Origin of the sequence: Enterobacter sp. 342 (genome assembly GCF_036663495.1) — a bacterium.
Classification (GTDB): domain Bacteria; phylum Pseudomonadota; class Gammaproteobacteria; order Enterobacterales; family Enterobacteriaceae; genus Enterobacter.
Map to the genome: position 1 here is coordinate 1 of NZ_JAWUEI010000036.1, position 43,006 is coordinate 43,006.

At 50.1% G+C, this 43,006-nt stretch carries 41 protein-coding genes and 2 pseudogenes; 14 read left to right on the forward strand and 29 right to left on the reverse strand.

The features are described from left to right. The first annotated feature begins 166 nt into the window (after positions 1-166). Both V6E55_RS21305 and V6E55_RS21310 read left to right on the forward strand, forming a co-directional pair. On the forward strand, positions 167-466 hold the full coding sequence (locus V6E55_RS21305) for a hypothetical protein (protein ID WP_126328447.1): 300 nt from the start codon (positions 167-169) through the stop codon (positions 464-466). 100 nt (positions 467-566) lie between these two features. Beyond that, complete coding sequence (locus V6E55_RS21310; protein ID WP_236921638.1) at positions 567-968, forward strand: Imm63 family immunity protein; 402 nt, start codon at positions 567-569, stop codon at positions 966-968. A 250-nt stretch (positions 969-1,218) separates the two neighbouring features. On the opposite strand, the gene V6E55_RS21315 is transcribed toward V6E55_RS21310, so the two are convergent. From V6E55_RS21315 to V6E55_RS21385, 15 genes and pseudogenes are all read right to left on the reverse strand, one after another. After that, the gene (locus V6E55_RS21315) at positions 1,219-1,803 is read right to left on the reverse strand and encodes a hypothetical protein (protein WP_316943866.1); all 585 of its coding nucleotides are present in this window, start codon (positions 1,801-1,803) and stop codon (positions 1,219-1,221) included. A gap of 109 nt (positions 1,804-1,912) precedes the next feature. Beyond that, positions 1,913-2,257 carry a DUF7716 domain-containing protein gene (locus V6E55_RS21320; protein ID WP_316943867.1) on the reverse strand — a complete coding sequence of 115 codons (345 nt, stop codon included), beginning with the start codon at positions 2,255-2,257 and terminating at the stop codon, positions 1,913-1,915. Positions 2,258-2,409: 152 nt separating this feature from the next. Beyond that, on the reverse strand, positions 2,410-2,970 hold the full coding sequence (locus tag V6E55_RS21325; RefSeq protein ID WP_316943868.1) for an imm11 family protein: 561 nt from the start codon (positions 2,968-2,970) through the stop codon (positions 2,410-2,412). A 254-nt stretch (positions 2,971-3,224) separates the two neighbouring features. Next, a complete protein-coding gene (locus tag V6E55_RS21330; protein ID WP_316943869.1) occupies positions 3,225-3,791 on the reverse strand; it encodes a hypothetical protein in 567 nt (188 codons plus the stop codon). 4 nt (positions 3,792-3,795) lie between these two features. Next, a complete protein-coding gene (locus V6E55_RS21335) occupies positions 3,796-4,032 on the reverse strand; it encodes a hypothetical protein (protein WP_316943870.1) in 237 nt (78 codons plus the stop codon). Positions 4,033-4,439: 407 nt separating this feature from the next. Further along, on the reverse strand, positions 4,440-4,973 hold the full coding sequence (locus tag V6E55_RS21340) for an SMI1/KNR4 family protein (RefSeq protein WP_316943871.1): 534 nt from the start codon (positions 4,971-4,973) through the stop codon (positions 4,440-4,442). 472 nt (positions 4,974-5,445) lie between these two features. Continuing rightward, positions 5,446-5,823, reverse strand: coding sequence for a hypothetical protein (locus V6E55_RS21345; RefSeq protein WP_316943872.1), 378 nt, complete (start codon positions 5,821-5,823; stop codon positions 5,446-5,448). Positions 5,824-6,036: 213 nt separating this feature from the next. Then, positions 6,037-6,519: an immunity 26/phosphotriesterase HocA family protein gene (locus tag V6E55_RS21350; protein ID WP_316943873.1), complete on the reverse strand. Its 483-nt coding sequence runs from the start codon at positions 6,517-6,519 to the stop codon at positions 6,037-6,039. Continuing rightward, positions 6,516-8,228 (reverse strand): annotated as a pseudogene (locus V6E55_RS21355) (RHS repeat-associated core domain-containing protein); the annotation flags it as partial. The pseudogene V6E55_RS21355 and the gene V6E55_RS21350, both read right to left, overlap by 4 nt. Before the next feature lie 407 nt (positions 8,229-8,635). After that, complete coding sequence (locus V6E55_RS21360; protein WP_316943874.1) at positions 8,636-9,013, reverse strand: hypothetical protein; 378 nt, start codon at positions 9,011-9,013, stop codon at positions 8,636-8,638. A 257-nt stretch (positions 9,014-9,270) separates the two neighbouring features. Further along, entirely contained in the window at positions 9,271-9,816 is a 546-nt protein-coding gene (locus V6E55_RS21365) for an SMI1/KNR4 family protein (protein WP_208595058.1), read from the reverse strand. 297 nt (positions 9,817-10,113) lie between these two features. Continuing rightward, positions 10,114-10,635, reverse strand: a complete 522-nt coding sequence (locus V6E55_RS21370) for an SMI1/KNR4 family protein (protein ID WP_316943875.1) — start codon at positions 10,633-10,635, stop codon at positions 10,114-10,116. A gap of 109 nt (positions 10,636-10,744) precedes the next feature. Further along, complete coding sequence (locus V6E55_RS21375) at positions 10,745-11,182, reverse strand: hypothetical protein (RefSeq protein ID WP_155030806.1); 438 nt, start codon at positions 11,180-11,182, stop codon at positions 10,745-10,747. Between the two features lie 6 nt (positions 11,183-11,188). Then, the gene (locus V6E55_RS21380; RefSeq protein WP_316943876.1) at positions 11,189-15,412 is read right to left on the reverse strand and encodes an RHS repeat-associated core domain-containing protein; all 4,224 of its coding nucleotides are present in this window, start codon (positions 15,410-15,412) and stop codon (positions 11,189-11,191) included. Positions 15,413-15,429: 17 nt separating this feature from the next. Next, the gene (locus tag V6E55_RS21385) at positions 15,430-15,867 is read right to left on the reverse strand and encodes a DUF1795 domain-containing protein (protein WP_316943877.1); all 438 of its coding nucleotides are present in this window, start codon (positions 15,865-15,867) and stop codon (positions 15,430-15,432) included. A 220-nt stretch (positions 15,868-16,087) separates the two neighbouring features. Here V6E55_RS21385 and V6E55_RS21390 point away from each other — a divergent pair, with 220 nt between their 5' ends. After that, positions 16,088-16,747, forward strand: a complete 660-nt coding sequence (locus V6E55_RS21390) for a helix-turn-helix domain-containing protein (protein ID WP_236921170.1) — start codon at positions 16,088-16,090, stop codon at positions 16,745-16,747. 3 nt (positions 16,748-16,750) lie between these two features. Here the strand turns inward: V6E55_RS21390 and V6E55_RS21395 are convergent, their stop codons facing one another. Then, on the reverse strand, positions 16,751-19,858 hold the full coding sequence (locus tag V6E55_RS21395; protein ID WP_114978022.1) for an efflux RND transporter permease subunit: 3,108 nt from the start codon (positions 19,856-19,858) through the stop codon (positions 16,751-16,753). Continuing rightward, positions 19,858-21,033 carry an efflux RND transporter periplasmic adaptor subunit gene (locus V6E55_RS21400; protein ID WP_316943878.1) on the reverse strand — a complete coding sequence of 392 codons (1,176 nt, stop codon included), beginning with the start codon at positions 21,031-21,033 and terminating at the stop codon, positions 19,858-19,860. The genes V6E55_RS21395 and V6E55_RS21400 overlap by 1 nt, the downstream gene beginning before the upstream one ends. A 302-nt stretch (positions 21,034-21,335) precedes the next feature. On the opposite strand from V6E55_RS21400, the gene V6E55_RS21405 reads away from it, so the two are divergent. The 3 genes from V6E55_RS21405 to catA all read left to right on the forward strand — a co-directional run bounded on the left by V6E55_RS21405 (position 21,336) and on the right by catA (position 23,405). After that, positions 21,336-21,731 (forward strand): Spy/CpxP family protein refolding chaperone, encoded by a 396-nt coding sequence (locus V6E55_RS21405; RefSeq protein ID WP_164881355.1) that lies wholly within the window; start codon positions 21,336-21,338, stop codon positions 21,729-21,731. 218 nt (positions 21,732-21,949) lie between these two features. Further along, positions 21,950-22,540: a hypothetical protein gene (locus V6E55_RS21410; protein ID WP_316943879.1), complete on the forward strand. Its 591-nt coding sequence runs from the start codon at positions 21,950-21,952 to the stop codon at positions 22,538-22,540. 205 nt (positions 22,541-22,745) lie between these two features. Further along, on the forward strand, positions 22,746-23,405 hold the full coding sequence (catA, locus tag V6E55_RS21415) for a type A chloramphenicol O-acetyltransferase (RefSeq protein ID WP_129996514.1): 660 nt from the start codon (positions 22,746-22,748) through the stop codon (positions 23,403-23,405). 98 nt (positions 23,406-23,503) lie between these two features. Here catA and V6E55_RS21420 read toward each other — a convergent pair whose 3' ends face one another. Next, on the reverse strand, positions 23,504-24,394 hold the full coding sequence (locus V6E55_RS21420; protein WP_316943880.1) for an oxidoreductase: 891 nt from the start codon (positions 24,392-24,394) through the stop codon (positions 23,504-23,506). Positions 24,395-24,499: 105 nt separating this feature from the next. On the opposite strand from V6E55_RS21420, the gene V6E55_RS21425 reads away from it, so the two are divergent. Both V6E55_RS21425 and V6E55_RS21430 read left to right on the forward strand, forming a co-directional pair. Next, positions 24,500-25,621: a YbdK family carboxylate-amine ligase gene (locus tag V6E55_RS21425; RefSeq protein ID WP_316943881.1), complete on the forward strand. Its 1,122-nt coding sequence runs from the start codon at positions 24,500-24,502 to the stop codon at positions 25,619-25,621. A gap of 89 nt (positions 25,622-25,710) precedes the next feature. Next, the gene (locus V6E55_RS21430) at positions 25,711-25,959 is read left to right on the forward strand and encodes a DUF1158 domain-containing protein (protein ID WP_028018441.1); all 249 of its coding nucleotides are present in this window, start codon (positions 25,711-25,713) and stop codon (positions 25,957-25,959) included. A 55-nt stretch (positions 25,960-26,014) separates the two neighbouring features. On the opposite strand, the gene V6E55_RS21435 is transcribed toward V6E55_RS21430, so the two are convergent. Next, positions 26,015-26,356, reverse strand: coding sequence for a RamA family antibiotic efflux transcriptional regulator (locus V6E55_RS21435; RefSeq protein WP_028018442.1), 342 nt, complete (start codon positions 26,354-26,356; stop codon positions 26,015-26,017). Between the two features lie 32 nt (positions 26,357-26,388). Continuing rightward, the gene (locus tag V6E55_RS21440; RefSeq protein WP_316943882.1) at positions 26,389-27,492 is read right to left on the reverse strand and encodes an MBL fold metallo-hydrolase; all 1,104 of its coding nucleotides are present in this window, start codon (positions 27,490-27,492) and stop codon (positions 26,389-26,391) included. 191 nt (positions 27,493-27,683) lie between these two features. On the opposite strand from V6E55_RS21440, the pseudogene V6E55_RS21445 reads away from it, so the two are divergent. The 3 genes and pseudogenes from V6E55_RS21445 (at position 27,684) to nfsB (ending at position 29,406) form a co-directional block, all read left to right on the forward strand. Further along, positions 27,684-28,274, forward strand: a pseudogene (locus V6E55_RS21445) (TetR/AcrR family transcriptional regulator). Then, positions 28,264-28,632, forward strand: a complete 369-nt coding sequence (locus tag V6E55_RS21450; protein WP_114978013.1) for an MmcQ/YjbR family DNA-binding protein — start codon at positions 28,264-28,266, stop codon at positions 28,630-28,632. Before V6E55_RS21445 ends, V6E55_RS21450 begins: the two are co-directional and overlap by 11 nt. A gap of 120 nt (positions 28,633-28,752) precedes the next feature. Then, positions 28,753-29,406, forward strand: coding sequence for an oxygen-insensitive NAD(P)H nitroreductase (gene nfsB, locus V6E55_RS21455; protein ID WP_316943883.1), 654 nt, complete (start codon positions 28,753-28,755; stop codon positions 29,404-29,406). A gap of 27 nt (positions 29,407-29,433) precedes the next feature. Here nfsB and V6E55_RS21460 read toward each other — a convergent pair whose 3' ends face one another. The 3 genes from V6E55_RS21460 to V6E55_RS21470 form a co-directional block, all read right to left on the reverse strand. Next, positions 29,434-30,036: a hypothetical protein gene (locus V6E55_RS21460; protein ID WP_114978011.1), complete on the reverse strand. Its 603-nt coding sequence runs from the start codon at positions 30,034-30,036 to the stop codon at positions 29,434-29,436. A gap of 150 nt (positions 30,037-30,186) precedes the next feature. Continuing rightward, positions 30,187-31,221, reverse strand: a complete 1,035-nt coding sequence (locus tag V6E55_RS21465) for a DUF2157 domain-containing protein (RefSeq protein WP_316943884.1) — start codon at positions 31,219-31,221, stop codon at positions 30,187-30,189. Continuing rightward, positions 31,218-32,087 (reverse strand): helix-turn-helix transcriptional regulator, encoded by an 870-nt coding sequence (locus tag V6E55_RS21470; RefSeq protein ID WP_114978009.1) that lies wholly within the window; start codon positions 32,085-32,087, stop codon positions 31,218-31,220. The genes V6E55_RS21465 and V6E55_RS21470 overlap by 4 nt, the downstream gene beginning before the upstream one ends. A gap of 107 nt (positions 32,088-32,194) precedes the next feature. Here V6E55_RS21470 and V6E55_RS21475 point away from each other — a divergent pair, with 107 nt between their 5' ends. Further along, positions 32,195-33,631, forward strand: a complete 1,437-nt coding sequence (locus V6E55_RS21475; protein ID WP_129996520.1) for an MFS transporter — start codon at positions 32,195-32,197, stop codon at positions 33,629-33,631. Positions 33,632-33,697: 66 nt separating this feature from the next. Next, a complete protein-coding gene (locus V6E55_RS21480) occupies positions 33,698-34,942 on the forward strand; it encodes a mechanosensitive ion channel family protein (RefSeq protein ID WP_316943885.1) in 1,245 nt (414 codons plus the stop codon). A gap of 43 nt (positions 34,943-34,985) precedes the next feature. Here the strand turns inward: V6E55_RS21480 and pheP are convergent, their stop codons facing one another. The 6 genes from pheP to V6E55_RS21510 all read right to left on the reverse strand — a co-directional run bounded on the left by pheP (position 34,986) and on the right by V6E55_RS21510 (position 41,869). Further along, on the reverse strand, positions 34,986-36,374 hold the full coding sequence (gene pheP, locus V6E55_RS21485; RefSeq protein WP_129996522.1) for a phenylalanine transporter: 1,389 nt from the start codon (positions 36,372-36,374) through the stop codon (positions 34,986-34,988). Positions 36,375-36,490: 116 nt separating this feature from the next. After that, positions 36,491-36,766: a DUF1471 family periplasmic protein YahO gene (yahO, locus tag V6E55_RS21490; RefSeq protein ID WP_114978005.1), complete on the reverse strand. Its 276-nt coding sequence runs from the start codon at positions 36,764-36,766 to the stop codon at positions 36,491-36,493. A gap of 150 nt (positions 36,767-36,916) precedes the next feature. Further along, positions 36,917-37,948 (reverse strand): ABC transporter ATP-binding protein, encoded by a 1,032-nt coding sequence (locus tag V6E55_RS21495; protein ID WP_236921181.1) that lies wholly within the window; start codon positions 37,946-37,948, stop codon positions 36,917-36,919. A 1-nt stretch (position 37,949) separates the two neighbouring features. After that, the gene (locus tag V6E55_RS21500) at positions 37,950-39,524 is read right to left on the reverse strand and encodes an ABC transporter permease (protein WP_165383605.1); all 1,575 of its coding nucleotides are present in this window, start codon (positions 39,522-39,524) and stop codon (positions 37,950-37,952) included. Positions 39,525-39,548: 24 nt separating this feature from the next. After that, positions 39,549-40,565 carry an iron ABC transporter substrate-binding protein gene (locus V6E55_RS21505; protein ID WP_114978002.1) on the reverse strand — a complete coding sequence of 339 codons (1,017 nt, stop codon included), beginning with the start codon at positions 40,563-40,565 and terminating at the stop codon, positions 39,549-39,551. Between the two features lie 305 nt (positions 40,566-40,870). Further along, positions 40,871-41,869, reverse strand: a complete 999-nt coding sequence (locus V6E55_RS21510; RefSeq protein ID WP_316943886.1) for an aldo/keto reductase — start codon at positions 41,867-41,869, stop codon at positions 40,871-40,873. A 100-nt stretch (positions 41,870-41,969) separates the two neighbouring features. Here V6E55_RS21510 and V6E55_RS21515 point away from each other — a divergent pair, with 100 nt between their 5' ends. Further along, positions 41,970-42,905: a LysR family transcriptional regulator gene (locus V6E55_RS21515; protein WP_316943887.1), complete on the forward strand. Its 936-nt coding sequence runs from the start codon at positions 41,970-41,972 to the stop codon at positions 42,903-42,905. Positions 42,906-43,006: the final 101 nt, after the last annotated feature.

A 43,006-nucleotide genomic window follows, 5' to 3' on the forward strand; every position in this document is an offset into this window, starting at 1 on the left:
GCCCAGAAAAACGCTAGACTATGAATCACCCGCAGAGCGATTCAATAAGTGTGTTGCGTCCATCGGTTGAACTCACAGCGAGGAGCGGACATTCTTGAACAAAGCATTGTGTCGGATTACAGTGAGATCATTGATTTATAAGTGAGTCGAATCAGAACAGTAGCCAATGAAACAAAAACTTCGCAAACGTAATCAAGACTGGATATCAAGGCAATTGCAACGTGCGCAAAAAGAGGAAATGCCGTTAAGTTTCTTTATTAACTTTCCCTCAATACGAGCAACTGCTTGTAATGGTGAGCGCCTTAAACGGCGTGGTCGTCTCAAGCCGGACTGGAGTCGCGCATTGTTTCATCAGGGTTGGGGAGAAGTGCCGATTGTTGGGCCAAAAGGTACAGTTTACTGGTTTGAGGGATTTGATAAGGAACAGTTACCTGTTGGATGGATGCCGCTGTGGGAAGATGCCTGAATGTATTGGTCTCACAGTGCAACATACCATCAACTCTTTTAGCCTGCTGTGAGCGAAATGCGGTCTGGAACGAACAGTTAACGCTCAAAAACAATAAATCATGAAAAATATCGAAGAGTTACGCGCAGAACTTCTCAAAATCGGTGAAAGAATTGGAGGAGGAATAAGACCCAATTATTACTTCACCATCCCTGATAGACCTGACGGTATGGCGACTCCATACCTGGAAATTCATGGCAAAGAATATCATTTCATTGTCAATGAAAGAGGTGCCGAAATAGCGCGTAAAGTAACCCTTAGTGATGATGAGATTCTTTATTGGTTTGTTGAGTGTGGTGTGGCAGGTCTGGCTACAGAGTATGCAGCCATGAATAGCTCACCTGAAATGGAATTCAGGTATGTTTATTTTCGTAAACAATATATTTTAATGCTCTCTATCAAACCTGAATGGGCAACAAGGAAGCGCAGAGAATTTACAGAAATCCTTAGTGGACAGGTTTAAAAAGGTCATAGAATTTCTCAGAAACGTCGTGATCATCAGTTTGATTCAAGCATCACTGCTCCCACAACTAAGCATCCAACGACCCCCTTGATTAAGGATAGCGTTGCATCGACCCGTTGAACTCACAGCGAGGAGCGGAAGTTCGCAACTCCAATAACTAGATGACTAACATTGAGGTGTCTTAATCAACGGGGAGCAGGTCAATCCGTATAATTGTCACCTCATATCTTCCCATCATAAAACATGCATCCTAGCCATAAAAATAATCATAGAATGCATTAAAACCTTCATTACCGAGAATAGGAACAACTCTTTTCCGCAACTCATCAATAAAATCATCTTTTACTTCTTCGTTATCATCTGCTATATCAAAGATATCGTAATCACCATATACCAAATCAATAAGCTCAGCTAGAGAAAATATGAATTCAGAAAGACTACTAGCAATCTGAAAAGGTTCAATCACATCATAACTTGCATAAACAGAGGTATTCCCCTCATCGATAACTGCAATTATAGGTTTGCCTCCACCTAAATCATCGCCAATAACAAGATAATTATCTGGTAAATATTCATAACCACTTTGAGCCTTCAATAACTCACTGACAGAGTGAATTTTAATTGGCGTGTAACCTGTTTCAATTTTTAACCTTTCAGGATTATAATTTTTATATAAAAAATCTATCTCTGTCGAACGAGGTAAGTTGGATGGGAATGCATTACCCAAGTCACTGACAATGCTGAAACTCCCTGGCAGCGAGTATTTATTGCATATAGCAAGGAGTTTTTTTAATGCTTTTTCTATCTCATTTACCATTGTCTCATACGCATCCATAAATATAGCCCTCAGTAACAATCCATTAATTTAGCATAACATTTCCAGAATGTATTACCTTCTGACAAGCTAAGTAAATCAATTTTAAATCACTCTCTCGTTCTTTGAATCAAAGTTCTATAAAGTTATCGTTCTCTAGATAAAAATTTAATCCTGATATGAAATCCTTAACAGAAGGTTTTTCTCTTTGGATAGAGATATTATGTAATACATCTATAAATTGGTCTCCATAGAAAAACAGCTCTAGCGAATTTACGACAACAAAATCGGGGTATACTTCCTCATCGTCATCACTAATGACAGGATAGTTCTCTAAATAACAAACAAGATCTTCTTTAGCAGATGATTCATATTCATTTGTATACACACAAAAATTATCTAATGTATACCCACCCATAATTCTATATATTAAATCATCTAAGCCATAAGCTTTTCTATATTCTAAATGACTCATACGCACAATCCTTAATGGTTTATCTTTTATGCTATGAAAAGAAAGTAGTTAATGATAGGATAATAATCCTCTTTGAACTGTACTTTAAACAAACCTTATAATCCTGGAAATTATTTCCCGGACCATTTTCACTAACTTAAACCATAGACATATTAATAATAAAGAGGGTCAACAAACTCTATTCCTTTCACGTCATAATTAGAAAGGAATTTTTTAAACTCATTTGAAACAATTATACAAGATTTATATTCACTACATCTTGCCACACTAAAATTTTCAACAACATTTTCTTGGAAGACTACTTTACTAAACTTCCTTGGACCATTAGGTAAATAACTTAATATAGGTTGGCTTTCCGAAGCTTCCATATCGATGCATGAAACCTCTCTTAGTATATTAATTATTTTATACCCTTGATGTTGGATTTCATTTACAGATACAGTTGCGTCAATAAGTTGAACATCAGTCCGAAAAACGTCGTGACAAGAAATTAGTGATGCTAATCTTGGCGATATGAATATAGGCCCATCACTATAATAAAAATCGTATGCAAGCAGTGCCTTCTCACTCACCTTAGATTTTAATGTAAAAAAATAACCTTCGTTAGTTTCAATTGATTTACATTGAGAAAAAGCACTTCCAGATACGTCAGGGTGCTGGTATTCAAACCAATAATGATCAGGATAATCTGAAGCAATCCTTAGCTTATGCATTTTTAGAACCTATCTTTTATAACAGAGTGTTTTATAAAAATTCTCACAGTGCAAATTGGCATACTAATTATATAATTTTTTAATCTGGTTATACCCCTATCGTACGACTCTTTCTAAAAGGGGCTGAGTTTGACACAACAACATGGTGTTTCTTAAAGATATCTAACTTCACATCCCCCAATCATATCAAAAAAGGTTGTAAGTGCTCTCGCCCTGAAAACCTCTTATATTAATCCAGTTTTAATTAATTACTTTTATGAGCACTGCCAAAAACCAGCTATAATATCCCCACTGGATATATTTTTATACAAATACAAAGCGCCGTAACCAAAGATGTAATTACCATCAAGTAATTCGCCTGGATAATAGTCTTCATCTATCTGCATGAAAAATGTATAACCATCCTTTTGCAAAGCATCAAAATAATAATCTTCTGATTGTATTAACCTTGCTTCTTCGGTTTTAGTGATAAAATCAGACTCTTCACTTTCAACCTTATCATACCCAACAATAACTGCCTTGTTAATGTGTTTTATCGTAAATGCATCATTATTGCTTTCATCAGAAAACGTATGCGTAAAAACTTTTACTGAACAATTAGGGTAGATATTTTTATCAATCATGTCATCATATCCTTCAGGAGTAAGTATCGTAATATACTCATGTCCATCATCAGGATTCTGAACTGTCAAATAAAACTTATAACCCTGAATATCATCTAGTTTTTCTAAAAAGAATTCAGGTATATTTCCACCAATCCGCCCAATGACATTATCATCAGGCAGGGTACTTATTTTAGCGATAAGATTAGGTTTTAACATTTTGTCAACCCATTTTTCTGGCAAACCCAATAGACTCTTCTCTAAGTTTCATTGCCGTTTCAGTGGCAAATTTCTTAGCGTTTTGACGTTCCCAACCTCTGTTATTCACCAAGTCTTCGTAAATACCTCTTCGAGTAATTGCAGTATTCCTGTTGATATTCTGCAATGCGGACTGGTTTTTTAGTACATTAGGATTATGCAATCCATATTTGGCCTGTAATTTGGATATGGTTTTATGCATAGCGTTTTCTTGCAAAGCTATCGCTGGGTTTGTTCAAAAAAATTGACATCTTCATTTTTACTAAAGGGATTAAAAATAACAATAAAGTCCGCAATACGACCTGTTCCATACTCATTTATAAACTCAATATAATCAGAGGGAATGGTAAACCGTCCTCAATCAGTGGCCATTTCATTCCCTTCCCCGATTCCGAAGGGGCGAAAGGTACTGCTAATATTGTAACCAGTTTATTTATCAACATAGCATGCGTTCCAATATTGATATGAATAGCATTTAATCGTGACTAAACGTCTATCAAAATAACTAATTTGGAAATTAATTTTCATCCCACAGTGTTTTTATTATTAGCACGCTGTTCATAAATGAAAATCGGGAAATATCCAGGAGATACTCCCCGTAAAAATACATTATATACTACTCCATAAAGAAATATCATTTGCCCCTGTTGACTTTATAATTTCCGTTAGCGGGCATGCTTTTAAAACATGCGAACCAACCCCTCTGATAAATAGCTCAAAACTATCAGCTATCGATTTCCATCCACCCATAGTTTGCTCACTTGTAATCGCATAAACTTTGCCATCGTGAGCATTAAGCAAGATAGTATAAGGGTCTGATATTGCAATACATATCACACCATCTGGTCTATGCTCACCAATCCACCAATGATTAAACTCATCATTGTTAATCCTGACTATTTTCTCCAAATAATCATCGCCATGACCGAAAGATATATTACCCAAAGAGAAGTTATCAACATCATAATTATTGACAAACCAAATAAAATCCTTGGGGAAATTTACACCAAGACTTTCCTGTGAAAGTTTAACGTTATCCACAGGCGCTATTCTTTTTTTCAAAATAAAATCATCCATCTCTCCATTAAAAGGAGAAAATTTTTCATGTAATTTAACTTCAATTTCATTTATTGTTAATAACATAGTTACCACTCTTATTTTGCATACCAAACACCGTAACTACTAATATGAGTACGACCAAGTACGGGTATAGTATATGTTCCAAAATCGATAGGATGATGTATTATTTTGTATCTTTTATAATTCATACACTTAGGAAATAGGTGTCATCTTTTTTCTCTAACCACCCCATCTATTTTAATCTATATAACTTGCTTTTACTTAAGGAACTCGATGCGTATCAGGCTACTGACTCAAAAATTCTTAGTGTTTTCTTATATCGCAGTTCGAAGTAAGTATTCCAGATACAAATGTTCTGGTATCTATTGAGAATGCATGATCAGGTCTTCCGGGGTAATGAGGATCTACCCGCGTCTGGTATGGATTGTGACCTCTGACTTCACATCCCTTACATAACCCAAGCGGATCCTGCACAATTAACTGCCCAACCTGTAGGTCTTAGTAGCGGAACAGGTAAGTTCTTCTCAGTTTCAATCTACACTTCAAAAGGATACAATGAGATATTTTTTATGGCTGTTGAAAACGAAACAAATTTACTACCACCTGGGTAGGACTCAACATCTAAAAAAATGATCTGACCACCTAATGAAACAATTAAAACCCCGTCACTCTCATAAGAGATGACCTGAGAAACAAATAACATTCCATCACCATCCACCTTGATTTCAGGTGTCTCCTGACAAACATCATTAATATTCAAGCCCCATTTAAAAATGTCATCCACATCAAATTCGACATTATAACAACTATTTAATTCCGGTGATTCACCACACCATACACCCACTCCATTACCTAAAATCGAGGTGAATTCAACTTTATTCCCATCAAATTTTGATACTGTTATTTTTATCATTTTAGTGACGGTATACTCACCACAATGTTATTGACGTTCATTACATTTTTACAGAATCGCGCATTATGCTTCTTCATGGCAATTATGCATTCAATGCTATTAAAGACCAATAGAGCTTTGTATTTCACTCATTGCTCCATTGTTCATTTATTAAACCACCAGATAATTATTAATTATAAATCAACCGGGAGATTTTATCTCCCGGCTTCACACCTAAAATTTACTTAATAAATTCTTTATATCAAAATCACTTTTAGGTGATAGTTTAGGAAGAGCATTCCATTCATTTTCATCGATTGTGAAAATATTCCCGTAAAAATCTTTCTTTTTGCAAGAATCACCAATACCGAATGCAAAATAAACTTCATCAACATTATCGGGAGAATAATTGTCCTGGTGCCCAATTATTCTCCAGTCACTTTCTGGCTCAATTTTCTTATCCAGTAGAGAATAGGTATCTATAATCAGTGGAGGAATAATTCTTTTAGCATTATCAATTTCACCCTCGGTTATTTCAGGCGCATCAGATAAAATATCGAAAATTTCAGCTATATGCCCTACCGACATTAATGACATAATACGGCCAAAACGATATTTTCCTCCATCAACCTTAAAGCAAAATATATCGCCAGGCTTAACATAGCGAAGCATGGTTCTTGGTTTTTTCTCCCATGCCCAAAATTTAAAATTACTCATCCGCACCTCTTTCCTTTTCCGCCTGAACCATTTTTCTTGATGCTGTATTCTGCTTCAAAAGCCTGTCCTCTTCCGTCAGTACGTCTATGGTCAAATGAATTGTATTTATTCCCGCGATTAGAAGCTGAAATATCTTCACCTATTGTTCCGGTACGAGTTTTATATTCCTCTATGTAATATTGTTCGTAACCTCTAGCTTGTGCATAGGTCACATTCTCATCTAAAGGAAGCAACTGAGCACCCGGAGTTAATCGCCCAGAATCCCTATGTTCTCCCGCTCTCCTGAGAAGATCATCTGTTATACCAACGTAATAAGGTTTTGTTGCTCCTGGATCAAATAATCCATAAACATTGTATCCTGTAGTATCTAGGGCAGTTAATCCAAGGGGATCAATCCACCCCAACGGATTCGGCGCATACTGATAAAGGTTCCACCCGCCATTCAACCCAATCGGATCCTGCACAATAAACCGCCCGACCTGCGGGTCGTAGTAGCGGAACAGGTTATAGTGCAGCCCCGTTTCACCGTCAGCGTACTGCCCGGCATAGCGAAGCGGCTGGTGTGCCATCGCCGTGCGATTTACAACTCTCGAGAACCCTTCGCTCTGATGGCGTACCTCGCCAAAGCTGCCGTACTGGCCGCTCCAGCGCACTGCGCCATGCTCGTCGGTCACCTCCAGCGGCGCGCCGTTCAGATCGGTGTTGAACCAGTAAATCTCACCGCTGCTCTGGTCACGAAGGTGATCCACCTGCGCCAGCGGGCTCCAGGCCTCATTCGGGTCGTAAATATACGTGCTGTACAGCCCGGCGTTCTGCTGCTCCTGCAGCAGGCGGTAGCCCTGCCACAGGAAGCGGGTGTCGGTGGTGCCATGCGTCGTAGTGACGATTTTGCGTGTGCGGCGGCCCAGCGCGTCATAGTGATAGCGCGCCTCAAACCGCCCTTCCGGCCCGGTTCCCCGGGCTGACACCAGACGGTTCTCGGCGTCATACGCATAATGCTGTTCATACAGCCCGTTGCGGCGGCTGACCAGGTTACCCCAGTGGTCGTATTTCATAAACAGCGCCTGCCAGTGCTGCAGGCGGTTATCCGTGACCGGTACCGCATCGTCACTGGCGGCGAGGTTATCCGCGGCATCATAGCTGAACTGTGCGCGGCTGTGCCCCTGTCGGGCCTCGTAGTGCTTCAGCAGACGCCCTTCGGCATCGTAGCCGTAATCCACTTCACCGCGCAGCGTGTCGCTGACACCGGAAAGCTCACCGCGCGCGGTATAGCGATACAGGCGTTCGAGTATCGCCTGCTCCGGCAGGGTCACGTTCGTGCTCAGTTTGCTGCGCTGTCGGGTGCGCCTGCCAAGGCTGTCATACTGGCGGAGCTGCTCGCGCGCGCCCTGGGTGCGGCGCACCTCACGGTGCAGGCGGTCACGGGTGAATTCGGTCACCAGTTGCTGCCCGAAGCGGATGGCGCTGACGTGGCCGGAGCCGTAGTGCAGCCAGGCCAGCTTTTGCCCGCCGGGCAGCGTCAGGCCGGTCAGATTGCTCAGGGCATCCCATTCGTAACCGACCGCGCCATTAATGCCGGACTCGCTCAACACGCGTCCGACGGTATCGTGGCGGTAAACGATCTCATCGCTTTCGATACCCAGGGCAACGCTCTCAGCTGTCGGCGTACGGCGGATGCGGGTGATTTGACCGCTCAGGTCGCGGGTATAATGTTTAACATCAGATGATCATGCTACCGCCATACCCTGATAAATGAAGCTATCTGCACGATAACTATTTTACTTTTTAAACAGCAGTTTAAACACAGAAACTTACCAAAACTTTAATTTCATCTTTATTTACATGTTTGCCGCATGAAATAGGCATAAGCTCTCCTTACTATGGTCATGGCTGTTTGATCCTAGATACTCCATCTTTATGGAAAATTTGGTTCTAGTAATAAAAGCCGGAACTTAATAGTTTTCGGCATATATCATTCATTTATCTAATCATATGTGAGCACTGACGAAGCATTTTGACGTGCCAGTGAGTGCATTTGTGGGGAACTGATTAGGTCGTCATTTTCTCAATTAAGAAAAAAGTAATGCAGCCAAGATACCATGTCGCAGATAAAACCTTACGGTAATTGTAGAGGCACGTCACTGCCTTCAAACACTTCTCTCAAACACTTTCCAAGCGATTTAGAGTCTTTTGCTGCAGGAATGACCACATGATATTCCCTGATACCAATCATTTTTACAGCATTTTCATTAAGCACGATCACAAGTTTGTCTTCAGTGAGCTGAACAGAACGAATAGAGTCTGTTAACTCATATTCCGTTGACTCACTCTGGAATCCAATACATTCATTAACGGGTAATTCATCTTCGTCGAATCGTCCGATAATGATAAAATTTTTTGGATCATGATTGTCATCCCCTATTCCGATGATGAAGACATCATTTTCTTCATAGCAGTTGATACACGCTGCAATAAGATTTTTAACATTACTCATCAGTTCTCCTTATCTTGCGCCATTTTGCTCCTGACAGATTTTATCGGAAGTCTGGTGTTCATTAAGATGGCTTGTATCCTAAGAGGATACCTAAGATAGTACCCGCTCCAATTTTTTATAGATTGCTATTTTTAAAAGGTAAAGTATATATCTCCGGCATAGCGAAGCGGCTGTTGATGCTGTAATCTGCTGCACCAGCTACACCCACCTTACAGCAATAGATGGGCTTCGCCAGGATCACCGCAAGTACACATTTATTAAAAATCAAGATCGACTTTAACTACCCCTGATGCATCTATTTTATCATCCTGAGCAGTAAGCATATCAACAAACTCATCGAAGGAGTTTGCTATTTTCGTCAGCCCGGAGGTCACTACTGAATCATTGAATATTGGATCAGATTCGTGATCCCAAAACCAGATCTCTCCCGACATACCTCCCTTGAGGCAAAGACAGATTTGATTATCACCAGACGAGGCTCCTATCGGTAACCATTGATCGCGAAAATCATTCCGGTATGTATCAGCCATTTCAAAGACAGTATATTCTTTACCCGATTCTGCAAGGCCGTACAAAGACTCAAGCGTATCGTTTCCTTGCTCATCAGACCACGGAGATGGTTGTAACGCCTTGAAAACAACATTTACATCAAAAAGAACAGAAACGCCAAAATGAAGTAAATAGGCACGATAACTTTCAGGAATTGGCCCTATTGATGTTTCTAATGTATTTAAACTCTTTTTCAGTTCATCTAATGGTAATGGTGTCGGTTTCGCTCCAAAGCGCTCTAATTTTTTCAACATTTTCCTTTCCTCCTCATATCTGATGCGGAGCCAATATGTGGCACATTGCCATGAAGATCTCTCGGCAGAAGAATTATGGTATTCGCAATCAGATGATGTGGAGTGTTCATCTTTTCCCTTAACAAATTCTGAGCCCCTTTCTGTGTAATGCCTTTTTCTATACAATGGCATTATTACCAATGATAAAATACAAGCATATCTGACATTCTTTTTATTACTATTTATCTATTTACTAACATCCAAATTTAAAAAAAATAAGCCATGATCATATTCTTATTATGGCTTATTTTTGAAATATCATAAATCAACAGTTACATTCATTCCTACATCAAGGGATGTCTCACAAATTTTCTTATAAAATTCAGTAAAGCTATTAGTAATTTTATAGATATTGCCGCACTCATTTTGCTCAGCGATCTCAAACTCTTGGATATCATCCTCTGCATGTAGATGTGTTCTGTCCCAATAATACACACCTTGGCTTTCACTGCCATTTAATATAAGGTAAAAGTCACCTCCAGGATCATCACCAATAATTAACTTATCATCAATAAAATCAAGTTCATTTAAAAAATTTTCATTTTGACGAAAAATATCGTGGTTTGGATTTTTCATATTCATTCCAAAAAGGGCGTAAAAAGCGATAACCCCTTCATCAACACCTGCGTACTCCAGCTCACAAAAATCCGGGGATTTTACAACAAAACCATTTTTCAATCTGAGAAATTCTTTATAATCATCTGGCAAATGGATTTTGAATTTCCCCTCCAAAATTTTAATTTCATCTTTATTTGCAGGCTTACCGCATGAAATAGGCATAAGCTTTCCTTACTAAGGTCATGACTTCTTGATCTTAGATACTCCACACTATGGAAAAATTGTCTGTAGTAATGAAAGCCGGAACTTAATGGTTTCCGGCATATTTCATTCATTTATCTAAATCAAAAAACCATTCAATGAAAGAATTAAAGTCTACCCATTGAGGCTTTAATTCCCCCTGTAGGAACTTAGTTAAAGTATCCCCTACATTGATAAATAAAACCTCTCCAGTTTTTTTGTTATAAAAATACCCACCCTCGCTTTGAAAACCATCCAAGGGAATATACTCGTTTGGTATTTTTAATATTTCATGTGTTCTCTTAAGATCAAGTTGGTATGAGGAATTTATAACAAACCAGCAGATCTGATAAATTTCATGATTCCTGCTATGAAAAGTAGCCCCATCCTCAACGTGCAAATAAAATTGAGCAAAATCAGAAGAAAGGTCAATACCTAAAGAAAGCAAAGCATCACTATACTCTTGAGTGATATCATCATACCACCAACCTCGAGATTGACTCATTAACTTTATTTTTTCAGATAACATAATCTCTCACCCACATTTAGTTTTTGCTCGACTGTTTAATTCTGCTTGTGCTCGCCCCCTCCAATATGCTTCACGATCCAGATTAAATAAATCTCTGTTTACAGGATTAATTGGGTGAGCATTTGGTAAATAAGGATGGAGAGCATTTGTTCCATAATATGTCTGATGCGTATTTGATGAAAGCTCAAATAAAGATCCTAGCCCATTTTGTTTAGAATGGTGAATATTTATTTGTGAATAGGCTCCATTTTTCACAACAAAAGGTGATTTACCTTCCAAAGCTAAATCTAAATTTGTTTTTACTCCTCCCCTCGTGTTGACAGGTAAGTCCCAGTCTATTGATTGCTGGTAAACGGTATGAGTACTACCTGAAGGAGCATTAAAAATTGATGGGGTAAAGAACCCTTTCAATCCTAACGGGTCGATCCATATTAGAGAATTCGGCGCATACTGATAAAGGTTCCACCCGCCATTCAACCCAATCGGATCCTGCACAATAAACCGCCCGACCTGCGGGTCGTAGTAACGGAACAGATTATAGTGCAGCCCCGTTTCACCGTCAGCGTACTGCCCGGCATAGCGCAGCGGCTGTTGAGCCATTGCCGAGCGATTCACAAGCCGTGAGAACCCTTCGCTCTGATGGCGCACCTCGCCAAAGCTGCCGTACTGGCCGCTCCAGTGCACCGCGCCATGCTCGTCGGTCACCTCCAGCGGCGCGCCATTCAGGTCGGTGTTGAACCAGTAAATCTCACCGCTGCTCTGGCCACGAAGGTGCTCCACCCGCGCCAGCGGGCTCCAGGCTTCATTCGGGTCGTAAATATACGTGCTGCACAGCCCGGCGTTCTGCTGCTCCTGCAGCAGGCGGTAGCCCTGCCACAGGAAGCGTGTGTCGGTGGTGCCATGCGCGGTGGTGACGATTTTGCGCGTGCGGCGGCCCAGCGCGTCATAGTGATAGCGCGCCTCAAACCGCCCTTCCGGTCCGGTTCCGCGGGCAGATACCAGACGGTTCTCGGCGTCATAGACATAATGCTGCTCATACAGCCCGTTGCGGCGGCTGACCAGGTTACCCCAGTGGTCGTATTTCATAAACAGCGCCTGCCAGTGCTGCAGGCGGTTATCCGTCACCGGTACCGCATCGTCATTGGCGGCGAGGTTATCCGCGGCGTCATAACTGAACTGCGCGCGGCTGTGCCCCTGTCGGGCCTCGTAGTGCTTCAGCAGACGCCCTTCGGCGTCGTAGCCGTAATCCACTTCACCACGCAGGGTGTCACTGACGCCGGAAAGCTCGCCGCGCGCAGTGTAGCGATACAGGCGTTCCAGAATCGCCTGCTCCGGCAGGGTCACATTCGTGCTCAGTTCGCTGCGCTGCCGGGTGCGCCTGCCGAGGCTGTCATACTGGCGGAGCTGCTCGCGCGCGCCCTGTGTGCGGCGAACTTCGCGGTGCAGGCGGTCGCGGGTGAACTCGGTCACCAGCTGCTGCCCGAAGCGGATAGCGCTGACGTGGCCGGAGCCGTAGTGCAGCCAGGCCAGCTTTTGCTCGCCGGGCAGCGTCAGACTGATCAGATTGCTCAGGGCATCCCATTCGTAACCGACCGCGCCATTAATGCCGGACTCGCTCAGCACGCGTCCTGCGGTATCGTGGCGGTAAACGATCTCATCGCTTTCGATACCCAGGGCAATGCCTTCAGCCGTCGGCGTGCGGCGGATGCGGGTGATTTGACCGCTCAGATTGCGGAAGTAGCTGTACTCCGCATGGCGCTGAGTGCGTCCAATCAGCAGCCCGCTGTCGTCATAGCTGAACTGCTGGACGCGACGGGCGATACCGCCATCGGCGGCAGGCCGTCCGTTTTCTTCGAGCGCGCAGAGGAACCCTCGCGCGTCCCATTCCATATGGCGCACGGTCTCGTCCGGGCGCGTTTCGCTGAGCGGGCGGCCCACGGCGTCGTAGGTGAAGCGGTATTCCGCCCCGTTGCCGTTATCGAGTCGCAGCAGGTTTCCACGTGGGTCGTAGCGCCACTGGCGCGCGCGGCCAATACGGTCGGTAAGGCTGACCGGGAGGCCGAGCGCGTTATAGGCCCAGTTCACCTCGCTTTCCAGCGGGTCGCGCCAGCCCGTGAGCTGGCCGCGTTCGTTCCACACCAGCGACTCGCGGCTGCCGTCTGGATGGATCACGGCGCTCAGCAACCCGGCACGGCTCCACTCCCGCCGCGTGGTATTCCCTTCTGCATCCTCGCTGGCAATCAGTTGTCCGAAGCGGTCGTAGGTAAAGCGGGTCACGCTACCGGAGCAGTCGGTACGCTGCGTCAGCAGCCCCTGGTGGTTCCAGACCAGACGTACCACACCGCCAATGGCGTCGGTGATGCTTTCCGGCAGGCTTTCTTCCTCATCGGGATAGTGATACGCGGTGGCGTTACCGGCGGGATCCGTTTCCGACAGCAGGCGACCGCGAAGATCGTACATGGCCTGCGATGACGTGCCATCCGGGTATACCGTGCGGGTGATGCGGTCAGTCAGACGATGCCAGTGATACTCCGTGTGGCGGCCAGCCGGGTCCGTCTCGCTGGTCATACGGCCATATTTGTCCCACGTGCTGCGACGCATCGCACCGCCGGGCAGAATGACGTCGCAGAGCTCGCCGTCGCGGTAGACAAATGTCGTCTGGCGACCATCGTAATCCGTGAAGCGCGCGACATTGTCGTCGTCATCCACCAGCCAGTGCGCCTGCGCGCCGTCATCGCGGATGGCCCGACGGATGCCGTTATCAAAATCATATTCGAACGTCAGCTGTTCGCCGCCGCTATGGCGGAAGCCAACCACGCGAGGCAGACCGTCAATCTCGCGCCAGCGGTATTCACTCAGCAGGCCGTTGGCGTCCTCGTGGGCGCTCATCAGCCCGTCCTGCCAGCTGAAGCGTCGGCGCACGCTACCGCCCCGGCCGGTCACACAGACCAGCCGGCGTTGTTCATCATAAGCGTAACTGACCAGGCAGATCTCGTCATCCAGCCAGGCGCTGGCGAGTCTGTCACGGTCGTAGCGGCAGACCACGCGCTGACCCGCGCTGTCGGTCAGGGCATGCAGAGTATGATCCGCATTCCACTCGAAGAGGATATCGTTGCCGCAGGGTTCAGAGAGGCGCTGGAGCAGCGACGGGGCATCATCCTGCAGCGGCGCATAGTGCCAGCGCTCGCCGCTGACGTCATACACCGACCAGCTGTCGTCAGAGTGATGTTCAAGCCAGCTTTTTTCGCTTTCGCAGTAGGTCCGCAGCCCTTTCGGCACCCTCGGGAAAGCGACGTAATCGCCGGATGGTGCGCGCCACACCAGGCCGTCCTGATAAGGTTCAAGGCGGCTTTCCCAGAACAGGCTCCAGCCGCGGCCCAGTACACTGTCACCGGGGTTGCCGCTGCGCCAGTAGCGTTGCCAGCGCACTGGCAGACGGGAAGGCAGGACGAAATCCAGCTCATCATCCCCGCTGAGAAACTTCTGTCCGCTGACGATATCCACCGGGCGGGCAATGATCCCCGCCGCCGCCACGCCGGTCATCAGCGTACCAGCCCGGCAGGCAATACGAGCCAGCTTATTGATCCCAGGGATTTTCCCCAGCAGCTTAGACAGCGCCCCGACTTTGCCGGCCGCACCGCCCCAGCCGCCGATAAGCCCGGCGAACAGCAGGGTAAGATCGGAGACTTTGTAGAGCCACTCCGGGACTTCAGACTGAATGGGCAGGGTTTGCTGCGGATCGCCGCCGATGATGACGTTGTCCGAACCGGTCATCACCTTCGCGTCGCAGGTGGTTCTATCCCCGATACGGGCCGCAGGCAGGCTGTTAATAGAGACCCGCGAGGAGCCTTCGGCCATCTGCTGCGAGCCGTCGTCAGAGCACTTCACCGCGCTGTCCGTGGCCATGGCGGCAGGTTTACCGTTGATAAACACATTGGGCGAGCCGGAGGTGATGACGCCTTTCTTCGTCATACTGGATGCCCCGGCATCTGCGATGCTGTCCCGGGCGGCGGTCGCCAGCTCCCCGGTGTAATACCCCACGGCCAGGCTGGCGCCGACGAGCAGAACGCCCACACCAAGACAGGATGCGCCAAGGCCGGCAATAAACATGGCCCCCGCCAGAATCCCCCCGGCGGCGGCAATCAGACCACCGACAATCGTTCCGGCAATCATCCCGGCCAGCGCACCGGAGTGGCCGATATCATCACCAACGCGTGCTGCTTCAAACATAACAACGGTCCCTGAAGTTACTGGTGGAAGCGGAAGCTCCTGAGAAGTTCGCCAAACAGCGCGTTGTCGGCATCATCCAGCGCGCGCGTGCAGGTCATGGTGAACACCAGAATTTTATGGCTGTCGACATTAAACACCGCCTGCTGCTGCCAGACGCGTTTCCCGTCGCGCAGGTAGCTGGCATGGACAATTTCACCCTGCAAAAGGCTGGCGCCAAGCGTCGCGTCGCTGCGCTCACCCTGCTTCCAGCCTTTGATGTGTTTTTCCATCAGGGCGAGCTGGCGATCGATATACGCGGCAAGCGTTTCGCCGGGGTTGAGGGCATCGCGGGAGATATTGAACGCTGGTGCATCCGCAGCGGGCGGCGCGAATACGTTTACGGTACGATCCTGATAGCCATCAGGAAAGTTGATCAGTCCTTCACTGAAAAGGCACTGCGAAGATGGTTCTGACATTGAGCGGGTCCCACCACATTTTTTCAGAAGCGGTAAGTTTCGCATATGTGTTTAAGGCTGACTATCCCCAGATTATTGCCCCACAGACCATGCGGGAGTGCTCCAGTTCTCTGTACCGATATCGCACGGTTTCTGGTGAGGTAGAAATGAGGAATATGGACGATAATTTTGCGTTCTGCGATACTGATTTACTCACCCGCAAGCATAAAAAAACATCGCCATGACCACACCGACCGCCGATACATTCCAGCTCACACTGAAAAAAATACTGGCGCTCAAACCGCAGGAGAGCATTCAGCGCCTGCTGGATGCCCTGCTTCCGCAGGCTGAAAAGATGCTGGTCCGCCGTCCACGGAGTTTTTATAAAAATGGTCCGGAGATCTATCTGCTGACCGAAGGTCATTTCTGGCTTCACCGCAAGCAGGATGACCTGGAACTCAGTATGGCCACCGCACCACATATCTTCGGTCTTGCTGAGATACTGATGCCTCTGGGCGACACGACCTACGTTCGCTTTGCACCTGAGAGCGAGGTTTATGTGCTGTCTGGCCAAAAAGCGCAGCAGGTATTCAGTGAGCAGCCCTTGCTATGGCAGGATGCCGCGACCGTACTGGCGTTTCATCTGCACTTTTCCACCTGGCGAGACCTGCATCTGCTTAACGACAATGCTTACGATACTGTCCGTGGAAAGCTGCTGGAACTGGAGTTAAAAGACGATGACTTTCGTCAGGCACACTCCATCCTCAGTTATATTCAGTCCACCACTAAGCTGTCCCGCAGCACGGTCCTGCGGATCCTCAAAGACCTGACCGAAGGTGGCTACGTGGAAGCGCAGCGAGGGAAACTGATCCGTATTGTTCACCTTCCGCTGCGCTATTAAGTGCTATTTTTTACGGGCCACCAGCCGCATCACCACCACATAAAACACCGGGACGAAGAAGATGGCGAGCAACGTGGCGCTGATCATCCCGCCCATCACACCGGTGCCGACGGCATTCTGGGCACCGCTTCCTGCACCATCGCTGATCACCAGCGGCAGAACACCCAGAATGAAGGCCAGCGAGGTCATCAGGATCGGTCTCAGTCGCATGCGTACCGCCTGCAACGTGGCCTCCAGCAGAGGTATCCCCTCTTTTAGCATCAGATCCCGGGCAAACTCGACGATCAGGATAGCGTTCTTCGCCGACAAACCGATGGTGGTCAACAGCCCGACCTGGAAGTAAACATCATTGTTCAGGCCGCGCAGCATGGCCCCTGCCAGTGCGCCAATGATACCCAGCGGCACCACCAGCATCACGGCGAACGGAACGGACCAGCTCTCATACAGGGCAGCAAGGCAGAGGAACACGACCACCAGTGAGATGGCGTACAGCGCGGGAGCCTGATTGCCCGACTGCTGCTGTTGCCAGGACATGCCGGTCCACTGATAGCCAAACCCGGTTGGCAGTTTGGCGGCCAGTTTTTCCATCAGCATCATTGCCTGCCCTGAACTGCGCCCTGGTGCAGGCTCACCCAGGATCTCCATGGATGACTGGCCGTTGTAGCGCTCCAGGCGTGGTGAACCATATTCCCAGCGGGCGCGGGCAAATGCCGAGAACGGCACCATCTGGTTGTGGTTCCCCTTGACGTACCAGCTGTTGATGTCATCCGGAAGCATGCGATACGCCTGATCGGACTGCACGTAGACTTTTTTCACTCTCCCTCTGTCGAGGAAATCGTTCACGTAGGTGCCACCCAGCGCAGTAGAGATGGTGTTATTGATTGCGTCATTGCTCACGCCCAGTGCTTCCGCTTTTTGCTGATCGATATCCAGTTTCAACTGCGGGGCATCTTCCAGCCCGTTTGGCCGGACTTTGGTCACCACATTGGGGAACTTACGCGTCATCATCAACAGCTGATTTCGCGCCTGCGTCAACGCGGCATGGCCACGGTTGGCTTTGTCGATCAGCTCAAAGTCGAAGCCGGTGGCGGTGCCCAAATCCGTAATGGCAGGCAGATTAAAGGCGAAAGCGACGCCGTCATGAATCGTGCGGGCAAACGTATGATTGGCACGCTGAATAATCGCCTCCACGCGGTTTGCGGCACCGTGGCGCTGAGACCAGTCTTTGAGGCTGACAAAAGCAATACCATTGTTCTGACCGTTGCCGTTAAAACCAAAGCCCGCCACGGTGAACACCGAATTCACATTCGCTGCTTCATTATGCAGATAGTAGCGCGTCACCTTATCCAGACTCGCCTGGGTCCGTGACTGCGTCGCTCCGGCAGGCAACTGCACCATGTTCATAAATACCCCCTGGTCCTCATCTGGCAGGAAAGAGGTTGGCAGGAAAACAAACATCGCGGCCATGCCGGCGACAATCAGCAGGTAAATTGCCATCATGCGCCCGGTTTTGTTGACGATGCGCGCCACACCGTTCTGATAGCGATCGGCATTGGTGTCGAACATCCGGTTAAACCAGGCAAAAAAGCCCCGCTGCGGCGCATGGTTGCCCGGCTTCAGAAGAGTGGCACACAGCGCAGGCGTCAGGATCATGGCCACCGTCACGGACAGCACCATCGCCGACACGATAGTGACGGAGAACTGGCGATAAATCGCCCCTGTCGAGCCGCCAAAGAAGGCCATCGGTACAAATACCGCGGAGAGAACCATCGTAATACCGACCAGCGCCCCCTGGATCTGTCCCATTGATTTGCGGGTCGCTTCGACGGGGGAAAGCCCCTCCTCGGTCATCACGCGCTCGACGTTTTCGACCACCACAATGGCATCGTCGACCAGCAGGCCTATCGCCAGAACCATCCCGAACATGGTCAGTGTGTTGATGGAGAACCCACAAGCGGCCAGCACCCCGAACGTGCCCAGCAACACCACAGGTACAGCAATGGTCGGGATCAGGGTGGCACGGATGTTCTGCATAAACAGGTACATGACCAGGAACACCAGCACTATCGCTTCAAGCAGCGTTTTCACCACATCGTGGATAGAAATTTTCACAAACGGTGTGGTGTCGTACGGATACACCACCTTCATTCCCGCCGGGAAAAACGGTTTCAGCGTATTAATTTCGGCTTTTATGGCTTTCGCCGTATCGAGTGCGTTCGCGCCAGTGGCCAGTTTGATCCCCAGCCCCGCCGCTGCCTCGCCGTTGTATTCCGCGCTGGAGCTGTAGTTTTCACTGCCCAGCTCAACGCGCGCCACATCACGCAGGCGAACCTCTGAGCCATCTTCATTGACGCGCAGAATAATGTTACCGAACTGCTCCGGCGTGCTTAAGCGGGTCTGAGCGATGATAGAAGCATTCAGACGCTGGGATGCCGGAGCCGGTAACGCCCCAAGCTGTCCACCCGCAATCTGGTTATTCTGCGATTTGATCGCTTTTACAACCTCTTCCGTGGTGAGCTGGTAGTTGTTCAGCTTGTTCGGATCAAGCCACACACGCATGGCATACTGCGCACCAAACAGTTGCACCTGCCCAACGCCCTGCGTCCGGCTGATCGGATCCTGCACGGTTGAGGCCACATAATCGGCCAGATCGGCCTGTGTTAAGGCACTGCCCTTCTCACCGGTGAACCCGACAACCATCAAAAAGCTGCTGCTGGCTTTCTGAACATTAATGCCCATACTCTGCACCGTGGCAGGCAGAAGCGGCATCGCCAGCTGCAGCTTATTTTGCACCTGAACCTGGGCGATATCAGGATCGGTTCCGTTTTTGAATGTCAGCGTCACAGTGGCATTGCCCATCGCGTCGCTGTTGGAAGACATATACATCAGGCCGTCGAGGCCGTTCATCTTCTGTTCGATAACCTGCGTCACCGTGTCTTCCACGGTTTTGGCATCAGCTCCCGGATAGCTGGCGGTGATCTGCACAGCGGGTGGTGCGATAGTCGGATATTGCGACACAGGCAACTTCAGGATCGACAGGCCACCGGCAAGCATCAGCACAATGGCGATCACCCAGGCAAAAATCGGACGGCTAATAAAGAAGTTCGACATTATTTGCCCCCCGCACGATTGCCAGGCGCCCATGCTGCCATGCTGTCATCTTCGGTTGGCAAAACGGTCATCCCTGGTCGCAGCATCAGCTGACCTGTAACGATCACCCGGTCACCTGCCGATAACCCCGCCGTGACACGCCATTGATTACCCGTGGCCTGCGCAGCCTGAACGCGACGCACCTGCGCCCGGTTGTGGCTGTCCACCACCATCGCCGTTGCATCACCGCGCGGTGTACGGGTAATGGCCTGCTGCGGCACCAGCAAGGCATCGGTACGCATCCCTTCAGTGAGATGCGCACGGACAAACATTCCCGGCAGCAGTGTGCTGTCAGGGTTTGGACACACCGCGCGCACCGTAATCGACCCTGTTGTTTGGTCAACAGTGACATCAGAAAACTCAAGCTGGCACTTACTGGGATACAGACGACCATTATCCAGCTGCAGCATGACGTCTGCCTGCCCGTTCTGCTGCGTGATCTGGCCTTTTGCCATCTCGCTTTTCAGCGCCAGAAAATCATCGCTGGACTGCGTCACATCAATATAAACCGGATCCAGTTGTTGCACCGTCGCAAGCGCTGAAGACTGACTGTCGGTGACCAGCGCCCCTTCGGTTACGGAAGATTTACCAATCACGCCTGAAATGGGGGAGGTCACTTTGGTGTAGTTGAGGTTGATTTGCGCCTGTTCGACCACCGCTTTCTGGGCTACAACCTGGGCATCAGCCTGCTGGGCGTTAGCCACCGCCGTGTCATAGTCCTGCTGACTGACATAATGGGTTTTTATCAGCGCACGGTAGCGGTTCGCCGTGAGATGCGCCTGAGTGGCCGCAGCGGTGGCTTTTGCGAGATCGCCTCTGGCACTGTTCAGCGCAGCCTGATAGGACGCAGGATCTATCTGATACAGGGACTCGCCCTCATGCACATGACTTCCCTCCACGAAATTTCGCTTCAGGATGATGCCGCTGACCTGCGGACGCACATCAGCCACCCGAAATGCCGATACCCTACCTGGAAGTTCGGTTTGTACAGGCAGTGACTGGCTGCGCAGTGTAACCACCCCTACCGGATGGGGAGCCTGTGCGCCGGGCACCGGGGCGTTGCGGTCGCACGCGGTGAGTAGCAGAGAGCAGGATATGACCAACCCTCCGAGTAAACGGGAATAATTGTTTTTCATCTCTTTAGCCTTTAAGTCCGAAGTTTGTTTTTTTAATATCGCCACGAACTATATCGGCCCGAATAAATAACGGGAGTGTCATTTGGTACTTTGTAAAAATTGACCTGAATAATCATTTCACCTTACTGTTTATTGCGTATCGTCAGATACGTTCCATCCTTGAAAGTCCGGTTTCTCTGCCACGGCATATTGGTGGCAGAGTTTTTTCGCCCCATAATTTCGGTGAAAGTTCCAAATGAGACTTTTTAAGGCAGCCATATCAGCTACAGTGAATACCACTTATTCAAATGGAGAAATATCCCATGAAATTTCCTACTATCATATTAGGCTTGTCGACTTTCATCTTCTCAGGCATGACGCTGGCTGCTGAGCCACTGGCACCTCAACCAGAAACGTTTGGAAGCGTGTTACAGCTAGATAAATCGCAAAAAACGCAGCTCATTAACCTGCATGCTGATGCACAGGAGTGCATGAACAATATTGATGCTAGCCAATTTAATCCGCAGGCGTTTTTAAAAATGGTTAAAACGGGTAATGTGGATGAGAAAGTATTTAAGCAACAAATAGCGATCCAGAATGGACTGCATGAACAGGCGGCACATTGTCGAATTACGTATTACACCAACGTCAGTAAAATGCTCACGCAGGAGCAAAAAAAGAAACTCGTAGAGATGTATAAGCAGCAGGCTGCAGGGTAATTTCGCAAACCTGTTATTCATCGTGTTGCAGGCCGGGATAACACCCCGGCATGCTCTTTCCGGAAACCGCCTCGCAATACTGCATGACATGGTCTGGTGGCGGGTGGAGTTTGTGAAAGAGCAGAATTTCGGCCAAATACAACTCTATTTTCCTGGTAATTGCCTGTGGTAAGCCATCTGTTACTCTGGCTGTGCTTAAGGGATGACAAGGAAAAGAGATGCTGAATCCAGGATTCGTTACCCGCAATGCGCTTGCTAACTGGCAGGATGCTCCCGTTTTTTTACCTCAGTTCCAGTTTCATGAAAAACACCGAACGGTCATTCACACTACCCACCCTGAAACTATTCTGCCGTTGATTGCAAACTTTGACGTCCGGCAAGATCCGGTGATTCGCCAGTTGATGTCTTTGCGTCAATTACCGCGAAAATTAATGCGCAATACACAGGATAATTCGATCAGTAATTTTGGGTTGCACAGTTTTACCCTTTTAAAAAGCTCTGCATCTGAGCTCTGCTATGGCTTACGAGGACAATTCTGGCGTACCGATTTCAATCTGGAAAACATACCGGATGCCAGTGCTTTTCAGACGCCAGTCGCGCCGGGCCGCGCGAAACTGTTGCTACGCTACCAGGTCACAGAACTGGCGTCAGGCCAATATGAACTCTCTACGGAGACGTTCGTCTTTTGTCCGGACAGAAGTACTCTGTTAAAAATGGCAGCTTACTGGCTGGCAATACGGGCGGGCAGTGGCTGGATCCGTAGAAGGACATTAAAGGCGGTTAAGTCGACTCTTCAGGACATGGAGTAAACCTTTGACGGTGATTCCATAAGGCAAATTAAACCTACTCCGCTGTTGTTATCCGCTCTTGCGACGAGCCAGAGTTGAACCAGGCTGCAGAGCGGATATGCTATGGCATCTTCTTTCATCCCGTATAAGGATGCGCTACTCTCACCAGTGCGTTCTCGACCAGCACGGTTCGGAACCTGTCGGCTTGCCAGCAAAAGGATAAAAAATGAAAAAAATAATTCCAGAATATACACCCGTTGATTTATCGCGTTGGGCAAGAAAAGAGCATTTTGAGGTATTTCAGGGGTTTGCTCAAAGTACATTTAACCAAACGGTTCTGATAGACATTACCGCGCTGCTGAAACATATAAAAGAGGTTGGCTGGAAATTCTATCCTACGATGATTTTCCTCCTTGCTAAAATTGTCAACCGGCATACGGAGTTCCGTATGGCTATAAAAAACAATGAGCTTGTCATTTGGAATGAAATTCATCCCAACTATACTATTTTCCATAATGAAACAGAGACTTTTTCGTCAATGTGGAGCCATTACGATGGCAATATTCAACACTTCCAGGATACTTATTCAGAAGACGTTGCACGCTATGGTAATATCCTTGCTTATTGGCCGAAGGAAGAATCTCGGGAAAATATATTTTTCGTATCGGCTATTCCCTGGGTGAGCTTTACCAGTTTTAATGTCAACGTTGCTAATATGCAGAACTTTTTTGCTCCGATGTTCACTCTTGCAAAATATTACGAACAAGATGGAAAAGTATTGTTGCCTCTCGCCGTTCAGGTACACCACTCCGTGTGCGACGGTTTTCATGTGGCAAGACTGTTCAATGAGTTACAAGAGCTCTGTAATGACTTGCCACATCAATAAAAGGAGATCGGGAGCTTATTAATCAGATATCAACGATAGATTCTGAATATTCCGCAATGGATGCCAGTGCTCCCCTCTCTCGAAAACCGCTTTCTCCTTTATCCCGGGCCTTCACTCCCTGCCGCCAGCAGTGGCACCACCACATCGCTAATGGGAACCGGGATACCGTGCGCACGACCATAGCGTTGAATAACACCGTTACGAATATCCCACTCCAGCGGCCGGTTGGCCTGACGGTCTGCGAGGATCGATGTGCCTAAATCGGCAGGTGCACGCTGAAAGTTTGCCAGGATCTCTTGTGCCACCTCATCGTCCAGGTTTGCCCCCTCGGCACGAGCGACGGCCAGCCCTTCACGCAAATACGCAAGCGCCAGCTCGCTAATATCCTCGCGAGAGAACATCCCGGCGCGACGATTGGCCAGCACCATCAGGCCAGCTACCGCATTTTGCAGCAGTTTGCGCCATGCCACACTGGAGAAATCTGCCGACAGTTCAACCGCACAGCGTGTGCCACGCAGGGCATCGACCACTCGTTGTGCCTGCGGGACATCCGGCAATGTCAGACGCGGTTTGGCGCGCAGCCATACTGAGGCATCCGGCTCACGCTGCGCCGGGAACCAGACCACCGACGGCAGCACCGTTGCGCCGTTGACCCACGGCGCAAGCTGGGCTTTTTGCTCAACGCCGTTTTGCAGGGCGCAGACCACGGTGTTTTCGTCACACAGCACGCGCAGCCATCCGGCGCTGTCGGCATTTTGCGTCGTTTTTACCGCCACAAAAACCAGATCAACGGGGCACGTGATGACGGTCGGATCCGTTAATACCGGACCGGACACCACCGTTTCCCCCTCATCGTGACGCAAACGTAATTCCGGGTGCGCGGTGCGTCCGCACAACAGCGGCGTGCGGCCAGCGTCATGCAGCACTGCAGCAATGGTGGTCCCAATCGCACCGGGTCCAATCAGCGCAATGGTTGGATAGTCAGACATGAGTCACTCCCCTTTTGCTCAGCCTGCTAACAGTTATACCACCCTGAGACGAGCGCGCCACCCTCGTTGTCTATACTCAACACATAACAGACAACGGAGTGCGCCATGCCTTTACCCGATTTCAAGTCTTCTGAACCTTTCACCCTCGGCATCGAACTCGAACTGCAGGTGGTGAACCCGCCTGGATACGATCTCAGCCAGGACTCCTCTGCCCTTATCGCCGCCGTCAAAGACGGCATCAAAGGCGGTGAAGTGAAGCACGATATCACCGAAAGCATGCTCGAAATCGCTACTGGCGTGTGCCAGAACATCAACCAGGCGGCAGCACAGTTCTCTGTGATTCAGCAAAGCATTCTGCGCGCGGCAGCGGATCAGCATCTTCAGATCTGCGGTGGAGGAACACATCCGTTCCAGAAGTGGCAACGCCAGGAGGTATGCGACGACGAGCGCTATAACATCAGGCTTGAGCGCTTTGGCTATCTGATTTTGCAGGCGACCGTGTTCGGCCAGCATGTGCACATCGGTTGCCGGACCGGGGATGACGCCATTTATCTGCTGCACGGTCTGTCACGTTTTGTGCCGCACTTTATTGCTCTGGCGGCGGCATCACCGTACATGCAAAGCACGGACACGAAGTTTGCCTCGTCGCGGCTCAACATCTTTTCGGGGTTCCCGGATCACGGCCTGATGCCATGGGTGAATAACTGGCAGGAGTTTGAAGGGCTGTTCCGCCGTCTGAGTGCCACCAGCATGATCGACAGCATCAAAGATCTGCACTGGGATATTCGTCCCAGCCCACATTTCGGCACCGTAGAAGTACGAGTGATGGACACCCCGCTGACGCTCGGCCACGCGATCAATATCGCCGGGCTGATCCAGGCGACCTCGCACTGGCTGCTGACTACCCGACCGTTTATACACCAGGAAAAAGACTTTCTGTTGTATAACTTTAACCGTTTTCAGGCCTGTCGTTACGGGTTAGAAGGTATTCTGACGGACGTGCATACCGGTGAGCAAAAAACGGTGGCAGAAGATATTGCCTGGCTGCTTGAGCAGGTTGCACCGTCCGCCGGGAAGCTCGGTGCTACAAGCGCGATGACGGAAATCGCCCTGCTGTTAAAACAGGGCAAGAGCGAAGCGCAACGCATGCGGGATTTTATCGCCGACGGTGGCTCGCTTATTTCTCTGGTTCAGAAACACTGCGAGCTGTGGGCGACGCCCCCGTAATCTCCCTATCCTCTTCAGGAATTTCTCCGCATTGCTTTACATCCCGCGATGCCGGACAATGACATTTTTAACTGACGATTAACATTAAGATGAAACACCCGTTAGAATCGCTGCTCACAGCGGGAGGCATTTTATTGCTGGCCCTGCTTTCGTGCCTGCTGCTTCCTGCGCCCTCGCCAGGACTGGTGCTGGCGGAGAAACTGGTTACCACCTTCCATATGGTCGATCTTAACCAGCTTTACACCATTTTGTTCTGCCTGTGGTTTTTACTGCTTGGGGTTATCGAATTCTTCGTGTTGCGTTTCGTCTGGCGTCGCTGGTTTTCACTGGCGTCGTAAGCCATAAAAAAGCCGGGTGATGGCTACGCCTTACCCGGCCTGAATTTCGATACGTTCAATGCGCCCGGCTATGATTCTCTTTGCGGTATGCTCCAGGCGGCTGGTTGAACGTGCGGGTAAAGATGCGCGTAAACGTCTGCTGCGAGTCATACCCGTAGCGCAGGCAGATTTCATAGACGCGCTCGTCTGATTCGCGCAAATCGCGCGCCGCCAGCAACAGCTTGCGTTCACGGATATAACGTCCCAGACTCTCCCCTTTGTACTGCATAAAGAGTCTCTGCAGGTGCCATTTCGAGTAACCCGCGTGGCGAGCAATCTCGTCAATACGTAATGGCTGATGCAGATTGTCGTCGATCCACTCGACGATGGTATCAATGACTTGAGCGGAAATGGTCATACTGCTCTCCCCCTCTGCTTCTCGCTTAAACATTATTCCCACCATTCACGAAATGTTTGCGTGGTATCACTCACCCGAACAGGCTCGCCCAACTCTGGTGTCAGCAGCCGATAGTTTTTGTCCTTACTGGCTTTTGCCAGCTGGATCAGCGGGTCGTTCCATGTGTGTTTCGCCAGTACAAAGCGCCCGTTATGCCCGGGCACGACGGCTTTTGCATTAAGATCGGCTGAAGCCTGCGCCGTTTCATCCGGCAGCATGTGGATGTACTTCCAGTCCTGGTCGTACTGGCCGTTTTCCATAATGGCTAAATCCACCTCGCCAAACTGTTCGCCGATAGCCCTAAAGTGCGGGCCGTACCCGGAGTCACCGCTGTAGTAAACCTTCTGCTCTGGCGTGACGAACATAAAACTGCCCCACAAGGTTTGATCGCGTTTGATACCGCGTCCGGAGAAGTGACGCGCTGGCAGTACATGCACCGTCAATTCATCACTGATGCGCACAGACTGGTTCCAGTCTCGCTCGTCAATAATCTCTGGTTTCATCCCCCAGTAACGCAGATGAGATCCGACACCCAGCGGCGTCACCACACGCTTCACCTTCGGCAGTAATGCCCTGATGGTGGCGTAATCCAGATGATCGTAGTGATCGTGAGAGATAATCAGCAGGTCGATTTCCGGCATGCTCTCAGCGCGCCACGGATACTCACCGGCAAACGCTTTATTCAGGAACGAGAACGGCGCGGCATAGTTGCCCAGCACCGGGTCGATCAGAATGCGTTTACCCGCCAGTTGGAGATACCAGGAGGAGTGACCAAGCCACACCAGAGTCTCCTGCTCCAGCGGCAGGCTCGTGAGATCGGTTTTCACCAACGGCAGCGGCTGTGCCGGGCGTGCGTTTTCAGTTTTTTTGGTCAGAAACTCCCACATCGCCACCAGCATATTTTTGTCACCGTTATAACCCGGTGTTGGCAACGTATTGTGGAATTTCCCGTCACGATGTTGTGGGGAAGCCTCGACTTCCGTGAGCTGAGCTCCCTGCGGGGACTGGCCAAATCCGGCATTCAGAACAAACGGAAAACTTGCAGCTGAAGCAATAATCATGACAAACACCACGCAGATGAATTGAGGTTTTTTCATATCCTGACCCGAAAACGCGCCCCATCCGATGGGTTACACAGGGTAAACTTGATTATGAGTGAGTAAGCACTCATTATAGATGTGATGATAAAGTCGTCAAGACGTTTTCGATCTTTGACATTCCGCGTTGCAGCGTGTCAAAGCACGTGTTTCAATCAGGGTTTTTAATAATTGACAGGGGGAAAAATTTAGTGGCACGTCCGAAGAGTGAAGATAAAAAACAGGCCTTACTGGAAGCCGCAACAGTGGCGTTTGCACAGTCAGGTATTGCCGCCTCAACGGCACTCATCGCCCGAAACGCGGGCGTCGCCGAAGGGACTCTGTTTCGCTACTTTGCTACCAAAGACGATCTGCTGAATGCCCTCTATCTGCATCTGAAGCAGGATCTCTGTCAGGCAATGCTATCCAACCTGGATCGCAGCCTTACCACACCAAAAGAGCACACGCGAAACATCTGGAATAGCTACGTTGACTGGGGGATCAAAAACCCTCTCGCCCACGCCGCGATTCGTCAGCTTGGCGTGAGTGAAAAGATCAACGCTGAAACTGAGCAGGCCGTGAGAGAGATGTTCCCCGAGTTGCATTAACTCTGCCGCCGCTCGGTGCGTCATGTATTTATGTCTGATGAATTTAAAACATTCGGCGATGCGCTATTTTTATCGCTGGCCGAAGCGACGATGGAATTTGCCACCCGCGATCCTTCCCGCGCCGTTGATTTTAAAGCGCTCGGCTTTGAGGTGATGTGGCGCGGGCTTGCCCAGGAGGAGAGCGATGGAGAGTAAGGCATTGCAGGAGCACGCAAAACGCGTGGCGCTGGAACTGCCGTTCACCGAACACTGTTGGCCGTTTGGGCCGGAATTTGACGTGTTTAAAGTGGGCGGAAAAATTTTCATGATTGTGGCCGTCGCCCACGGACGGCCACACGTCAGCCTGAAATCAGACCCGGAGAAATCCCTGCTAAATCAGCAGATCTATCGCGGGATAGAGCCGGGCTATCATCTGAGTAAAAAGCACTGGATTTCCCTTTACGGCACTGACGATGTGACACCGGAACTGGTTACCGACCTCATCAATGATTCCTGGCATCTGGTGGTGGATAAGCTGCCGAAAAAAGACCAGAAGTGGATCCGTCCGGCCTGATTGTTCGTCTGAGACGAACAGAGTAAGCGCTCGAATTGCACTTATCTTTTTCCGCGTCGCGCTGTAATCTGCTCACCTTTCGCGCCCACGCACGGGCGAATTTCATCACCAGGAGTTGTTATGGATATCATTTCTGTCGCCCTGAAACGCCACTCCACCAAGGCGTTCGACGCAAGCAAAAAACTGACCGCTGAAGAAGCGGAAAAAATCAAAACCCTGCTGCAGTACAGCCCGTCCAGCACCAACTCCCAGCCATGGCACTTTATTATTGCCAGCACCGAGGAAGGTAAAGCTCGCGTGGCGAAGTCTGCTGCGGGCACCTATGTCTTCAACGAACGCAAAATGCTGGATGCTTCTCACGTGGTAGTGTTCTGCGCGAAAACGGCGATGGATGACGCCTGGCTGGAGCGCGTTGTGGATCAGGAAGAAGCTGATGGCCGCTTTGCTACATCAGAAGCGAAAGCCGCGAACCACAAAGGCCGCACCTATTTTGCTGACATGCACCGCGTGGATCTGAAAGATGACGACCAGTGGATGGCGAAACAGGTTTATCTGAACGTCGGTAACTTCCTGCTGGGTGTGGGTGCGATGGGTCTGGACGCGGTACCGATTGAAGGTTTCGACGCTGCGATCCTCGACGAAGAATTTGGTCTGAAAGAGAAAGGCTTTACCAGCCTGGTGGTGGTGCCTGTTGGCCACCACAGCGTGGAAGATTTCAATGCCACGCTGCCGAAATCTCGCCTGCCGCTGAGCACGGTTGTGACCGAGTGCTAAACAAAACGGGCCGCTCAGTGCGGCCCGTTACGTTTTGCTGATCACCAGTCTGCGATGCGGATGAACGTCACGATCGTAACCCCACGCAAACGTGATCCATCGTTCTTCCAGCTCCGCGTATGAATGAACTGGCGTTAATTGCCAGGCTTCCCCTTCCGTACCGTCCGCCACGCTAATACGATAATTCATGGTAAATGCCCAGTCGATCATGCGTAGCCAAAACCGCTGCCCATCTCCGGTTTGTTCGCTGTCTGACACAACAATATCGTATTCGTTTAGTACCCACTGAAAGAACAATTGCGGCAATCCGTTTATTACGGGTTGATGGACAGCGCGGGGGGTACGCCAGACCATAACTTGCGTAGCGGCACCGTGTGGAAAAGTAATTTCATTATGAAATGTCAACTTAACGGCATACGCGGTATAGGGTTTGCCACCTTCGGTGGTCACGAGACGGTACTCATTGCTGAACCGTGATTTCAGGAGACGATATCCGACTGGCAACATAAACCCCGGCAACTGAAAATCAGCCGTACCACGCGCCAGAAAAGCTTCGGTGTGTTCAACGTTTCGGGAGATAAGCCCTAGTTTTTGGCTGAAATCTGCGGAATCAATCATCAGTGGCGACATCGTGGTTTCTCATCGCGTAAGTATAATCCACTTTACTACCCATCTGAATGGTGTAGTTCAGGGGGGGGTTAGAATGAAAATTCACCTTACGCGTTTAAAACCGATATAACACAACTCACTGTGATTCCCTGCAAGCTGCTCGCAAAAAACTTACTTCACTGGGTTCCCTGCGTGCCAAATCCGTTCCGCATACCGCCCTATCACCGCCAGCGACACCGCCAGAATCAGGAAGAACACCACCTTATTCATGCCGTCCCAGAAGTACTCGAAATAACGGGTATAAAGGTTGATGGCGAGAAACGTCAGACCAAAGCCGCGTAGCATACCGTCGTCGGTTTTCAGGCTGATATAAATGCATATTACCGCGGCCACCGCAAACAGCAGCGCCCACGGCAGAAGCGAAGCCTGCGTCACGCTGTACCAGTTATCAATATCGTAATTGCCAAAAATCGACATGATCCACAGGGCGACAAACAGGTACGTTAACCCCATTGCTTTGCTGGTCGTATAGAGCTGTCGCGCCTGCAATAACGCCCGCAGAACCCAGCACAACGCCAGCAGTCCGCCACCGAAGAAGATAAACCGTACCGGGTAGTTCATCCCCAGCCAGTACGCGCCCCAGCCGGATACATAGCCCGTCTCAGCACCAAACCAGTTGCCGAGTGAAAGCAGGAAAAACAGCCACACCAGCCCCGAGCGACCAAAAAAGCCCACCAGCCCGTAAATCACGCAGCCTGCCAGGAACAACGGCGCCACGTGGCCGCTGCCGTTATCGAGCCGTTCACCAAGCTGCCAGAGCGCGATGGCGGTAAAGAAGACCCCAAGGAACAGGATCGCCTCAGTGCTGTAGTGCCACTGGGTTTCCCGCCGCTGTCGACTGAATCCCCACAGGTAAAACAGCACCGCTATCAGCGCCGGTAACCCGATGCGGGCGAAAGAAGAGAAAGCGAAGAATTCGATAATACGCGCCATCAACTCACTGTCGGAGAACAGGCTGCCAATGGCGATGATCACGCAGGCGAGTGCCGTCCAGAAGGCGTAGCGGCTAAGGCGCTGCCAGTCCATGGTGACGCGTTTCAGGGTACCGGTCAGCCGTTGATGTTCGTCGTGGGTTAACACACCGTCCTGTTGCCACTCATCGAGTGCGCGACGTAAAAGCCGCTCCTGTTTTCGGGTAACGTTCATTTTGCCTGCTCCGCCAGCCATTCCATTGCTTTTTCCCCCGCGTCATCCACTGGCAGATAAACCAGCAGTCGCGAACCGTTGCGTGGGGCAGAGTACCAGTACATTTGTTGCAGGGTAAACTCCCCAAGTTCAGGGTGGGTGAATAGCTTGAGCTGGTTTTCCACGCCGCGCACCTCGTTACGCTGGTGCCACAGGGTTTTAAACTCGTCAGATACCGCGAAGAAGCGTGCCAGTTTAGCTTCCCACAGCGGGTCACCCCGATGCTCGGCCATCGCCGCCCGGAAATAGGAGACAAATATCGGCAGTACATCGTCACGTCTGCCAAGCCGAGCACGCCACGCAGGATGCGTGAGGAACAGATAAATACAGTTGCGATCTTCCGGCGGGATCGCATTGAAATCGACGCCCATCAGATGACCAAAGCTGTCGTTCCACGCCACGATATCGAAATTCGGTTTCTGAATGCTGGCCGGTTTTGGCATCAGCGTATCCAGCAGGCGGCGCGTACCTTCGCTGATCCCCTCGCAGCAGGTCGCCTGCGGCGCTTCACCCGGTGGTAACCCGGCCAGTACAAACAGATGCCGTGTTTCAGTCGGGGTACATTGCAGTGCTTTTGCGACGGCGGCCATGACCGCGCTGGAAGGATTAACATCCCTGCCCTGCTCAAGCCAGGTGTACCAGGTGACGCCCACATCAGCTAACAGAGCGACCTCTTCCCGGCGCAACCCCGGCGTGCGTCGACGACCACTGCGCGGAAGGCCGAGACGCTGCGGATCGAGGCTTTCGCGACGGGCACGCAGAAATGCCCCCAGCTGTTTTCGGGTGTCATCTTTCAGCGAGATGACAGGTTCAGACATCAGCGCCATAAATCCCCCTGCATGGTAGTGCCAGTACCAGTATAGGCAAGAACTGGTACCCGTTTATCAGATAGTTGATGCTACGACCATCTGTTGAATGACGCAATGGAGTTACCATGAATACGTCAGTTGTTTCACCGGGTCGCGCAGGCCTGATATTGCTGTTAACCGGCCAGATGCTGCCCATGATTGATACCTCAATCACCAACGTAGCGCTGGATGCCATCACCCATTCCCTGCATGCCACCGCCACCGAGCTGGAGCTGATTGTCGCCCTGTACGGTGTGGCCTTCGCCGTGTGCCTCGCACTCGGCAGCAAGCTGGGGGATAACCTTGGGCGTCGTCGTCTGTTTATGGGGGGCGTGGCAATTTTTGGCCTGGCTTCGCTGCTATGCGGGATGGCGGGCAACATTGAACAACTGCTTGCTGCACGTATTGTGCAGGGTGCTGGCGCGGCGTTGATCATGCCGCAAATTCTCGCCACACTGCATGTCACCCTGAAAGGTACGGCCCACGCCAAAGCGATAAGCCTGTTTGGCGGGATCGGCGGGATCGCGTTTATCGTCGGGCAAATGGGTGGCGGCTGGCTGGTGTCAGCAGATATCGCCGGGCTGGGCTGGCGTAACGCGTTCTTTATCAACGTGCCCATCTGTCTGGTGGTTCTGGCGTTGAGCCGTCGCTATGTGCCGGAAACCCGTCGCGAAACGCCGTCGCGCATTGACTGGGTGGGCACCGTCCTGTTGGCAGTGATCCTTTGCTGCCTGCTGTTCCCGATGGCCCTTGGCCCGCAGTGGCACTGGTCCTGGCCGCTGAAGGCCGCGCTGATTGCGATTATCCCGCTGGGATATCTGATGGTATTGAATGCCCGTAAAAAAGAGCGTGAAGATGCCCATCCGCTGATCCCACCGCGTCTGATACAGCTTCGCAGCATTCGCTTTGGCGTGCTGATTGCGATGCTCTTTTTCAGCGTCTGGTCCGGGTTTATGTTCTGCATGGCGCTGACCATGCAAACCGGTCTCGGGATGGCGCCGTGGCAATCGGGGAACAGTTTTATCGCCCTGGGTGTGACCTACTTTATTTCAGCCTGGTTTGCCCCGCGTCTGATCGCCCGCTACAGCACCAGCACGATCCTGCTGACCGGGCTGGCGATCCAGATTATCGGCCTGCTGGCGTTGATCGCCACATTCCGCCTCTGGGGCATGAACAACACAACTCTGACCCTGGTTCCGGCGACCGGCCTGGTTGGCTATGGACAGGCGCTGATCGTCAACAGCTTCTACCGCATCGGGATGCGCGACATCCAACCTGATGATGCCGGTGCCGCGAGTGCGATCCTGAGTACGCTTCAGCAGGCGGCACTCGGTCTTGGTCCGGCCATTTTCGGTGCAATTTTGCTGCACGGGCTGAGGAATCATCACGGGGATTATACTCAGGCGATAAACCTCTTCCTGGCCGTCGAAACAGGTTTGATGCTTATCCTTGCGCTGGCGACATTACGTATGCGTCATCGTCTGTGTCTGCCCGTGGTAAAAACCTGCCATGTCGCTAAATAAGCCTGGTGAATTTGCATAACTGGTTTGCAGCCGCCATTATGGGGCTGCATCAATACAGGAGACGTTATGCAGGAATTAATTGCTCAGGTTGAAGAGTTAGGCATTGAAATTAATCACACTACTTCTTTAGTGATTATCTTTGGTATTATTTTCCTTACTGCCCTTATCGTTCATTTTATTCTGCACAAAGGGGTACTGCGCATTTTTGAGAAACGCGCGCAGGCCAGTAGCCATTTGTGGTTACAGATTATTACCCAGAATAAGTTATTTCACCGTCTGGCCTTTACCCTTCAGGGGATAATCGTTAACGTTCAGGCGGTTTTGTGGCTGCAAAAAGGCAGCGAAGCGGCGGAAATACTCACCACCTGCGCGAAGCTGTGGGTGATGGTCTATGCGCTTCTCTCATTCTTCTCCCTGCTGGATGTGATTTTTAATCTGTCGCAGAAAATGGCCACCGCGTCACAACTGCCGCTGAAGGGGATATTCCAGGGGATCAAGCTGGTGAGCGCTATTCTGGTAGGGATCTTAATTATCTCCCTGCTAATTGGACAATCCCCCGCCATTCTGATTAGCGGGCTGGGTGCGATGGCCGCAGTCCTCATGCTGGTATTTAAAGATCCGATTCTGGGGCTGGTCGCAGGAATACAGCTTTCCGCCAACGATATGCTCAAGCTGGGCGACTGGCTGGAAATGCCTAAATTCGGCGCGAACGGCACGGTAACAGATATCGGCCTGACCACCGTGAAAGTGAGAAACTTCGATAACACCATCACAACGATCCCGACGTGGGCGCTGGTGTCCGATGCCTTTATCAACTGGAGCGGAATGTCGGCTTCTGGCGGGCGACGTATTAAGCGCAGCCTGAATATTGATACCACCAGTATTCATTTTCTCAACGAGCAGGAACAGCAGCAGTTGATTCAGGCGAAGCTGCTTAAGCCCTATATGGCCGCGCGGCACGAGGAAATTAACCTGTGGAATCAGGAAAACGGTGAAGGGGAATCGGTATTAAACCTGCGTAAGATGACCAATATTGGCACCTTCCGCGCCTACCTGAATGAATATCTGCGCAATCACCCGCGTATTCGCAAAGATATGACGCTGATGGTGCGCCAGTTAGCGCCCGACGCGAATGGTTTGCCGATTGAAATTTACGCCTTCACTAACACGGTTATCTGGGCGGAGTATGAAGCCATTCAGGCTGATATTTTCGACCATATCTTTGCTGTAGTAGACGAATTTGGTCTGCGTATTCACCAGTCCCCTACCGGAAACGACATTCGATCTCTGGCAGGTGTTATCGCGAAATAAGCATTTAAGCCCGGTAGCGCAACGCCACCGGGCGAAAACGGCACTATTTCTTGCGGGAAAGCTTAAACGCCGCAAACAGGAAAATCACCCACACTGGCAGCAACATCGCCGACAGGCGCATCTCATCCATCGTGCACATCAGCACCAGAATCAGCCCCAGGAAAGCGATACAGAGATAGTTGCCTGCCGGATAGAGCAGCGCCTTAAACTGTGTTTCACGCCCCTTACGGCGCATCGCTGCGCGAAAACGCAGGTGCGCGAGGCAAATCATGATCCAGTTCAGGAGCAGCGTAGCGACAACCAGCGCCATCAGCAGGCCAAAGGCTTCTTTCGGCAACAGATAGTTAATCAACACCACCAGCGACGTGATAGCACCAGAAAGCAACAGCGAATTCACCGGCACGCCGCGACGGCTGACGCGGGTAAGAAACCTCGGCGCGTTGCCCTGCACAGAGAGACCAAACAGCATGCGACTGTTGGAGTAGACACCGCTGTTATAGACCGAGAGTGACGCCACCAGAATGACGAAGTTCAGCGCAGAGGCCACCACGTTGCTGTTCAGATCGTGGAAAATCATTACAAATGGACTGCTGTCAGACTTCACCTCAACCCACGGGTAAAGCGCAAGCAGCACCACCAGCGAACCGATATAGAACAGCAGAATACGGTACACCACCTGGTTGACCGCTTTAGGGATACTTTTATGCGGATCACGCGCTTCAGCGGCGGTGATACCAATCAACTCCAGCCCGCCAAAGGAGAACATAATCACGGCCAGAGAGAGGATAAGCCCCTTCCAGCCCGTTGCCAGGAAACCACCGTGTTGCCACAGGTTGTCGATAGTGGCGCGCTCGCCACCGTGACCGGAGAACAACAGCCAGAGGCCAAAGCCGATCATACCGATAATCGCCAGCACTTTGATCAGCGCGAACCAGAATTCGGTTTCTCCATACAGGCGGACATTCACGAGGTTAACGGCATTAATAATAATGAAGAAGGCCGCCGCCCAAATCCACGTCGGAACATCCGGCAGCCAGTACTGCATATAGATGCCAGCCGCCGTCAGCTCAGCCATCCCCACCAGCACGAACATCACCCAGTAGTTCCAGCCGGACAGGAAGCCTGCAAACGGGCCCCAGTATTTATAAGCAAAGTGTGCGAAGGAGCCTGAAACCGGCTCTTCAACGACCATCTCACCGAGCTGGCGCATGATCAGGAAGGCGATAACCCCGGCGATACCGTAACCCAGCAGAACCGCCGGGCCAGCCATCTGAATCGCGGGGCCGATACCGAGAAACAACCCGGTACCAATTGCGCCGCCGAGGGCAATTAACTGAATATGTCGATTTTGCAAACCACGTTGCAGCGTCGGATTGTGTTCCGACGAAACTTCAGCGCTACCGTTGCCTGAAGCGGATGACGCGTCTTTCACGTCCTACCCCTGTCTCTTTTTTAGAAGGGGCACGTTTTAACACTTCATGCTGGAGGTAGCAAGGGATTGGGAGGAACCTGGGCAGCCACCCCGATACCGGAGTGGCTGTGGAGTCATTATTTTTTCTTGTAAATATTAGCCGTACCGTGAATTTTATTGTTGGTGTTACCTGAAGTAAGCACCAGCACATCCGCGCCTTTCTTATCAGCTTTATCAATCAGTTCTTTTTTCGCGTCATCAACCGATACTTCATTCGAGGTGCTTACCGTACCGATCTTTTCATACTGAGACGCCACTTTCTCAAACTCATTTTTGGTCATTAGCTGAGCAGCAAACGCATTGGTCGTAAACAGTAACGCTGTTCCCAACAAAATAGCTGTTGTTTTTTTCATAACCTTTTTCCTTGAGATTAATAAGCAACTAAGAAAAACCACACACATTATGCGTGAGGCATTATGAGCATGGTAGAGAATCTCAGGAAATGCCATAGGTTCTGGAAAATTCTTTTATAACAACCCGTTGCACGAAATTACTAACGACTATTAAGAATATTCAAAAACACGTGCCGTGCCAGCAATCTCAATGCGTACCGACGTGCCAGGGTTCCACCCAGGCTGGCTTACCGTCTTCAGAATTACAGGCTGCTGCTGCCCGGCTAACCCCAGGGTGAGCGTCGACAGTTGACCGGTGAAATCCACATCAAGAATCGAGATCGGGCTTTCATGCGACGCACATGCCGTCACGCGCAGTTGTTCAGGGCGCATCATTACCCTGCCCTCTCCTGTCGCATGCGCGTTGTCCGTCGGCACCTCACCCAGCGCGCATATAGCACTCCCGGCATTAAGTTGAGCTGGCAGGATCACTGCATCACCAAGAAACAGTGCCGTTTCTTCGTCAACAGGCTGCGTGTAGACTTCATAAGGCGTACCGACCTGGGTAAAACGCCCGGCACGCATGACGGCAACCTGGGTGGCAAACGACAACGCTTCGTTTTGATCGTGGGTGACAAGAATGGAGGCAACGCCCGCTTCGGCCAGCAGATCGGCCGTTGCTTTGCGCGTCATCGCACGCAGGCCGGTATCCAGCGCTGAGAAGGGCTCATCCAGCAGCATCAGAGAAGGACGCTGAGCCAGCGCACGGGCCAGTGCCACACGCTGCTGCTGTCCGCCGGAAATTTCATGCGGCCAGTGCGTCGCAAGCTGCCTGTCCAGCGAAACCATATCCATCAGCGCTTCAATACGCTGACGCTTCTCGTGACGAGTACCGTCCAGCCCCCAGGCTATGTTATCTGCCACATTAAGATGTGGGAACAATGCGCCCTCCTGAGGAACAAAACCGATCCCGCGCAGGTGTGCGGGGACAAAACAGTTCTCATCGAACAGCGTTCGCCCCTGCATAACAATGCGCCCTGTGTCCGGTGTTTCAAACCCGGCAAGGATTCGCAGCAGCGTGGTTTTACCCGACCCGGATGGTCCGACAATCGCTGTCCGGCTCCCGGGGGCAACGCTCAGGTTTAAGCTGTCGAGCACCTGCACATCGGAGAACGATTTAGAAATGGAGGTTAATTCAAGCATGTCATAGCCCTGCAATTTTTTTCGACTGCATATAGAGGATGGCGGTCAGCGGAAGTGAAATCAGGATCATCAGCATTGCGTAAGGCGCTGCGGCCACATAGTCAATTTCACTGGTCAGCGCCCAGAACCCGGTGGAGAGCGTGCGTGTGCCCAGTGGCGAGAGCAGCAGAGTCGCAGTCAACTCGTTGCTGACACCGAGGAAAACAAGCGCCGCTCCCGCTGCCGCACCCGGTGCTGCCAGCCGCATTGTGACGCTCCATAGCGCCTTCGCCGGCGTACTGCCAAGACTGCGCGCCACGTTTTCCAGTTCCACCGGTGCCTGTGCTATCCCGGCACGCAGGTTAATGAGTGCGCGGGGCATAAACATCAGCAGATAGGCAAGGAACAGGGTAATTTCCGTCTGGTAAATGGGACGGGCGTAATGAATGGTGACAGTGACCAGCGCGAGTGCAGTGACAATCCCCGGCAGCGAACTGGTGATGTAGATGCAGCCTTCCAGCAGACGAAAAACGCGGTGTGGATAACGAATTCCGAGCCAGGCGATGGGGATCACACACGCTGTCGTCAACAGAGCACCACCCACACCAAGCATCAGCGTCTGACGCAGTGAGTGCCAGAGATCAGCGCTCATCCAGTTTTGCACACCGCCGAGCCAAATCCAGCGACACAGAACAATTAACGGCACGCCCAGCGCCAGAACAATCAGCACAATGAAAAACAGCTGACCCAGCACAGCCGTAGCCGGTTTCAGCGGCCAGCGCTTCTGTTCACGCGCCGCGCCAGCACCAATGCGCGCGTAGCGTGCTTTTCCACGGGTAACGCCTTCCAGCACTAAGATAGCCAGACAGCACAAGGCCAGTACACCCGCCAGCATGTTTGCAGCAGGACCGCTGAAGGTAGACTGAAACTGGTCATAAATCGCCGTGGTGAAGGTATCAAAACGGATCATCACGTACAGGCCATATTCCGCCAGCAGGTGCAGCGCCACCAGCAGCGCGCCACCACAGATCGCGAGTTTGAGTTGTGGTAGCACCACGCGGAAAAAGACCCGCCACGGCGGAGTACCGAGCGAAGCGGCGACATCTTCCAGCGTCGGGTCAAGGCGACGCAGCACCGCCGCAACCGGCATATAGATAAAGGGATAGTAGGCAAGTACGGAGAGGAACACGCCTGCAGAAAGTCCATGCATCGACGGGACAACACTCACCCACGCATAACTTTGCACAAACGCAGGAATAGCCAGCGGTGCCACCGCCAGCGCAGACCAAATTCCCCGCCCGGCAAGCTGCGTGCGCTCTGTAAGCCAGGCGATTGCTACGCCTGTCACAATACAAAGCGGAACCGCTAACGCTGTCAGCCACAGCGTGTTGCTGAGCAACTCGGCAACACGTGGGCGGAACACCAGCGCCTTAATCGTCTCCCAGCCCGTCTCAATGCCAATGGCAATGATAAAACCTAAAGGCAGAAGCGCCATTAATGAAAACAAGACAGCTAACGCAACCATCGGCAGTGCAGGACGCCTGCGAGCAGGCTCCTGCACTCTGTTTTTTCCGATGTCGAGACTCAGACCAGACATAAGACGTTCACTTTACTCTCAGGATCACAGCAGACCGGCTTGAGTCATCAGCTCGATGACTTTTTTACTGTTAAGCGTTGAAGGTTCAACTTTCGGCGCATCAAGATCTTTCAGCGGAACGAGTTTCGGGTTAGAGGCTGCATTTACACCCACAGCGTATTCAAAGGCATTGTTGGTACGCAGGCTTTCCTGGCCTTCTTTACCTGTGATGTATTTGATGAACGCCTGTGCTTGCTCTTTGTGTTTGCTGGATGCCAGAACGCCACCGCCGGAGAGGCTCACAAACGCGCCCGGATCCTGGTGTTTGAAATAGTAGAGCTGGGTGTTTTTGCTGTTTTCACCCGTTTTGGACTGGTCGACAAAACGGTAGTAGTGATAAATCACGCCGCCATCAATCTGACCGGCATTGACGGCCTTCATGACGGTGCTGTTACCTTTGTAGGCAACAAAATTGGTTTTCATCGCTTTAAGCCATTCCAGAGTCGCCTTCTCGCCTTTCAGCGCCAGCATCGCGCTCACGATGGCCTGGAAATCTGCGCCTGACGGTGATGCCGCCCAACGGCCTTTCCACTCAGGTTTCGCCAGATCCATCAGCGATTTTGGCAGCTGCTGTTCGGTCAGTTTTTCCGGGTTATACACAAACACTGTGCTGCGGGCAGCAATCCCGATCCAGCGACCGTGTGCCGGACGATATTCTGCTGGTACCTGCTTCAGGGTATCGGCATTAAGTGGTGCAAACAGGTTGGCATTATCCACCAGAACCATGGACGGCGAGTTTTCCGTCAGGAATACGTCTGCTGGCGATGCGCTGCCTTCCTGAACCAGTTGGTTACCCAGCTCGCTGTCATCACCATTACGCAGAGTCACTTTAATGCCGGTTTCTTTAGTAAAACCATCAACCCACGACTTAACCAGATTTTCGTGCTGCGCGTTGTAGACAACGATACCTTCGTTGTTATCTGCCGCAACTGATTGTGTAGAAAGGAAAAGGGATGAAGACAACAAGGCAAGGGAGAAACATGACAGCAGACGAGAATTCATGAACATATCCTTAATTGACCAACGTGATTAACAACGCATAGCTTTGTGGGACAGGATTAAAGCACACAAAAACGCTAATGATAATTAGTATCAATCCAGTTTTGGCGTAAAAGTGTAAAATTTCATTATCGCGGGGTTTGGAATGATAAAAATCCAAATGGAGAAAGCAGAATGATTAAAAATTAAGAAAACCTTAAGACTGAACGGAAGAAAAACTCATTAGCCTTCTATTTATTATAGCGACATTTAATACACAGGCTAAGCAACTCTCCCGCCATAAAAGCAGGAGAATTTTTTGCGAGGTGTTATTTTTCGATTAAATTAAAATCACTCTGGTTATATCTTTGCCCCTGGATATTGTCAGGCGTGAAGAGACTGTCAATGACCTTAATATCGGGGTCGGAAAGGTTCAGACTGACCGCACCCGCATTATCCTGTAAATGTGCTATTTTTCGTGCGCCCGGGATGGGAACAATATCCTCTCCTTTACTCATCACCCACGCCAGAGCCAGTTGTGCCAGGGAACAACGGTATTTATCAGCGACGCCCTGTAGTTGATCAAGCAGCAGCTGGTTTTTCTGCATCGCTGCTTTCTGGAAGCGAGGCAGGTTGCGCCGAAAATCATCCTCGCCAAAACCGGAACTGTCTGTGATTTTCCCGGTTAAAAATCCGCGTCCCAACGGGCTATAGGGCACAAACCCAACGCCTAACTCGCGGCAAGCGTTGAGAATGCTTTCCTCCGGCTCGCGAGTCCAAAGCGAATATTCCGTTTGAACTGCGGTAATCGGATAAATTTTGCAGGCCCGGCGTAAAGTGTCGGCTGACACCTCTGAGAGCCCGATATGGCGAATTTTCCCTTCCTTGATTAAATCAGCCATTGTTCCCACAACATCTTCAACAGGTACTGTCGGGTCAACACGATGCTGATATAGCAGATCGATAGTATCGATATTGAGACGTTTAAGTGAACCTTCTACCGCTTCGCGAATATGTTCAGGGCGGCTGTCAACACCAGCCATGCGCTCAAGCCCCTGCCCGACCGGAAGAATGCGGAAACCAAATTTAGTCGCAATCTGTACCTTATCGCGAATGCCTTTGATGGCTTTTCCGACCAGGACTTCATTATCAAAGGGGCCGTAGACTTCTGCGGAGTCAAGGAAGGTGACGCCCAAATCCACCGCAGCGTGAATAGTATTGATCGCCTCCGATTCTTCGGCACCACCATAGGCAAAACTCATCCCCATACAACCCAGACCCAATGCTGACACCTGGAATTTAGTTTTCCCAAGATAACGTGTTTTCACCTTATATTCCTCTTTCGATAAACGACAAGAAATATATACTTCCATTTTCCACGCATAACAATTAGTATATTTTTAATGTAGTGTTTTATGGAAACTAACAATGAAAAACGTGCCAGAATTACAGCACATAGAAATATTACTTCTTATTGTAAAACATGGGAGTTTTCGTAAAGCCGCAAAAGAATTAAATCTTTCAGCGCCGACATTAACGGTCGCTATAAATAATCTTGAAGAAAAACTGGGTGTTAGGCTTTTAAATCGCTCCACCAGAAGCTTGTCTTTAACCGCTGTCGGTAAAACATTTCTTAATGACGTGACGCCAGTCCTGAATGACTACAGGCGCGTCATTGATAATCTTAATGACCACAAAGATAACCCAGAAGGCGTCATCAGAATCAACTTACCCCGAATCGTGCTTGATCTCTTTTTTCAAAGCCACTTCGTTAAGTTCAAAAATGATTTCCCGGGTATTAATTTAGAGTTATTCACCACTGACAGAAAAATAAACATTATAGATTCAGGTTTCGATGCCGGAGTACGTTATACACAAGATGTTCCTAAAGATATGGTTGCAATCCCATTTGGAGGCAAGATGTCTCTTATTCCCGTTGCCAGCCCCCATTTTGTGGAAAAATCAGGACAACCTGACTCACCAAAAGATCTTGTAAAATTCAGGTGTATAAACCGCTGCTTTCCTGATGGACAACGATACCGATGGGAGTTTATAGATTCACAAGGAGAAAAAATGGACGTGTCTGTTAATGGCGATCTGGTTGTAGATTCAGATGCGGCAATGATTCAGGCTGCTGAATATGGGTTAGGTATTGCGTTTGTTTATGAGAATCTGGTTAAAGATAAAATTAGCGAAAACAAACTTGTCCGTTTGCTACCCGATTATGCCTATCCCGCTGATAATTTCTGTGTTTACTACCCGAGTCGAAAACATCTGCCTGCACCGCTGAGAACCTTCATAGCGTGGGTTATGTCGATGAATAAAGACCTTGCTGGACTTGAACCAGCGACCGGGCGATTATGAGCCGCACGCTCTAACCAACTGAGCTAAGGAAGGTGCGAATAAGCAGGTCATTTCTTCCCAAGCTGACTCGCTGATTAAAATTTCGCGGATCTGGGCCGATT

Excerpts from the sequence above, each read along its gene's own strand:
- V6E55_RS21305 (WP_126328447.1), top strand. The coding sequence starts at position 167 with ATGAAACAAAAACTTCGCAAACGTAATCAAGACTGGATATCAAGGCAA.
- V6E55_RS21310 (WP_236921638.1), top strand. The coding sequence starts at position 567 with ATGAAAAATATCGAAGAGTTACGCGCAGAACTTCTCAAAATCGGTGAA.
- V6E55_RS21315 (WP_316943866.1), bottom strand. The coding sequence starts at position 1,803 with ATGGATGCGTATGAGACAATGGTAAATGAGATAGAAAAAGCATTAAAA.
- V6E55_RS21320 (WP_316943867.1), bottom strand. The coding sequence starts at position 2,257 with ATGAGTCATTTAGAATATAGAAAAGCTTATGGCTTAGATGATTTAATA.
- V6E55_RS21325 (WP_316943868.1), bottom strand. The coding sequence starts at position 2,970 with ATGCATAAGCTAAGGATTGCTTCAGATTATCCTGATCATTATTGGTTT.
- V6E55_RS21330 (WP_316943869.1), bottom strand. The coding sequence starts at position 3,791 with ATGTTAAAACCTAATCTTATCGCTAAAATAAGTACCCTGCCTGATGAT.
- V6E55_RS21335 (WP_316943870.1), bottom strand. The coding sequence starts at position 4,032 with ATGCATAAAACCATATCCAAATTACAGGCCAAATATGGATTGCATAAT.
- V6E55_RS21340 (WP_316943871.1), bottom strand. The coding sequence starts at position 4,973 with ATGTTATTAACAATAAATGAAATTGAAGTTAAATTACATGAAAAATTT.
- V6E55_RS21345 (WP_316943872.1), bottom strand. The coding sequence starts at position 5,823 with ATGATAAAAATAACAGTATCAAAATTTGATGGGAATAAAGTTGAATTC.
- V6E55_RS21350 (WP_316943873.1), bottom strand. The coding sequence starts at position 6,519 with ATGAGTAATTTTAAATTTTGGGCATGGGAGAAAAAACCAAGAACCATG.
- V6E55_RS21360 (WP_316943874.1), bottom strand. The coding sequence starts at position 9,013 with ATGAGTAATGTTAAAAATCTTATTGCAGCGTGTATCAACTGCTATGAA.
- V6E55_RS21365 (WP_208595058.1), bottom strand. The coding sequence starts at position 9,816 with ATGTTGAAAAAATTAGAGCGCTTTGGAGCGAAACCGACACCATTACCA.
- V6E55_RS21370 (WP_316943875.1), bottom strand. The coding sequence starts at position 10,635 with ATGCCTATTTCATGCGGTAAGCCTGCAAATAAAGATGAAATTAAAATT.
- V6E55_RS21375 (WP_155030806.1), bottom strand. The coding sequence starts at position 11,182 with ATGTTATCTGAAAAAATAAAGTTAATGAGTCAATCTCGAGGTTGGTGG.
- V6E55_RS21380 (WP_316943876.1), bottom strand. The coding sequence starts at position 15,412 with ATGTTTGAAGCAGCACGCGTTGGTGATGATATCGGCCACTCCGGTGCG.
- V6E55_RS21385 (WP_316943877.1), bottom strand. The coding sequence starts at position 15,867 with ATGTCAGAACCATCTTCGCAGTGCCTTTTCAGTGAAGGACTGATCAAC.
- V6E55_RS21390 (WP_236921170.1), top strand. The coding sequence starts at position 16,088 with ATGACCACACCGACCGCCGATACATTCCAGCTCACACTGAAAAAAATA.
- V6E55_RS21395 (WP_114978022.1), bottom strand. The coding sequence starts at position 19,858 with ATGTCGAACTTCTTTATTAGCCGTCCGATTTTTGCCTGGGTGATCGCC.
- V6E55_RS21400 (WP_316943878.1), bottom strand. The coding sequence starts at position 21,033 with ATGAAAAACAATTATTCCCGTTTACTCGGAGGGTTGGTCATATCCTGC.
- V6E55_RS21405 (WP_164881355.1), top strand. The coding sequence starts at position 21,336 with ATGAAATTTCCTACTATCATATTAGGCTTGTCGACTTTCATCTTCTCA.
- V6E55_RS21410 (WP_316943879.1), top strand. The coding sequence starts at position 21,950 with ATGCTGAATCCAGGATTCGTTACCCGCAATGCGCTTGCTAACTGGCAG.
- catA (WP_129996514.1), top strand. The coding sequence starts at position 22,746 with ATGAAAAAAATAATTCCAGAATATACACCCGTTGATTTATCGCGTTGG.
- V6E55_RS21420 (WP_316943880.1), bottom strand. The coding sequence starts at position 24,394 with ATGTCTGACTATCCAACCATTGCGCTGATTGGACCCGGTGCGATTGGG.
- V6E55_RS21425 (WP_316943881.1), top strand. The coding sequence starts at position 24,500 with ATGCCTTTACCCGATTTCAAGTCTTCTGAACCTTTCACCCTCGGCATC.
- V6E55_RS21430 (WP_028018441.1), top strand. The coding sequence starts at position 25,711 with ATGAAACACCCGTTAGAATCGCTGCTCACAGCGGGAGGCATTTTATTG.
- V6E55_RS21435 (WP_028018442.1), bottom strand. The coding sequence starts at position 26,356 with ATGACCATTTCCGCTCAAGTCATTGATACCATCGTCGAGTGGATCGAC.
- V6E55_RS21440 (WP_316943882.1), bottom strand. The coding sequence starts at position 27,492 with ATGAAAAAACCTCAATTCATCTGCGTGGTGTTTGTCATGATTATTGCT.
- V6E55_RS21450 (WP_114978013.1), top strand. The coding sequence starts at position 28,264 with ATGGAGAGTAAGGCATTGCAGGAGCACGCAAAACGCGTGGCGCTGGAA.
- nfsB (WP_316943883.1), top strand. The coding sequence starts at position 28,753 with ATGGATATCATTTCTGTCGCCCTGAAACGCCACTCCACCAAGGCGTTC.
- V6E55_RS21460 (WP_114978011.1), bottom strand. The coding sequence starts at position 30,036 with ATGTCGCCACTGATGATTGATTCCGCAGATTTCAGCCAAAAACTAGGG.
- V6E55_RS21465 (WP_316943884.1), bottom strand. The coding sequence starts at position 31,221 with ATGAACGTTACCCGAAAACAGGAGCGGCTTTTACGTCGCGCACTCGAT.
- V6E55_RS21470 (WP_114978009.1), bottom strand. The coding sequence starts at position 32,087 with ATGGCGCTGATGTCTGAACCTGTCATCTCGCTGAAAGATGACACCCGA.
- V6E55_RS21475 (WP_129996520.1), top strand. The coding sequence starts at position 32,195 with ATGAATACGTCAGTTGTTTCACCGGGTCGCGCAGGCCTGATATTGCTG.
- V6E55_RS21480 (WP_316943885.1), top strand. The coding sequence starts at position 33,698 with ATGCAGGAATTAATTGCTCAGGTTGAAGAGTTAGGCATTGAAATTAAT.
- yahO (WP_114978005.1), bottom strand. The coding sequence starts at position 36,766 with ATGAAAAAAACAACAGCTATTTTGTTGGGAACAGCGTTACTGTTTACG.
- V6E55_RS21495 (WP_236921181.1), bottom strand. The coding sequence starts at position 37,948 with ATGCTTGAATTAACCTCCATTTCTAAATCGTTCTCCGATGTGCAGGTG.
- V6E55_RS21500 (WP_165383605.1), bottom strand. The coding sequence starts at position 39,524 with ATGTCTGGTCTGAGTCTCGACATCGGAAAAAACAGAGTGCAGGAGCCT.
- V6E55_RS21505 (WP_114978002.1), bottom strand. The coding sequence starts at position 40,565 with ATGAATTCTCGTCTGCTGTCATGTTTCTCCCTTGCCTTGTTGTCTTCA.
- V6E55_RS21515 (WP_316943887.1), top strand. The coding sequence starts at position 41,970 with ATGAAAAACGTGCCAGAATTACAGCACATAGAAATATTACTTCTTATT.